Genomic DNA, 41,296 nt, shown 5'->3' with positions numbered 1-41,296 from the left:
GCGCGGGGGCGGGAGCGCGGGGGCGGGAGCGCGGGGGCGGGAGCGCGGGGGCGGGAGCGCGGGGGCGGGAGCGCGGGGGCGGGAGCGCGGGGGCGGGAGCGCGGGGGCGGGGTTAGGGGAGGAGGAGGGCGGCGACCGCGCCGCAGGCCAGGAAGGGGCCGAAGGGGAGGTGGCTGCGCCAGCCGACGCGGCGGGTGGCCAGGAGCGCGACACCGACCAGCCCGGAGAGCAGCAGGGCGAGCACGAGCCCGGCCACCGGGAGGGCCCAGCCGTACCAGCCCAGCAGGGTGCCGACGCCGAGCGCCAGTTTGGCGTCGCCGAGGCCGAACCCGCGCCGGCCGAGCAGCAGCGTGGTGGTGGCGAAGAACAGCGCCAGCCCCGCCCCGGCCACGGTGGCCCGCAGCCAGGGCTCCGGACCCGCCCCGGCGAGCGCGGCCACGCCGAGCAGCAGCCAGGTGCCGGCCGCGGCGGGCCAGGTGAGCCGGTCCGGCAGCCGATGCACGGCCGCGTCGACGAAGACGAGGGGAATCGCCCAGCCCAGCCACCAGGCGGTGGCGGCCAGCACCGCGGCGGGTGGACCGACCAGTAGCAGCACCCCGAGCGCCCCCGCCACGGCGAGCTCGACCGCGCCGGGCGGCGGGCCGACGCGCGCCCGGCACCGCCCGCACCGGGCCGCCGGACCCAGCGCCGGCCACGGCCGGGCCAGCCCGATCGGAGCGCCGCAGGCGTCGCACCCGGTCCTGGTGGCCACCCCCGGCGGTACGGCGTACCGGATCGCGGCGAGGCGGAGCACCGGGCCGAGGGCGAGGACGGCCAGCGCCCGCGCGACACGGGAGGCGACCGGCGGCGGCCCGGCGGGCTCCGCCAGCACCGGCGGTTCGGTCAGCGCCATGAGGGGTCCTCCCGCCGGACGCCGGGGCACGACACGGAGGGTAGTGACGGCCCGGCCGGCCGGTAACGGGCGCGACGGCCTGCGCCCCTCCCGCCGGAATCGCGGAAATGCACGCGGAAATGGCGCGACCACATGAGCGGGAATCCCATACGAATGGAATGTCGATACGTCGGGACGGGGGACGGATCGGACCAGTCGCCGCGTCCGGGACAGCCCCCGACGACCACGACGCCCACTCGCCCACTGGACGGACTCCCACCGCGTCGACTTTCCCAACCGCACCGCGGAAGACCGCGACCCGACTCGACAACACCGCCCGCAGCCACCCGGCGCCACCACCTGTCATCACTCACGGTATCCATCTGAATTGCCTCTGTTGCATCGGCGGACGTCAGCCTATGCTCGCCCCTTGGGTGCGGTGCAACCCCGCGACGAAACGACAGGGACGAACCAGGGCCTGCATTTGTAGATATCCGTAATGGCGAATGCGGCGACGCTTTCCGACAGGCCCGGATGGCCCCATTCGGCCGCGCCACCGCATGCCCGGAGCCGGTGCGCCGGCCTCCGGACGGCCACCGAGGAGGCACGACGTGCGCGGACGGCAGCTCGGCCGGTTGACGGCCCGCCTGCTCGCCATCGCGGCGGTCGCGGCGGTCACGGCCTGCGGCGCCGCCCCGGCGACGACCACCCGGGCGGCTCCCGCCGGTGGCGCCCCAACCCCGACCCATCGGGACGTCGACGAGCAGGCAGCCAGGAAGGCGGCCCTGGCCGCGTACGCCGGGTACCTCGCCGCGTCCCGCACGGCGAGCGGGCGCAGCGACCCCCACCACCCGGACCTGTCGCGGTTCCTCGCCGACCCGCTGCTGACCCGGGTCCGGCTGTCCATCCGCGAGACGAAGGAGCACGGCGCGATGCGTACCGGCACGTTGGTCTCCGACCCCACCGTGACGTCGGTGAGCCTGGATTCGAGCCCGCCCACCGTGGAGATCCAGGACTGCCTGGACGCGACCGGCTACCGCCTGGTCTACGCCAGGGACAAGCGGGTCGTCCCCGGCACCGGGGGGACCCGGCACCTGGCCACCGCGACCGCCACCCGGTACCCGGACGGCCGCTGGCTGATCAGCGCCGGCGCCGCCCACGAGGACCTGCCGTGCTGACCTGGGAAGGAGGGGGCGCCCCGGCCGTCGCGCCGAGCGGGGCCGGGGCGGTCCGCACGCGCACCGCCGGGACCGGGGCCGGAGCGACCCGCCGGGCGCTGGCCGGCGCCGGCCTGGCGCTGCTGCTGGCGCTCGGGGCGGCCGTGTCCGCACCCGCCGCGGGGCGCGCGGACCCCGGCGCGGAGTGCCCGCCCGGGCAGAGCGACTGCAGCGTCTGGGACGACGACCCCGGCACCCCAGGCGGCCCGGGCGGCGGCGGGGACACCGGCGGGGGCGGCGACTCGGGCGGCGGTGGCGGCGGCGGGAAGTGCCAGTGGAACGGCCGCACGGTGAAGTGCTACGACGACGTGCTCGGCTGGTTCAACAACGGCGACGGCTGCTACTACAAGCTCGCCCAGCCCCAGCTCGATGCCCCCGAGGGCAAACAGTGGTACGTGCGCACCTGCAACGGCGGCGACCTCGGCGCCCAGACCACGGTCCTGCGCGACGCCCCGCCGCCCGGCTTCGGCGCGCCGCCCGACCCGGAGGAACTCGCCCGGCGGGCGCTGGCCAAGATCACCATCGCGGCGCCCCGGATCGCGGTCGCCCCCCGCCGCAGCAAGGGCCCCGGCCTGGTCGGGCTGCCGGTCTGGATGTGGGGCAGCAGCCACGACCGGAAGTACTTCGGGCCTACCCAGCAGGCGTCGGAGACCGAGCGGGGCCTGACCGTCAGCATCACGGCGACGTTCGACCGGATCGTCTGGGACATGGGCAACGGCCGCACGGTCACCTGCACCGGCGCCGGCACCCCGTACCGGGCCGACGGCCCGCACGCCGGCCGCCGGTCCCCCGACTGCGGCTACGACAGCGGCTACCCGAAGGCCGGCGACTACCGGGTGCGGGCCACCACGTACTGGACGGTGACCTGGGAAGGCGGCGGTCAGAGCGGCGTCATCCCGGTCAACCGGACCACGGGGACGGTCCCGGTCCGGATCAACGAACTACAGGTGGTGTCGGAATGAGTGTGGCGACCCGGAACGGAACCGGACCGGTGGACGCGCCGATCGCCCCGCCGAAGGTGGTGCGGCAGCGCCGGATGCGACCCGGGCTGCTCGGCCTGGCCGTGCTGCTGATCGCCCTCGGCGGCCTGGGGGCGGCGTTCGCGGTCACCTCCGTACGCGCCACCGGCAGCTACCTCGCCGTGGCCCGACCGGTCGAGGTCGGCCGGCAGATCGGCGCCGACGACCTGATGCCGGTGCAGGTGGCCGGCGGCCAGGGCCTGTCCCCGGTCCCGGCCGGCCGGCTCGACGAGGTGCTCGGCAAGCGGGCCGCCGTGTCGCTGACCCCCGGGACGCTGCTGACCATGGCCCAGCTCACCGACGACCCGCTGCTCGGCCCCGGGCAGCAGCAGCTCGCGCTGGGTCTCGGGCCCGCCGAGGTGCCCGCCCGCGAGCTGCACCCCGGCGACAAGGTCCTGCTGGTCAGCACGCCGGACGGCAACGACGACCGCCCGGTGGGCGCCGCCACCCGGTTCGAGGCGACGGTCATCGACACCGCGACATCCGACGATGACGACGAGGTGGTGGTCTACCTGGCGCTCGCCGTGCGGGACGTGCCGGCCGTGGTGGCGCTCTCCGCGCAGGAACGGATCGCCGTCGTGCTGACCGAGGCGGCCTGAGCATGGCGATCATCGCGCTGGTCTCGGCGAAGGGCTCCCCGGGCGTCACCACCTCCGCCCTGGCCTGCGCCCTGACCTGGCATCGGCGGCTGGTGCTCGCCGAGTGCGACCCGGCCGGCGGGTCCATCCTCGCCGGCTACCTGGGCGGTGCGCTCGACGGCCCCCGGGGCATCGGCGAGCTGGCGGTCGGCGAGCTGCGCGACGGCAACCTGGAGACCGCGTTCTGGTCGCAACTGGTCGACCTGGACGCGCCGAAGCGGGAACGGCTGCTGCTGCCCGGCGTCGTCGACCCCGCACAGGCCGGCAGCGTCACCCCGCTCTGGCAGCGGTTCGCCGACTTCTTCGCCAGCCTGGAACGCGGCGACCCGCCGTACGACCTGCTCGTCGACTGCGGGCGGCTGCACGTCGTCGGTCCGCCCTGGCCGATCCTGCGCGCGGCCTCGGTGGTGCTGCTGGTCAGCCGCGCCCGGCTGCCCGACCTGTCCGGCACCCGCGCGATGGTCAGGGCGATCGAGCGGGACTTCGCCGAGCACCGGGTGCCGCCGGGCAGTCTGCGGCTGCTGCTGGTCGGCGACGGCCACGGCAGCGGCGAGGTGAGCAAGGCGCTGCGGCTGCCGGTGGTCGCCCGGCTGCCGGACGACCCGCGTACGGCCGAGGTGCTCAGCCTGGGCGGCACCGTGCGGGCCGGTCGGCCGCTGATGCGCGCGGCCGGGGCCCTGGAGGTGCCGGTCGGGGCGCTGTTGGAGCGGCGGCGCGCCCGGCTGGCCTGGCCCGTGTCGCAGGGGGTGCCGGATGCGGTTTGAACCGGTCTCCGCCGATCCGCGCCGACAGCCGCCCGGCACCGCCACCCCGCCCGGTGCCACTGCCACCGCACCGCCCGGCGTCACCTCCACCACGCCGCCGCTGCCCCCGCCCAACGGGCGGCACCACCAGCCGGCGCCACTTCCGGTGCCGCTGGCCGGGCCACCGCCGGAGCCGCCGCCCCGGGCCCGGATCGACTTCCACGTGGTCCGCGAGCTGCGCCGGGAACTCAGCGAACGGCTCACCCGGTGGCAGCGCGGCCGGGAGTTCACCGTCGACGAGGAGGACACCGAGCGCGCCCGGCTCGCGGTCGCGGTGGTGGCCGAGTACGCCGACGCGGTGCGCCGCGCGGGCACCCCGATGGCGGCCGGCGAGGAGCGGCTCCTGCTCGACCAGGTGACCGCCGAGCTGGCCGGGCTCGGCCGCCTCCAGACGCTGCTGGTCGACGACACCATCGAGGAGGTGCACATCCTCGGCTGCGACCAGGTGCGCGTCACCCGGCACGGCGGCGGGGTGGACTGGGCCGAGCCGATCGCCGACAGCGACGACGAACTGGTGGAGATCCTCCAGGCGGCGGCCCGCCGCGCCGGGGCCACCGAGCGGTCGCTGTCGACCTCCAAGCCCACCCTCGACCTGCAACTGCCCGACGGCAGCCGGCTGGCCGCGGTGTTCCTGGTCAGCCACCGCCCGTACGCGGTGATCCGCAAGCACAACACGCTGGACGTGAGCCTCGACGACCTCGCCGGCGGCCAGGGCGACCTGGACGAGATGATCGACCCGCTGGTGCGCGACTTCCTGCGCGCCTCCATGCGGGCCGGGCTGAACATCATGGTGGCCGGCCTGGCCGGGGCCGGGAAGACCACGGTCATCCGGGCGCTGATGGACGAGATCCCGGCCGACGAGCCGTACGTGCTGCTGGAGGAGAGCCGGGAGCTGCTGCCGGCCCGCCGCCGGCTCAAGCACCGGGCGGTGATGAGCTTCGAGGCCCGGGAGGGGCACGGCGAGCGCGGGCCGGACGGCCGCCCCGCCGGCGAGGTGAGCATCGCCGACCTGATCCCCGTCTCGCTGCGGATGGGCGTGCTGCGGATCATCGTCGGCGAGGTCCGGTCCCGGGAGATCGTCCCGATGCTCCAGGCCATGACGACCAGCCGCGGCTCGATGTGCACCATCCACGCGCGTACGCCCGCCGGGGTGAGCGAGCGGATCATCGAGCTGGCGCTGGCGCACGGCCGGGAGATGACCGTCGACCAGGCCCGCCGGATGGCCGGCAACGCGCTCGACCTGATCGTCTACGTCACCGTCGAGGACGAGACCGCGATCGGCGGACGCAAGCACCGCTTCGTCTCGCACGTCGAGGAGGTCATCGGCGTGGGCGACGGCAACCGGATCACCACCACACAGGTGTTCGGTCCCGGGCCGGACGGGCGGGCGGTGCCCCGGCACCTGCCCGAGCGGATCCGCGCCCAGCTCCTCCGGGTCGGCTACGACGCCCGGCTGCTCGGCCGGTGGATCGAGGCCGGCACGGGCGCCTGGCGGCGACCCCGGCAGACCCGGCTCGGGCGGCGGTGACCCGCGGTGCTGGACAACGTCGAACTCGTCGCGGTGGTCTCCGGGGCCGCCTGCGTCGCCGGGCTGCTGCTGGCGGTCGTCGCGCTCGTCGGCACCCGCCGGCCGCCCGGCGGGCCCGGCGCGGGCCGGGGGCTGGAGCGCCTGTGGAAGGGCTCCGGCGCCAGCCCGCGCGAGCAGCGGGCGCACCAGGCCCTACTGGTCGGCGCGCTGGTCGCCGGCGCGCTGGCCTTCCTGGTCACCGGCCTGCCGGTGGTCGGCCTGCTGGTCGTGGTGGCGGTCCCCGGCATCCCGTGGCTGTTCTCGGTCGGCAAGGCCGAGCAGCGGGCCATCGCCCGGATCGAGGCGGTCGGTGAGTGGACCCGCCGGCTCAAGGACGTCTCGGCCACCGGCCAGGGCCTCCAGCAGACGATCATCGGCACGGTCGCCACCGCGCCCGAGGAGATCCAGGAGGAGGTACGGCTGCTCGCCGCCCGCCTCCAGGCCGGCTGGCTGGCCCGCTCCGCGCTGCTCGCCTTCGCCGACGAGATCGGCGACCCGGTCTGCGACCAGGTGGTGGCGGCGCTGATCCTGCACGTGACCGACCGGGGCGAGCGCCTCGGCGACGTGCTCGGCTCGATCGCGCACGCGGCGGCGGCCGAGGTGGCCACCCGCCGGGAGATCGAGGCGAAGCGCACCCAGCCCCGGTTCGCGGTCCGCTTCCTCACCGGGATGACCCTCGCCACCGTCGCGTACGGGCTGCTCAACACCGAGTACGTCAGCCCGTACGGCACGCCCTTCGGGCAGCTCGTGATGGCGGCCCTCGGCGCGGCCTTCGTCGGCCTGCTGGCCTGGGTGCGATCGATGAGCCAGCCGCGCCGGCCGGCGCGCTTCCTGCCCGCCCCCGACCCGCAGGAGGTGCTCGCTTGAGCCTGGTGGTCCTCAACTGGCAGCTCGCGCTCGCCGTGTGCGGCGGGGCAGCCGTCGGGCTGGGCGCCTTCCTGGTGGTCCGCGAACTGGTGCCGGCCACCCCGGCGCTCGGGCCCGCGCTGCGCCGGCTGCACCAGCCGCCCGGCGGCGGGCAGCTCACCGCCCCCGCCGACCGGCGGCTGGAGTGGCTGACCGGGCTGAGCCGCTGGCTACGGCCACCGCACCGGCAGCTCGCCCTGATCGACCGGACCCCCGAGCAGTACGCCCTGTCGATGCTGCTCTCCGCGCTGATCGGGCTCGCCGCCCCGACGCTGCTCGGGGGCACCCTCCTCGCCGTCGGCGTACGGCTGCCGGTGGTCGTGCCCGTGCTCGGCAGCCTCGGGCTGGCGCTGCTCTGCGCCCTGGTCGCGCACCGGGCGGTGCTGGACCGGGCGGACAGGGCCCGCGACGAGTTCCGCCAGGCCGTCTGCACCTACCTGGACCTGGTCGCATTGCAGCTCGCCGCCGCCCACGGGCCGGTGCAGTCGCTGGAACGGGCGGCGGCGGTCTGCGACGGCTGGGTCTTCGACCGCATCTCCGAGGCGCTGCGGATCGCCCAGATGCAGATGCACTCGCCCTGGGACGAACTGCGCGACCTCGCCGAGCGCATCGGCATCCCGGAGCTGGGCGACGTCGGGGCGATCATGCGCTCCTCCGGCAGCGAGGGCGCGCAGGTGCACGAGACCCTGCGCAGCCGCGCGGACTCACTACGCGACCAGATCCGCACCGACAACCTGGCCCGGGCCGAGGGGGTGACCAGCCGCCTCGACATCCCCGGGGCGCTGCTCGTCTTCGTCCTGCTCGGCTTCGCCGTCTACCCGTTCATCGCCCGCCTCTGATCCGACCCCGAGAGAAGGAGCCCGTCATGTCCGTCATCACCTACCTGCACGTCGCGCTGGCGGCGCGGCTGGCCGAGCTGCGCCGCGACGGCGAACGGGGGGACAGCCCCGTACCCACCGCCGTGATCATCTTCGGCCTGGTCGCCGTCGCGATGGCGGTCACCGCCGCCGCCCTCGGCGCGGCCAACGACTGGATGGACAACATCCCGAAGCACCAGGACCCGAAGTAGCCCTGATCCGTGAGCCGCGCAGACTCCTCGCCGGGGCGCCGGGCGGTCACCGCCGCCCGGTGCCCTGCCCTGGCCGCCGCCCGGCCGCCCGCACCAGCCGCCGCCCGCCCCGGCCTGGCCGCCGCCCGCCGCCCCGGTCCAGCCGTCGCCCGGCGTCCCGGTCCAGCCGCCGCTCGGCGCCCCGGCCTGGCCGCCGCCCGCCGCCCCGGTCCAGCCGTCGCCCGGCGCCCCGGCCTGGCCGTCGCCCGGCGTTTGGCAGCCGGCGGGACCGACCGGGGGGCCAACCCGGTCGAGCTGGCGGTGGCGATGCCGGCGATCCTGCTGCTGCTCTTCGCCTCGATCCAGACCGCCGCCTGGTTCGTCGCCCGGTCCACCGCGCTGAACGCCGCGCAGAGCGCCGTCAACGCGCAACGGCTGCACCAGGCGCCGCCCGGGGCCGGCGAGGCCCGGGCCGCCCGGTTCCTGCGGGCCGCCGGCGGCTGGCTCGTCGACTGGGACAAGCCCGCCCCGAGCTGCGAGAGCACCAGGACCGAGGTGACCTGCACGGTGCGCGGTCGCTCCCTGTCGGTCGTCCCCGGGGTCGACTTCCCGGTGCGGCAGACCGCCCACGGGACGGTGGAACGGTGGACCACGCCGTGAGCCGTACCGCCGAGCGTGGCTCGGTCTCGATCGAGGTGGCGGTGCTCGCCCCGGCCTTCATCGCGCTGATCGTGCTGGCCGGGGTCACGGGGCGTACCGCCGTGGCGGCCGAGGCGATCGAGGCCGCCGCCCACGACGCCGCCCGCGCCGCGTCGATCTCCCGGGACGCCCGCACCGCCCGTGCGGAGGCGCGGGACGCGGCCCGCCGGCAGCTCGACTGGCGGGGCCTGGACTGCGCTGGCAGCCCGGAGGTGACCTTCAGCGGCGCGGTACGCGGCAGGCCCACCACCCTCGACGCGGCGTTCCGCAGCCCCGCCGGGCAGGACGCCTCGGTCACCGTGCGGATCGCCTGCACCGTCTCCTACCGGGACCTGCACCTGTCCGTCCTGCCGGGGATGCCCGCCGGCACGCGGGTGTCGGCGAGCTTCACCTCGCCCCTGGACCGCTACCGGAGCCGGCGATGACCGCCGGTCGGGTCCGGCCGGCTCCCGCCACCCCCGGCGACGAGGGGCGGGTGAGCGTCTTCCTCGCGGTGGCGATGGTCGGGATCCTCGCCGTCATCGGCATGGCCTTCGACGGCGCCGGCCAACTGCGCACGTTGCAGCGGGCCGACAACCTCGCCGCCGAGGCCGCCCGGGCCGGCGGTCAGGCCATCGACCGGGCCACCGCCATCGAGGGCGGGCCCACCCGGATCAACCGGCCGCAGGCCCGCCGGGCCGTCGCCGACTACCTCGCCGCCGCCGGCGCCGCCGGCCACACCGTCAGCTTCCCGGTCGTCGACGGGGAGACCCGGGTCCGCGTACGCGTCACCGTCACCCACCACAGAGCCATGCTCGGCCTGTTCGGCTTCGACGAGACCGTCACCGTCTCCGGCGAGGCGAGCGCGCGGCCGCTCACCGGAGCACCGTAGGAAGGAAGGCAGCCATGGCCGCTTCGGGTCGTTCCGCCGTACGGCGGACCGGACGGATCCTGACCGGGCTCGGCGCGCTCGTCGTGCTCTGCGCGGTGCTGGTCGGCGCGCCGGTGGCGCTGCTCGCCCTCGCCGGCAACCCGCTGCCCGACCACCTGCCCACCGTCGCGGAGATCGGCGCGACGCTGACCAGCCGCGACGACGGGCGCCTCTTCCTGCGCGCGCTGGCGCTGGCCGGGTGGTTCGGGTGGGCAACGTTCGCCTTCTCCGTGCTGGTGGAACTCTGCGCGCAGGCGCTGCGCCGGCCGGCACCCCGGCTGCCGGGCATGAGCCGCCAGCAGCGGGCCGCCGCCGCCCTGGTCGGGTCGATCGCGCTGATCATCGCGGCCAGCCCGGCGGCGAGCGCGGCGACGGCGGTCGCCGGCCCGTACGCCCTGCCGGCAGCGCCGATCGCAAACGCGCCGATGGCTGTCCCGCCACAGGCCACCTGGCCGGCCTCGGCGGCGCAGCCTGCTCCGGCGGCCTCGGCCGACGGGGCGGTGGTCTACCGGGTGGCCCGGGGCGACCACCTGGGCAGGGTCGCCGAGCGCTACCTCGACGACTTCGACGACTACCGTGAACTGGCCGCGCTGAACCGTGTCGACGACCCGGACCGGATCCACCCGGGCCAGTTGCTGAAGCTCCCGCAGGAGGCCGAGGACCGGGGTGCCCGCCGGCACGCCACCGGCCGCCTCGTCGCCCGGCCCACCGCACCCCTGCCGGCCCGGCCGGCCCCGCAGCCCACCCCTGAACAGGTCACCCCGGAGCGGGCGACACCCCCGCCCCCGGCGCAGGCCCCGGCGCCGCCGCCGGCCGACGCGACCGGCGACGAGGCCCCGACACTGACGGTCGGAGCGGCCCGGGCCGGCGAGCCCGACCGCGTGAACCGACCACTCGCGGTCTCCGCCGTCCTCGCGGTGGCGAGCATCGTCGGCGCGCAATTCGGCGCGGTCCTTGGCCTGCGCGGCCGCCCCGCCCGCGTACCGGCAGGCGCGGCCCGCACCGCCACCACACGCCGTCGAGGCACCGGGGGTGCCGGACGGGACGGAGGCAGCCGCAGCGGAAGCGGACGCGCGACCGGACACAAGGCAACCGGACGGGGCCGGACGGCACACGACGGAACCGGACGGGACGCGGCTCCCCGGGGCGCCGGCGCAGCCACCCACACCGGGACGACCGCGATCCCCCGCGACAGCACCCCCCGCGGCCACAGCGACGCGCCCACCACCCCCCGCCCGCTGGCCGGCGCCCACGCCGACACCACCCGCGACCCCCTAATCGGCCGCCACCGCCGCCCCTGACCCACCCCCGGGCGCCCTCGTTGATCATGAAGTTGTTGCAGCGACACGCCGATCAGGACGGCAACAACTTCATGATCAACCGGCGTGAGAGATCAACCGGCGTGAGAGATCAACCGGCGTGAGAGATCAACCGGCGTGAGGGGTGGGGCGGTGTGAGGGAGGGGGTGGGGTGGGGTGGGGTGGGGTGGGGTGGGTCAGGGGAGGCGGGTCTCCAGCATGCCGTTGACGATGCGGGTGGGCAGGACCTGCTGGTCGTTGCCGGACGGCCCGTGCACGACCTCGCCGCCGTTGAGCCGGAACGTGCTGCCGTGCCACGGGCAGACCACGCACGCGTGCCCGTCGATCTCCTGCACCTCGCCCTTGCCGAGCGGGCCGCTCTGGTGCGGGCAGCGCTCCAGCATCACGGTGACCTCGTCGCCGTGCCGGTAGAGGATCACCGAGACGTCGTCGATCTCCCGGGTGATCAGCTTTCGCTGCGGCAGGGCGGACATGTCCGCGATCGAGTGCCAGCCGTCGCTCATCCGGTGCAGCTCGGAGATGCTCTGGTTGACCTGCGCGCCCTGCTTGTACGCCAGGTGCCCGCCGATGTACGCCCCCGTGCTCGCGGCACTGAGCCCGAGGAAGCCGAGCGTACGGCCGAGGTTGTGCCGGCCGGTCATCCGGGCGGCCACGGAGCCGGCGTAGAACGCCAGGCCGATGCTGTTGGAGGCGGCGTGCACCAGGCCGATCCGGCGCTGGTCTCGGGCGAGGGCTGCCCAGTCGTTGAGCCCGGCGACCGCAGCCGGCAGGGCGCTGATGGTGCCCACCGCGCACAGCGTGGTGGCGGCGCGGCGCTGCCCCTGCATCAGGTCCAGCACGGCCGTGCTGAGCCACGCGCCGACCGGCACCTGCACCATCGCCGGGTGCAGCGGGTGCCCCAGCCAGACACCGTGCAGCAGGTCGCGAACGCGCCTTGGGCGGAGGGTGGCCTGGACGGCCCGCTGCAACCGGTCGCCGATCCGGTCCAGCGCGGAGGCCTGCTCGATCTTCGTCATGAGTGCTCGCACCCGTACCGACTTCCCGGCAGGAGCGACCGCAAACCGGTATCCGGTGACGGATCCGCAGCGGTGCGTGACGAGGTTTCTGCCGGCCCGGAACCAGGCGCGCCCGGCCGGATGGGCCCAGCCCTTCCGCGGTGGTGAGGTCAGCGGTCCGGCGACGTCCAGCGGTCGTGGTGGATCGCCTCGGCCAGCGGGCGCTTCTGCCGCCAGCCGTGCCGGGCCAGGTCGGGCACGGCCTCGAAGTGGGTGACCGGCCCGAGGCAGAGCCACGCCACCGGCCGTACGCCGTCGGGGATGCCGAGCAGCTCAGCCAGCCAGGGCTCCCGGTAGAACGACACCCACCCGACGCCGAGCCCCTCGGCGGTGGCGGCCAGCCAGAGGTTCTGGATGGCGAGGCAGGCCGAGTAGAGCCCGGTGTCGGCGATGGCGTGCCGCCCGAGCACGGCGGCGCCACCGCGGGCCGGGTCGTAGGTGACCACCACGGACAGGGTGGACTCCAGCACCCCGTCGATCTTGATGCGGGCGAACCGCTCGGCCGCCTCCCCGTCCAGGGTGGCGGCGAAGGTGTCCCGCTCGGCCTGGACGTGCTCGTGGAACCGGCGCCGCAGCTCGGGGTCGCGGACGAGTACGAAGTCCCAGGGCTGGGAGTAGCCGACGCTCGGCGCGGCGTGCGCCGCGGTCAGGACGCGGTGCAGCGTCTCGTCGGGCACCGGCGCCCCGGTGAACTGGCCGCGGACGTCCCGGCGGCGATGAATGACGTCGTAGAGATCCAAGGCAGGCTCCCGCTGCGCTCGGCCCACGCTCGGGGCGTGGGCACCTGACCGCGAGGCCGGTCTTCGGACTCCCGGATCGACGCCTGGCCGTCCGCCTTCCCGGCCCGGGCGGGCCAGTGGCTGCGCTCTCGCGCGTGGACGGTGGCTCCCCGGTCACCGCGGCGGGCCCGTGCCGGATTCGCACCGGCTTCCCGATTCTCCCCGCTCGCGCGGGGCACCTCACATGATCGTGCCGCCCGGCATGCTAGCGCCGCGCCAACCGGACCGGCGCTGCTGGGCCAGTCGGACGCCTGCGTCCGCCGCCCCGCCGCCGCCCGGCCGGACCTGCCAGGGACCGGACCGCCACCCGGCCGGACCCGCCAGGGCCGGACCCGCCAGGGCCGAACCCGCCAGGGACCGGACCGCCACCCGGATCCGCCACCCGGCCGGACCCGCCAGGGCCGAACCCGCCAGGGGCCGAACCCGCCAGGGACCGGACCGCCGCCCGGATCCGCCGGCCGGGCGGGGAAATCCGGTCGCGGGCCGCGCCGTCCGCGACCAGTGTGGTCCGGGTGTACGCACTCGCCTCCCGCCCGCTGCCGGCCGGCCACCCGGCGGCCCGACTGACCGTCGCCCTCGGCCGGCCCCGGGCCGTGCCGCCACCGCTGCTGATGCTGCTGGGCATGCTCTCCACCCAGGTCGGCGCGGCCGTCGCCAAGCAGCTCTTCGGCAGCACCAGCGCCGGCGGTACGACCACGCTGCGGCTCGGCTTCGCCGCGCTGATCCTGCTGCTCGTGGCCCGGCCCGGGCTGCGGCTGGGCTGGCGCGCCGCCGGCCTGGTCGGGGCGTTCGGGCTCACCCTGGCGCTGATGAACCTCGCCTTCTACGCGGCGCTGCACCGCGTGCCGCTCGGCGTGGCGGTCACCATCGGTTTCGCGGGGCCGCTGCTGGTGTCGCTCGCCGGCAGCCGCCGGCCCGCCGACGTGGCGTGGGCGGTCCTGGCGGGCGGCGGGGTGCTGCTGATCAGCGGGCTCGGCGGGACCGGGGTGGACCGGGTGGGGCTGCTGTTGTGCGTCGCCATCGCGGTCGGCTGGGCCGGGTACGTACTGCTCGGCAAGGCGGTCAGCGCCCGCGTGCCGGGCAGCCGGGGCCTCGCGCTGGGAATGGCCGTCGCCGCGCTCGCCGTACTGCCGTTCGGGGTCGCCGGCAGCGGCACGGCGCTGCTCGACCCGTGGACCCTCGCGCTGGGCGTCGCGGTGGCACTGCTGTCGTCGGTGCTGCCGTACTCGGCCGAACTGGCCGCGCTGCGCCGGATGCCGGCCCGGGTCTTCGCGATCCTGCTCAGCCTGGAGCCGGCGATCGGCGCGCTGGTCGGGCTGGTCCTGCTGGGCGAGCTGCTGGCCTGGCCGCAGGCGGCCGGGGTGGCGTGCGTGGTCGGCGCCGCGCTGGGCGCGACCCTGGTCCGGCCCGGCGCCGCGAAGGCGCGCTGACGCCCCCTGGCGCCGTCGGCACCACCGGGGCATGCTGTGCCGATGGGCGTACGCGTCGAGCACGACGGGCCGGTGACCACGGTGATCCTGGACCGCCCGGCGGCCCGCAACGCGGTCGACGGGCCGACGGCCCGGGCCCTGGCCGACGCGTTCCGCGCCTTCGAGGCCGACCCCGACGCGGCGGTGGCCGTGCTCTGGGGCGCCGGCGGCACGTTCTGCGCGGGGGCCGACCTGAAAGCGATCGGCACCCCGAGCGGCAACCGGGTCGAGCCGGAGGGGGACGGCCCGATGGGCCCGACCCGGATGACGCTCGGCAAGCCGGTGATCGCCGCGATCTCCGGTCACGCCGTGGCCGGCGGGTTGGAGCTGGCGCTCTGGTGCGACCTGCGGGTCGCCGAGTCCGACGCGGTCCTCGGGGTGTTCTGCCGGCGCTGGGGGGTGCCGCTGATCGACGGGGGGACGGTCCGGCTGCCCCGGCTGATCGGCGAGAGCCGGGCGATGGACCTGATCCTCACCGGCCGGCCGGTGCCGGCCGAGGAGGCGTACGCGATGGGGCTGGTGAACCGGCTGGTCGCCCCGGGTGAGGCGCGGGCGGCGGCCGAGCGGCTGGCGGCCGAGATCGCCCGGCACCCGCAAACCTGCCTGCGCAACGACCGGGCCGCCGTGCTGGCCGGCGCCGGCCAGCCGGAGCCGGCGGCGCTGGCGACCGAGCTGGCGTACGGGATGGACTCGCTCGCCGCCGACGCGGCGGCCGGGGCGGCCCGGTTCGCCGCCGGCGCCGGGCGGCACGGCGCGGCCGTCTAGCGCGGACGCGGCGGCACGGCCGTCTAGCGCAGGTGCCGCAGCGCGTCCTCGATGGCCCGGTGGAACGTCGGGTAGGCGTAGATCATGTGCCGGAGCCGGGCCAGCGGTACGGCCGCGTGCACCGCCACCACCAGCCCGGAGAGCACCTCGCCGCCGGCCGGCCCGACCGACGTCGCGCCGATCAGCACGCCCTGGTCGGCGTCGGCGACCAGCTTGACGAAGCCCTCGTTGCCGCTCCGGTGGATCCAGCCGCGCGCCGACGACGGCAGTTCGGCGAGGCCGACCTGCACGTTGATCCCGCGCTCGCGGGCCTGCCGTTCGGTGAGGCCGACCGCGCCGATCTCGGGGTCGGTGAAGGTGACCCGGGGCAGCGCGCGGTAGTCGGCGCGCGGCACCGCGCCGGCGGAGGCACCCGACCCGGTGGTGCCGGACGCGCTGACCGCGCCGGCCGCGCCGCCCGTCACGCGGGCCGTGCCGCTGGCGTCCGGCCCGCCGTCGGCGCGCCGGGCGTGGTCGAGCACGTCGGCGACGACGATCCCCGCCTGGTACATGGCGACGTGGGTGAACGCGCCCTCCCCGGTGACGTCGCCGACCGCCCACATCCCGTCGGTGACGCGCAGCCGGTCGTCGACGGCCAGGTACCGCTGGCCGGCGTCCACCCCGACGGTGTCCAGGCCCAACTCGTCGAGGTGGGCGCGGCGGCCGGTCACCACCAGCAGCCGCTGCCCGGTGAACTCCGCCCCGTCGGCCCCGTGCAGCGTGAAGCCGCGCCCGTCGTGGCGGACCCGCTCCGCCCGTACGCCGGTGTGGATCTCCACCCCGTCGGCGCGCAGCGCGGCGGCGGCCACCTCGGACGCCTCCGGCTCCTCGACCGCGAGCACCCGGTCCGCCGCCTCGACGACGGTGACCTGGACGCCGAACCTGGCGAACACCTGGGCCAGCTCCAGGCCGATCGCGCCGCCGCCCAGCACCAGCAGCGACTCCGGCAACTCCTCGACCTCGATCGCCTGGCGGTTGGTCCAGTACGGCGTGTCGGCCAGCCCGTCGACCGGCGGCACGGACGGCTTGGTGCCGGTGCCGAGCACGATCCCGTGCCGGGCCTGGAAGACCCGCCCGCCGACCCGGACCCGGCCGGGGCCGTCGAGGCGGGCGCTGCCCCGGACGAACCGGCCGCCCTTGCCGGTGAAGCGTTCCACGGCGACCGTGTCGTCCCAGGTGTCGGTGGCCTCCTCGCGGATCCGCTTCGCCACGGGTGCCCAGTCGGGCCGGACCTGGGCGGTGCCGGCGAGCCCGTCGACCCGGCGCGCCTCGGCGATCGCGTTGGCCGCCCTGATCATCATCTTGCTCGGGATGCACCCCCAGTACGGGCACTCCCCGCCGACCAGGTCACGCTCGACGCCGACGACGGTCAGCCCGGCCTCGGCGAGCCGCCCGGCCACCTCCTCGCCGCCGACCCCGAGCCCGACCACGACCACGTCCACCAGTTCCGGCTCCGCCATCCCGCCAGCATTCCGCACCGCCCGGTCTCCGACCACCCGGCCGGCGCGATATTCGCTGCCCGGGTGTCGTCGGCCGCCTACGGTGGCCGGATGCGCGCCCGCTTCTCCGCCGTCCACGACTGCTTCGCCGACCTGCTCGCCACCGGCCGGGAGACCGGGGCCGGCCTGGCGGTCTGGTACGCCGGGGAGCCGGTCGTCGACATCGTCGGCGGGGAACGGTCGCCGGGGCGGCCGTGGCTGCCGCAGACGCTGGTGAACGTCTACTCGGTCGGCAAGCCGGTCGCCGCGCTCTGCCTGCTGATGCTGGTCGACCGGGGCCGGCTCGACCTGGACGACCCGGTCTCCGCGCACTGGCCCGGCTTCCGCACCCCGGCCACCGTCCGGCAGGTGCTCACGCACACCGCCGGGCTGCTGGCCTTCCCGGTGCCCCGGCCCGCCGCCGCGATCGCCGACTGGGATCTGCTCTGCGCCGACCTCGCCGCCGCCGGGCCGGAGTGGCCGCCGGGTTCCGTCGCGGGCGAGCACGCCTGGACGTACGGGCATCTGGTGGGCGAGCTGGTGCGGCGGGTCGACGGGCGGTCGGTGGGCCGCTTCCTGGCCGAGGAGATCGCCGGGCCGTGGCGGCTGGACCTCGGCTTCGGCCTCGGCGAGGCGGACCGGCGGCGCTGCGCCGAGCTGCGGTACGGCGACCCGGGGTGGCCGGACCGGGTGGCCGGTGCGCCGGGCTCCCTCCGGGCGCGGGCGCTGGACAACCCGCCCGGCGGACGGGACCTGGCGGTGGTGAACGGCCCGCTCTGGCGGGGCGCGGAGGTGCCGGCGGTCAACCTGCACTCGACGGCGGGTGCCCTGGCCCGGCTCTACGCGGGCCTGCTCGCCGGCGGCGTCCTCGACGGCGTACGCCTGTTCGGTCCGGAGTTGGTGGCCGAGGCGACGCGGGTCCAGTACGACGGCGACGACCTGCTGCTGGGCCGGCGCACCCGGTGGACGCTGGGCATGCAGTGGGAGGAGGACGGGAGCTGGGGCATGGGCGGGATCGGCGGCAGTTCCGCCTGGGCCGACCCCGCGCGCGGCTACACCTTCGCCTACGCCACGTCCCACCTGGCCGACCACGACCGGGTCGACGCTCTGGTGGACGCCCTGCACTCCTGCCTCTGACCCGCTCCGACCGCCTCGGGCGGGTGCGGCCAGCGGGCGGCCGGCGCCACGGGCACCCGCCCCGGGTCGGGCGCGCCGCCGGCCCGGGGTGCGACCGCCGGAGCCGGACGGCAAACGGTCACGGGCTCGGCACGGGGACCGGGGCGGGCGCCCGGGCGGGCCCGGGGATCACCACGGGCGTGCCGGTCGGGGTGAGCAGGGCGCGGGCGGCCACCGCCAGCCGGCGGCGTCGCGACACCAGTGCCCGGCCGGCGAAGACGTCGTAGCCCTGCGCGGCCACCTCGTCGAGGATGCCGCCGTAGAGCGCGTACGCGGTGCGCATGCACGCCTGCGAGGCGGGCGCGAGCAGCGTGATACCGGGTGCCGCGGCGGCGTAGTGCGCCTGGGCGCGGCCCACCTCGTACGCGATCAGCTCCCGGATCCGGGGCGTGGCGCGCCCCCGGGCGCGGGCCTCGGTCAGCTCCTCTCGGGTGACGCCGAACAGGGCGAGGTCGTCGTCGGGCAGGTACGTCCGCCCGCGCTCGAGATCCTCGCCGATGTCCCGGATGAAGTTGGTGAGCTGGAAGGCGAAGCCGAGCTGGCGCGCCGGCTCGCGGGCCGCGGCCGGGTCGGAGCTGCCCAGGATCGGCAGCATCATCGTGCCGATGACGGCCGCCGAGCCCTCCATGTAGTCGAGCAGGTGGTCGTAGGTGCGGTACGAGGTGACCGTCAGGTCCATCGCCATGCTCTTGAGGAACGACACGAAGTCGTCCCGGTCCAGATCGAAGACGGCGATGGTGTGCAGCACGGCCGGGAGCAGCGGGTCGTCGACCGGCTGGCCGTGCAGCCCGGCGACGAAGCGGCCGGCCCAGTCGTCGAGCCGCGCCGCGCGCTCGGTCGGGGACAACTCCTCGGTCCGGTCGACGATCTCGTCCGTGTAGCGGGTGAACCCGTAGAGGGCGTGCACGTGCCGCCGTTTCCAGGCGGGCAGCAGCCGGGTCGCGAGATAGTAGGTGCGGCCGTGGCGTCTGTGCACCTCACGACAACGGTCATAGGCAGCGGTGAGATCCGTGTCCACCGGCCCTCCTCAAGTATCGACGCACCAATCGACGCAAGACGTAACCCTAGGGTACGCTCGGCCGCATGGCCAACGACGCAGTTGCCGGCAACACCCTCCGTGTCACGCCGGCAGGCCCGGGAGACGGGGACGACCCCGTCGGCGCGGTCCTGGCCGCGTACACGAGGGATCTGGTCGCGGCGGTGGACCGCACCCTGGCCGCCTTCCTGGCCGCCGAGGTCGCCTCGCTGGCCGAGATCGACGCGGCGATGGGCCGCTTCGCCGCGACGGCGCGCGACAGCGTGCTGGCCGGCGGCAAGCGGGTCCGGCCGACGTTCGCCTACTGGGGCTGGCGCGGCGCGGGGAGCGCGGAGCCCCTGCCGGCCGTGCTGCCGGCGTTCGCCGCCCTGGAGTTGCTGCACACCTTCGCCCTCGTGCACGACGACGTGATGGACGCCTCCGCCACTCGACGCGGCCGGCCGACCGTGCAGGTGGCGCAGGCCGCCCGGCACGCCGCCGCCGGGCACCGGGGCGACCCGCGCCGGTTCGGCGAGGCGGTCGCGGTGCTGGTCGGCGACCTCTGCGTGGTGTGGGCCGACCGGCTCCTCGCGCACGCCGCCCTGCCGCCGGCCCGGCTGCTCCACGTCCGCCGCTGCTACGACCAGATGCGGGTGGAGACGATCGCCGGGCAGTACCTCGACGTGCTCGGCGAGAGCGACGCGGCGAACTGGTCCGTCGACCGCGCGCTGCGGGTCGCCCGCTACAAGACCGCGAGCTACACGGTGCGGCGGCCGCTGCTCTTCGGCGCCTGCCTGGCCGGCGTCGACACCGACGCCCCGCTGATCGCCGCGTACACCCGCTACGGGCTCGCGGTCGGCGAGGCGTTCCAGCTCTGCGACGACCTGCTCGGCGTCTACGGCGACCCGTCGGCCACCGGCAAGCCGGCCGGCGACGACCTGCGCACCGGCAAGCCGACCGCGCTGCTCATGCTCGCCCGGCAGCTCGCCACGCCGGCCCAGCGGCGCGCGCTGGACCGGGTCGGCGACGGGGTGACGGACGCGGAGATCGCCCGGCTCGCCGGCGTCGTCGCCGACACCGGCGCGGTGGACCGGGTCGAGCGCATGATCTCCGACCGGGTCGCCGAGGCGCTCGCCGCGCTCGACGCCGCGTCGATCGACGAGACGGCACGCACCGCGCTGACCGGTCTCGCGACCGCCGCCACCAACCGGCGGGCTTGATGGGCAACTTCGTACAGGGGGGTGGTCGCGTGCGCACCGTGCACGGGCGTACGGACCGGGTGGTGGTGGTCGGCGCCGGCCTGGGTGGGCTGGCCTGCGCGCTGCACCTGGCGGGCAGTGGCCGACAGGTGACCGTGCTGGAGCGCGAGCCGGTGCCGGGCGGCCGGGCCGGCCGGCTCGGCGTCGACGGCTACGAGTTCGACACCGGCCCCACCGTGCTCACCATGCCGGACCTGATCGCCGAGGCGCTCGGCGCGGTGGGCGAGGAACTGGACGACTGGCTCGACCTGACCCCGCTCGACCCGGCCTACCGGGCCCACTACCCCGACGGGTCGACGCTGGACGTCATCACCGACACCACCCGGATGGCCGCCGAGATCGCCCGGGTCTGCGGCCCCCGCGAGGCCGACGGCTACCTGCGCTTCGTCGACTACGCCCGGAAGCTCTGGCAGTGGGAGCGCGCCGACTTCATCGAGCGCAACCTGGACGCGCCCACCGACCTGCTCACCGGCAACCTACTGCGGCTGCTGGCGGGCGGCGCCTTCCGCCGGCTCCAGACGAAGATCAACCAGTTCTTCCGCGACCCGCGCACCCAGCGGATCTTCTCCTTCCAGGCGATGTACGCCGGCCTCGCCCCGCACGACGCCCTGGCCATCTACGCGGTCATCGCGTATCTCGACTCGGTGGCCGGGGTCTACTTCCCGCGCGGCGGGATCCACGCGGTCTCCCGGGGCATGGCCGGCGCCGCCGAGAAACACGGCGTGCAGATCCGGTACGACACCACGGTGACCCGGGTGGAGACCGCGAACGGCCGGGCCACGGGCGTGCTGACCGCCGACGGGGAGCTGATCCCGGCCGACGTGGTGGTGCTCAACCCCGACCTGCCGGTCGCCTACCGCGACCTGCTGCCGCCGACCCGCCCCCGCAGGCTCACCTACTCGCCGTCCTGCGTGGTCCTGCACGTGGGATCCCGGCAGGGATATGGGAGGATCGCCCACCACAACATCCACTTCGGACGGTCCTGGAAGGGCACCTTCGATGAGGTCATCCGGCGCGGCGAGCTGATGAGCGACCCGTCCCTGCTGGTGACCAACCCGAGCCGGACGGACCCGTCGGTCGCGCCCGCAGGCCGGCACACCTACTACGTGCTCGCGCCGGTGCCCAACCTCCACCGGGCGCCGTTCGACTGGCGGGGCGACCTCACCGACCGCTACGCCGACCAGCTCGTCGGGACCCTGGAGGAGCGCGGCTACGTCGGCTTCGGCGCGGGCGTCGAGGTGCTGCGGGCCGTCACCCCGGCCGAGTGGGCCGAGCAGGGGATGGCCGCCGGCACCCCGTTCGCCGCCGCGCACACCTTCTTCCAGACCGGCCCGTTCCGCCCGTCGAACCTGCACCGGACGCTGCCGAACGTGGTCTTCGCCGGCTCGGGCACCCAGCCCGGCGTCGGCGTGCCGATGGTGCTCATCTCCGGCAAGCTCGCCGCCGGCCGCATCACCGGGGAATCCTGATGACCCTCGCCCGCACACCCGAAAGGCACCTGCCGTGACCACCCGCGAGAAGCACCTCGTCGAGCTCGTCGACGACGCCGGGCGCGCACAGGGCGAGACCACCGTGTCCGCCGCGCACCAGCCCCCGGGCCAGCTGCACCGCGCCTTCTCGGTGCTGCTCGTCGATCCCGACGGCCGGGTGCTGCTCCAGCGCCGGGCCGGGGTGAAGACCCGCTTCCCGCTGCGCTGGGCCAACTCGTGCTGCGGCCACCCCGTGCCCGGCGAGTCGCTGGTCGAGGCCGCCAACCGCCGGCTGCGCGAGGAGCTCGGCGCCGACCCGGTCGAGCTGACCGAGGTCGGGGTGTACGTCTACTACGCCGAGGACCCGGCCACCGGCCGGGTCGAGTTCGAGTACGACCACGTCCTGCGAGGCGGGTTCCGGCCGGGCACGCCGCTGCTGCCCGACCCCGACGAGGTGGCCGAACTGCGCTGGGTCGACCCCGTCGAGCTGGCCGCCGACCTCGACGCCGATCCCCGCGCGTACGCGCCCTGGCTGGGCGGGGTGGTGAACCGGCTGCTGCGGCCGACCGTCGGCCCGCCGAACGCGGCCACGAACCCCTCCGCGCTGCCGGCGGACGACGCGTCGGAGCGGTCGGGTGGCCGATGAGGCGCTGAGCGCGGGGGCGGTGGCCAGGCAGCTGGGGGTCGCCGTCACCACCCTGCGCACCTGGCACCAGCGCTACGGGCTCGGCCCGAGCGAGCACGTACCGGGACACCACCGGCGCTACACGCCGGCCGACCTCGCGCGCCTGGAGATCATGCGGCGGCTCACCGCCCAGGGGGTCACCCCCGCCGAGGCGGCCCGCTGGGCCCGTCGGACGCCGGAGACCGCACCCGCCGCCGGCGCCGGTGCCCGCCCGCCCGCACGTACCGCCGGTACGCGGGACGGCGGCGGCCCGACGATTCCGGTCGGCCGGGCCGGGCCGGCCGCCCGGGGGCTGGCCCGTGCCGCCATGCGGCTGGACTCGGTGGCCATCAGCGAGGCGATCGCGCACGCCGTCGAGGCGGACGGGGTGGTCGCCACCTGGGACGGGCTGCTGCGCCCGGTGCTCGTCGGCATCGGGGAGCGGCACGCGGCCACCGCCGGCCTGATCGAGGTCGAACACCTGGTGTCCCGGTGCGTGTCGGAGGCGTTCGCGGCGGTCGCCCGGGCCGGCGCGCCCACCGGGCCGCCGCGCGTCCTGCTCTCCTGCGCCGACGAGGAGCAGCACAGCCTGCCGCTGGAGGCGCTCGCCGCCGCGCTCGCCGAGGCCGGGGTGGGCTACCGGATGCTCGGTGCCCGGGTGCCGGCGGCGGCGCTGGTCGAGGCGGTCAACCGGACCGGGCCGGCCGCCGTGGTCGTCTGGTCGCACGCCCCGGCCACCGCCGACCCCGCCCAGCTCACCGCCCTGCTCGCCGCGCCCCGCCGGCCGCTGCTGGTGCTCGCCGCCGGGCCCGGCTGGCCGGCGGACTCGCTGCCCGCCGGGGTGGTGCGGCCGCTCGACCTCACCGAGGCGGTCTCGCTCGCGCTGGCCGTACACGACTCGCTGGGCCAGTCCACCACCGGCTGACCGGGGTGCCGGGACGGAAAGCCGTCCACTAGCGTCGGGGGGTCCGCCGACCCCGACCCCCTTCGGGAGCGAACGATGCGCCCACGCGCCGTACTGGCATCCGGTCTGGCCCTTGCCCTCCTCCTCGGCGGCTGCGGTGACACCTCCGCATCCCCGCCGGAGGCGGCCGGCCCCAGCCCCGTCGCCTCCGCGCCGCTGCCGCCGGGGCCGACCCCGACGGCCAGCCCGCGCCCGACCCGCAGCACCCCGCCGCCCAAACGCCCGGTCCGGCCGCTGCCCAGCAAACTGCCGCCGGGCCTGCAGCGCAGCACCGGCGTACGGGCCGTGGCGCTGACCTTCGACGACGGGCCCAACCCGGTCTGGACACCGAAGATCCTCGACCACCTCCGCGCGGCGCGGGTCACCGCCACGTTCTGCGTGGTGGGCACCCAGGCCCGCCGCCACCCCGACCTGGTGCGGCGGATCGTGCGGGAGGGGCACCAGCTCTGCAACCACAGCTGGCACCACGACCTGGACCTCGCCCGGCGACCGGTCGCCGACATCCGCAGCGACCTGGCCCGCACCAACGCGGCGATCCGGGCCGCGGTGCCCGGGGCCAAGGTGCCGTTCTACCGGCAGCCGGGCGGCCGGTGGACGCCCGAGGTGGTGTCGGTCGCCAAGCAGCTGGGCATGCGGTCGCTGCACTGGAACGTCGACCCGCAGGACTGGGGCAAGCCCACCACCGCGACGATCACCAATCGGGTACGCGCCGCGGCCCGGCCCGGGTCGGTCGTGCTGCTGCACGACGGGGGCGGCGATCGGGCCGCGACACTGGCCGCCTGCCCGCACCTGATCACCGACCTGAAGCGGCGCTTCGGCATCGCCCGGCTCCGCTAGACCGGCCCTGACCTGCGGTTTTGTGGCTCGTTGTGGCCAGGGCCATACCGGTTTGGTCGAGGGGCCGACCATCACGTAAGCTATCCAAGCCTCCGGCGGGGCCGGATGGGAGCAAGTCCGCTTGAAGTTGCGAGTGTGCAATGATGGCGGGGCCGCCCTCATCGTCTAGCGGCCCAGGACGCCGCCCTTTCAAGGCGGTAGCACGGGTTCGAATCCCGTTGGGGGCACGGTCCGGCTTCGGTCGGAGGCAACAAAGCTAGGTCCTGTGGAGCAGTTGGAGTGCTCGCCGCCCTGTCAAGGCGGAGGTCGCGGGTTCAAGTCCCGTCAGGACCGCCAGCGCTGACGCCGCGCCCACCACGCGCGGCGTTCTGCGTATCGGAGCGTGTGACCCTCCCGGCGGACAGCCCGCCGTGCGGGTAGCATGAACCGAGCAACACGGCCAGGTAGCTCAGTTGGTACGAGCGTCCGACTGAAAATCGGAAGGTCGGCGGTTCGACCCCGCCCCTGGCCACATAGCCTTTCGCCGGGCTAAAAGGGCGGTGACCTGCGGAAACGCGGTCACCGCCCTTTCTCTTTGCCGGAGTCAGATATTGATGAAGTCCCCCACTACTCAGCGTATGGGCGCACCGTGGGCACACGGTGCGCCCCCGCGGTCTCACGAAGGTTCGCGTGGCGCGACTCGCCGAAGGGGTTTCTGGTTCTAGGTCATGCTGCGCAGGTGCCCACGCTGGCGCCGGGTGCTCGTGTGACGTGAATCACTAGCCGGCGGGATCGCGTCAGCCAGGCGCGCGACGGCGTCCTGAACGCCCTGCTGGTACGCGTCGATGGTCCGGGCGATGGCCCGGATCGACAGGGTGAAGCCCCAGATGATCACGGCACTGACACCAAGGCCGACGACCAGGGCGATCGTCAGGCTGGTTGCGATGCTCGCCTTCCACTCGGGGTTGCTCAGGGCCACGGCGTAGATGACCACGACCGACAGTAGCGAGATCGAGAACAACATCCAGCCGATCCAGATGCCAATCCTGCGGAGGTCGATCCGAAAAGCCCACGCGGCGGCCTGCGCCTTCCCGGCCTTGATCATGTGGTGCTCCGTTCTGTGCTTGTCGCTGGCTGACCGGCGGACGTCGTGGCTGCTGAGCTTCCCTCCGACCGGGCCGCACCAGTCGATCATATGTTCGAATATCCTGCCAGGGCGCGTTGTGTGCGCCCAAGTCGATCGAGGCGAGGCTGCCCAAGGGTCTGAGGGCGGCCTGGCCTTGCGTCCGAGCCGGGTCCCCAGCTCTTGGCTGGGGCCCGGCCTGCGGCGTGCGAACTTACGGACGGAAGCGGTGCCCCGAAGGGTGAGGCCGGAGGGGGCGCACGTTGTCCCTGGGGGGAGGCAGCGCGTGGAGGAGCTGCCCGAGGCCGGCTTCGATGGCTTCGTGCACGCCGTGCAGTACGCCGTCGGCGTAGTCGAAGCAGGAGCGTTCTACGGCGGATTCGATGGCGGTGATGATGATGGCGCCCACGAGCAGGGCTCCGCCGATGACTGCGAGGGTGGCCACGCCGACGGTCACCATCAGGTGGCCCGTTGTCAGTTCTGCGCCGTCTACGAGAACGTCCTTGGCCATGACGGCGAACCACATTCCGGCGCCGATGTCCAGGACGGAGCCAGTGAAGGCCATGGTGCGGGTGATGCTCTTCATGGGGATGTGCTCCGATCGCGCTGAAGTTCAGGGAAACGGCCTGGCGGCGTCGGGCTGCTGCCCGAGCCGGCGGCTGCGGCGTCGTTCCCTGCTACGCGGGGCCGGGGGTCGGTTTCGGTGCGCGGCCGGCAGGCCGGTGCGGCTCACTGGCGGGAGCGATGGTGCCGTGCAGGACGGGCAGGGTGGGCTGCGTAGGAAGCGCGGCCGGACTGCTGTCCAAGCAGTTGTGCTGCGCGGCCTGGCTCAGGGGCGCGGGTTGGCCCGTCGGGTCCGGTAGCTCGCCAGAGGCGTCAGCGGGTTCGCGGGAATCACCGGCGGGCTCGGATATGCGCTGAGCGCCTCCCGAGTCGGCCCTGGGGCCCTCTGTCGTCGGCCTGCTTTCGGCGTAGGTGCCGGTGGGCATGCTTGCCGGTTCGGGTGTCGGGGCCCCGGCGCTCGGCGATGAGGTGGCTCCTGGTGTGGGCGCCGCTGGCTCTTCGGTTTCGATCAGCTCAAGTGGCAGCGGCAGAAGTGGCTGGTCGTCAGGGCTCGGCGTGCCGAGGATGGGAGCCAGCGGCGCCGTCGCGTCGTCGACGGTGTCGCCGAGTGCCGGGGAGATCGTTCCGACGTCTTCGCCAACGGTGTCGACGGTGGTGGCGACCGGCGTTCGAATGGCGGTCAGCGGAGTGCGGACCGGCTCGGGTGCGGCGTCGAGCACCTCGCCGACAAGCTGCGTGACGGGCTCGGTGGCGCGCTGCGTCTCTTGCAGCGCGTGTCGGATCGGGCGGGTGACCTCAGTGGTCAGGTGCTCGACCGGGTTTTCCTGCGTGGCGCGGGGCTTGCCGTTGTTGGCTCGTCGGTCCGGCCCTTGGGGCTTCACGGCCTCTGGCGCCTGACTTGCAAAGCCCTTGGGTGGCTTGACAGTCGGGGCGGGCAGGGCGCGCGGGGGCTGGTCGTTGGCGTAGGCCGGGTCGTCGGCGGCGGCCATGAGGGCGAAGCCGAGAATGGCGCCCGCTCCGGCGAGGCCGAGTCGCAGCGCGGTTCGGGCAAGGCGTGCGGTCACGGCGATCACCTCCGGGCGGGGGTAGGTCCGTCGGCAACGTGGGCCAGTGCAGAGTCTTCGGTTTTGTAACCGGAAGATCACTTCGTGCGTCACGATACGACATCGAACCCGGTGGTGCCTACCCGCTTTGGCGGTTTGACCTGGCTTACTGGCTGGCGCGGGTGAGGACGTGCCGGGCGGCGCGCTCGGCGGCCACCTCTGCCTGCTCCTTGGTGATTTCGCGGATTGCCCAGAGCCGGGCGATCTTCGCGAGCTTGTCTGCGGCGTCCTGCAGGGGGTGTTCGCTGGCGCGGTGCCAGGTGGCGGTGAGCAGGTCAGGGGCCTCGGCGAACTGCTTGGCCAGGCGCAGGATCTTCGCTTCGTTGCCGCTGGCGCGTTCGGTGGTGTAGCCGGGGGGCATCGGCAGGTTCTCGGCGGTCCAGCCGGGCGTCTGGCCGGCGGCGCGCCACTGCTCGATCAGGGCGACGGCGTCCTGCGAGTTGGTGATCACGGAGACGGGGTTGGCGTTGGGCAGCTGCTCCAGGGCCCAGAAGATGGCGCGCAGCTCGGAGCCGAACGCGCGGTCGCCGACGACGGCCTTGGGCTGGGTGGCGGTGCCGAGTCCGTACTGGCCGTTCTCGGCGACGTAGCCCCAGCTGATCGGGTACCAGGGCGGTCCGGCGGGGTTGTGCTTGTGGGAGCCGTTGCAGCCGACGACGATCGGCACGTCCTCGGCGATCTCGAAGCCGGGGATCTGGCCCTGGATGGCCTGCTTGTCGCGGGAGACCTGCCGGCCGCGGCCGTAGGCCAGTTCGCGGGGCTTCGGCGGCCGGCCGGGGCCGGGCTCGTTGCAGATGGTCTGGGAGAACTTCTCCCGCAGTTCCTCGGGGTGTTCCCAGCCGTCGCCGGCGGGCACAACAATCACGTCGCACACGTCGCACAGGTGCGGGTTCGTAATGCCTTCGCCGGTCCAGGTCACGGCAGACAGCCTAACGCTCCGTGCGGTCAGGGGCCGCACGCGTTACCCGCGGTGAGGGCGGCACGTCCCGAGCCATCAGGTACGTCATCGCGGGCACCGGGTCGCCCAGCTCGGGGGCGGCGATGTCGGCGCGAGGGAAGGTCCAGTGGCGGGTCAGGTCGACCACGGCGACGGCTTCGATCTCGTGGGTGTCGACGAGCTGCCGGACCGGCCAGCGGCGCCACCGCATCCACCACCGACCCCGGTAGGTGGCCTTGAAGTGGTCCCACCAGGTGGCGAACCGTGCCGTCTCTCGATCTGCTCGCGGCGGCGCTCGGTGACCCGCTCGTCGGGCAGTTGCCGGGCCAGGACGTAGGTCGTGAGGTCGTAGACCATCTCGTCGAGCCGCCGGCGGATCTCCAGCCGGTCCGCGGCGAACGCGCCGAGATCCGACCGGATGCCGACGCGCAGTTGGTCGAGGACGACCGGCTCGTAGGCTCGCTCGCTCAGCCAGCTCACGCCGCCTCCTGGGTGGGCCAGACGCGCCAGTTGCGCCACGATCGGCTCGGGGTGGGGCCGCGCTGGCCGTTGTAGCGCGAGCCGGCCGCCGCGGAGCCGTAGGGGTGCTCGGCGGGGGTGAACATCGGCAGGACGCACAGCTGGCCAATGAGCATGCCGGGGTGCAGCAGGATGGGGCGGGGATTGTGATTGACCAGCTCCAGGGTGATCTGGCCGGAGAAGCCGGGGTCGATGAACCCGGCGGTGATGTGGGTGGCCAGGCTGAGGCGGCCGATGCTGCTCTTGCCCTCGAATCGGCCGGCGAGGCTGTGGTCGAGGGTGACGGTCTCGACGGTGCAGGCGAGCACCGACTGGCCGGGCTCCAGCCGGAAGGACCAGCCCTCGGGGATCTTGAAGGGCAGCATCTTCGGCTCACATGCCGGATCGACCACCGGGTAAGGCTCGTCGGGCTGGATTTTCGGCCAGAGCAGCAGGTCGCGGTCGAGGCGAAGGTCGATGCTGGCTGGCTGGATCAGCTCGGGCTCGAACGGGTCGATGGCCAGCCGCTGCTCGGCGATGGCCTGGCGCAGGTCCCGGTCAGACAGCAGCATCGCCGGTTCCCTTCGCGGCGTCGCGGGCCAGCATGTTCTCCTTGATGTGCATGGCCATGGTCAGCGTCGCGTAGTACGCGATTACCAGGTCGTGGCCTTCGACGATGGCTTGCTTGAGGTAGACGGCCAGGTCGAGGCATTCCTCGTAGGCGTCGCGCAGGGCGTCGCGACCGTTGTTGGCCTGCAGGTAGGTGCCGTAGCGCTCGATGCCCAACTGCTCGCGGTCGAGCAGGTCGGCGCTGACGTCGGCGGCCACCGGCGGGATCGCGTCGAGCAGGTCGGCGCGCACCATCGACTGGATCGAGCGTCCGCCGTTCGGCGTCGGCAGGGGCTGCTCAATGTGCTCGGGCATCAGTGCTGCTCTGCATGTGGGGTTGCGGCGACCTCCGTGCCGTCGGACAGTCGGCTGATGGTGAAGTCGCCGAAGACGTTCGGAGCGATCTCCTGGAGCTGACGCAGGCACTCCACCGCCAGCTCGCGGATCTCGACGTCGGCGTGCTCCGTGGCGCGCATGGCGATGAAGTGCCGCCAGGCCCGGTAGTTGCCGGTGACCACGATCCGCGTCTCGGTGGCGTTGGGCAGGACGGCGCGGGCCGCCTGGCGGGCCTGCTTGCGCCGCAGCGTGGCGTTCTCCACGTCGGCGAACTTGCGCTCCAGGCCGTGCAGCAGCTCGTTATAGGCGGCCACGGCGGCGTCGGTGGCTTCGGTGAACCGGCGGTGCAGGTAGGGGTCGGAGGCGATGACGCCGGGCTCAACCATGGCGGCGTCGCGCTCCCGGACGTACCGCTGGGACAGTTGGGAGTACGAGAAGTGCCGATGGCGGATCAACTCGTGGGTGAACGAGCGGGAGACGCCGGTGAAGTAGAAGCTGGCCGAGGCGTGCTCCAGCACCGAGAGGTGTCCGACCTCCAGGATGTGCGCGAGGTAGCCGGCGTTGGTGGCCGTGGCCGGGTTCGGTCGGCTCCAGCTCTGGTAGCAGGCGCGGCCGGCGAACTCCGCGAGAGACTGGCCCCCAGATGCGCCCCCGTAGGCGTTGAAGTCGGGGTTCCACGGGACGTTGTCCGGCGGGGCGAAGCTGGTCCAGGCGATGAGCTTGACCTGCGGCTGGGCGGCGTGCATGCGCTCTCCTTGGGGATGGTGCCCAGCTCGCGGCCAGGCGGAGGCCATCCCACAGGCAAGCCGGCGGCCGAAGGTGCGGCAATTCGGCGGGTCACCACCTTGGCATCATTTAATACATCCAATGGGTAGACGAGGATGCCCGCCGGGCTCGTGGCTGAGGCCACGGACCCAGCGGGCGTCGGCTAGATCAGCTGCTGCGGCGGGCGAGGATCTCGGCGACCTGCTCCTGGTGCAGCTCCCGCTCCAGGCACCCGGGGCAGAGCTTGCGCTTGTGCGGCTCCATGCGGACGGGGATGCCAACAACCTCGCTCTTGCACCGTGTGCACGGGTACGGCTCGTTGGCGCGTAGCTCGCCGGCGCGCACCCGCACCTCGCAGGTGACGCATCGTGGCTGCTTGTCGGAGCCGACGACGGTGGCGTCCTCACCGCAGTCCTCCACGCATCGGCGGGTGGACAGGTTGCTGTGGCTGTCGAAGATCGCGCTGCAGTAGCCGCACTGGAAGTTGTCGCCGTTGTGATACGTGTCGACCCGGCAGAACGGGCACGGCGGGTACGGAAATTCCAGCTCGCGCTCCTCCGGCTTCGACAGCGCGGCCACCTCGGACGCCAGTGGGTGGGGCTCGACGTGGGCCATCGGCACCGGCCGGAAGGCGCCGTACAGCATCACCGTCGGCTCACTTCCCGCCTCGGGCCTGTACGCGAAGTCGATCTCGGGCTCGTCCTCGCGGTCGCCGCCCAGCCAGTGCAGGACCGGCACTCCGTCCGGGTGCGCCTTGCGCCACTCGGCGACGGCGGCCTTGACTTCGTCCGCGGTCAGCGCGGTTTCGGTGGTGGACACGCTCTCTCCTTGCTCGATCGGTTGCTTTGGCCTGGCTGCCACCGCGCCCGCCCGGCTTTTGGCCAGGCGGGACGGAAGCGGTCAGTTCGAGGTGCGCGTGGGTGCGAGCGGGCCGATGTGCCTGGGGTGCCGCAGGGCGACGTCGCAGGGCCAGCTCGACATCCAGCCGTCGCCCCAGCAGCTGGCGCAGAACCAGCCGGCGGGCGTGCAGGTGTCGATGTAGTGCGGCACGTGGAAGCGCGGCGGCAGGGCCAGGCGCACCTCCTCGTCCAGCTCCCAGACGGACTGCGTAGGGCTACTCACCCCCATGATCCAGCGTGGTACCCCCGGGCGTCCGGCCTTGCAGTGCGCGCACGGGTCGCCGCCACCGCACGCATCGTGAGACTGGACGGGGTCGGCGCGAAAGACCGTAGTGGTGGTCATCAGCGGAACACCTCGTCCCAGTCGCCGGTGATGATGAACCAGCCGCCGAAGACGACGACCAGCGAGATGAGGGCGGCGAACCACCAGGCGATCCAGTGGCCGGCCAGGGCGACCCCGCCCTTGATGAGCAGGGTCAGCAGCGCGGAGGCGAGGATCTTCGCCCAGAACTCCCTCACCGGTTGCGCACCGAGCCGTGCTGAGCGGAGGCGTCCAGGTCGACGCGGGCGCCGCTCACGGTGATGTTGCCGTGTCGGGTGCGCGCCCGCACCCGGCAGGGGCGCAGCGCGTGGATGTCGATGTTGCCGTGGGTGACGTGGAGGTTCGCGTCACCGTCGAGGGCATTGACGGTGACGCTGCCGTGCGCGCCTTGGACGTTCAGGGCGCCAACCTCGTCGATCTGGACGTTGCCGTGCCGAAAATTGATCGAGGCGGCGCCCAGGCGGCCCTGGGTGAGAACCGGGCAGTGGGCGGCGTCGACGACGATCGCGGACCGCTCGGGCAGGCGAACCTGCATCTCAACGGTGCTCCCGCCGCCGATGGAGACGTTCCCGCCGCCAACCACCACGCTGCCGTGGCTGCCGCCGATCTGGACCACCGAGCCGCTACCAGAGAAGTGGTTGACCTGGTGCATGTTGTCGCCGAGGACGACGACGCTGCCGCCGCCCTGGATGACCGTGGTGCCGCCCCCGGAGACCACGGTCGGGGGGATCTCCAGGTGGGCGCGGAAGCCGTCGCGGGTGTCGCGCAGCGCGAAGCCCTTGACGGCGTCGACGGCGGGGCCGCGGCTGGCGGGGGTGGTCAGGGTGACCTCGGCGCGGTCGCGGCGCTCGACGATCACCTCGATGCGCCCGTACTGCAGGCTCAGGTCGGCGACGACCGGTCCCGCCTGTCGGGCCTCGATGGTGCGGCTGGTCATAACTCTCCTTGGTCTTTGTGGGGGCTGGCCGGTCGGCCACCGTGCCGGCCCGTGCGAGACGGGCCGGCCGGAAGCGTCGGCGGTCAGCGGTTGTCGGTGGCGAGCCGGTCGAGCAGGTCCCGGGCGAGCGCGGCCGGGAGCTGTCCGCGCTGGATCGCGCCAAGCAGCGCGTACCCGTTTGCGATCGCCTGCCGGGCGGTGCTGATCTCCTCCTTGGTTACGTACCTGTCGGTGGCGCGGCTGTCGATCGCCTGCGCGGCCTTGTCGAGCTGCTCGCCGGCCTTCGCGAGGTAGTCCATCTCCCCGTCAGGAACGCGGGTCGTCGTGGCGGTGCCGTACATGCGTGGTGCCTCCGGTGTCTGGCGGGCTGTTGCCCCGGCGGTGGTCCGGGCTGGCCGGGCGGCCACCGTGCCGGCCCGTGCGAGACGGGCCGGCCGGAAGCGCGGCGGTCAGGTGGGGTTGGTTGCCGAGCGGGCGAGTTCCTTCAGCTCGGCGATCTCCGCGAGGAGCCGCTGGATTGCGGCCTGGTCGGTGGCCGGATTGAGCGCTGTGGTGTGGTCCTGCCCGCACTTCTGGCGGTCGTGCGCCATTCCTCGCGCGCAGGTGGCGAGCGCCATCGACCGGCCGTCGCGGAGGACGCGCAGGACGAAGCACCGCCGATCGCAGAACCTGCAGTACGAGCCCATCTCAGACCTCCTGGGCCTTGGCCTGCGCCGCCGGCAGGGGCTGCCTCTCCGGCGGATGGGGGGCCGGGACGGTGACGAGTTGGCGAGACTCCAAGACCCGGGCCCACCGCTGGTCGTCGGCCGCGCCCCACCAGCACTCCATGCCCCAGACGACGCCGGCATCGTCGTCGAGCACGATCTTCGGGTTGAGGGAGAGAGAGTGCAGGAGGCTGTCGATCCGCTCGGCCATTGGTCTGGCTCGCTCCTCGGCCCTGCGCTGGATGGCCTCGGCGGTGTACTGATCGGCCTCGGCCTGGGTCATCTCTCCGTCGGCCGCCTTCTGGTTGAAGTGGGCGGCAGGATCCCAGGCCGGCGTGGCGTCGTGGCGGCGAATCGACCGCTCAGCCATCGCTCGGTCCTCGTCGTCGATGGTCCAGCCGGGGCGGGGGTGGTCGCCGACGTAGACGCCGTAGCCGTAGGCGTAGACGGTGTCGTCGGTGGTGTTGCGCACGGCGAGGACGCGTGCGCCAATCTGCGTCATGGTGGTGACCTCTCGTCGGTGGCTCTGGCCGGACGGCCACCGCGCCGGCCCGCGAGGTGCGGGCTGGACGGAAGCGGGCCGGTTAGGCAGTGGTCGTGGCGAGCGAGGTGATCTCGGTGCCGGTCGGCCCGGGGCAGGTGGGCAGCTTCTTGTTGGTGCTCCACTCGGTGTTGCCCACTCGGCCGTCGGGCCAGGTCCACTCCTGGTGCCATTCGGCGCGGTGGCTGCCCGGCTTGTTCTCGACGTGGATGCCGCAGAACTGGCACCGCTTGTGGTGCTCGCGCAGCTTCTCCCAGGAGTGGCGGCGCAGGTCGGGGTTGTAGCGGGGGGTGCGGGCTCGCGCGGTCACGACGGGTTCTCGTCAACGCGTACGAAGACTCCGCCAGCGAGGCGGCCGATGCGGCGGGCCGTGCCGTCTGCGGCGATGTCGACGACGTAGCCGTAGGCCGGGCTGCCGTGGGCCAGCACGGTGGGGCGCTCCAGCATCTGGGCGGCGCGCAGGGCGTCGACGTCGTTGCCGTGGGCGACCCGGAAGTTGGGGTCGCGCATCGTGGCCATGATCTTGCGGCCGAGGGCCATTTCCAGCGCGCTGTGCTTGGTGTCGGCCACGATGATCACGTCGCCCTGGTTGACGTGGGCGGGGGCGCCGATGGCCTCGGCGACGGTGCGGGTGAGGAAGGCACCGTACAGGCGGTAGGTCTTCATGGCTCGTCCTTCGGGGGTCAGGCGCTGCGGGGCAGCGCGGAGAGGTTGAACGCGCGGGCGACGAACGCCTTGTGTCGGGCGGTGTCGAGGTGCTCGTCGGGGGCCCAGGCGCGGCAGTGGTGGCAGGTGCGCCGCTCCTCGTCGAGCAGGTCGTCGTCGGAGTAGTCCTCGGCGGCGAGCACCGCTTCCAGGTGCTCGGGGCCGCATTCGCTGCACTCCTCGGCGAGGTAGTGCGGGTGGACCGGACAGATGACCACGACGGTGGCGAAGCCGGGTTCGCGGTCGACGAGGCTCAGGTGGGCGTGCTCGCGCAGCCGGTGGGTCTCGACGACCTGGCCTCGGGTGTAGACGCCGAAGCAGTTGCCGGTCTCCAGGGCGTCGTCGCGCAGCAGCACCAGCCGCTCGGGCCAGAAGATCAGGGCCTCGTAGGAGTCGACGTCGGAGGCGACTTCGACGATCACGGCGGAGTCCGGGTCGGGGGCCCGGCGGATGTCTCGGATGATCCGCCACCCGTACGGGGTGGAGATCTGCCGCCCACGGTGGCGGGCCGCATCTTCGTGCACCGCGGCTGCCGGGATCGTCTCGACGGCGCTCATCGGCTCCCTCGCTTGTCTTGATCTCGTCTTTCTATGTACCAGAGCGTACGGTACAGTGCTAGACGGAGTGAGACAAGGTGATGCACGGCGGAATCCGGGCATCGCCAGCGACCAGGGGAGATGAGCAACGTGAACATGGGGCCCAGCGAGAAGAGTCGGCTGTTCGACGCGATGAAGGACTACGGTCTGAGACTCCGGCGGAGCCGGGGCAACCATCTGCAGGTACTGCGCGGAGACGAAGTGCTGTGCAACCTGCCGGGCGACACCAACGGCTCCGACTGGCGAGGCTGGGCCAACGCCCTCGGAGAGCTGCGGCGCAAGTCCGGCTTCGAGTGGCGCCCGAAGCAGCCGCGCAAGCGCCGAGAACCGTCGATGGCATAGCTGCGCCGTCGGCCAAGCGGGCCCGGATCCACCGTGGATCCGGGCCCGATTTGTTGTGGCCACCACGGTCCGCCCGGTCGCCCGGACGGCCGCAGAAGCGGTCAGGCGATGGCTTCGTACCTCACGACCTCCACCGAACCCGCAATCAGCCGCTCCCCGCCGGCCGAAGGCGTCTCCGACAGCCACTGCTCGTGAATCTCGACGAAGCTCGCCAGGTACTCGTCCTTCATCTGGGTGGGGTACCCCATTTCGCTCCAGCCGTCAGCCTTGCTGGTCGTCGTGCGGTACCGATAGTGAATCCGGTAGCGCCAGGCGCACGCCTGGAAGTCGTTCCGCTCATCCTCCGTCGGGATGTAGCTCGTGCGAGTCATTGGCCCGCAGTCGCCTGCAAGCATGACGTAGGTTGTTTCGCCCTTCTCCTGTCCCACTTTCGGACCCCCTTCTCGATCAGGCCCCGGCGGCCACCGCGAGCACCCCGGCGGTCCGGGGTGCCACGGAAGTCGTCAGTGGCCCGAGCAGCCCGAGCAGTGCAGGCCGACGCAGACCGGAGAGTGGCCGGTGGCCTTGCGGACCATGCCGGCGATCAAGGCCAGCACCGCCGCGGCGCCCAGCGCGGTGGCGGCCATCTGCTGCAGGTCCAGCGCCAGCAGCTGGCTGACCAGCCACCCGAGCAGGGCGGAGGCAGCCAGGACGGCGCCGCCGGCGACCGTCAGCTTGCGCCTCGCCGACCAGCCCGGCCTGGCGGCCGGGTGGCGCAGCGGCACAGCCCGAGCCGGCGTCGGACGCTCGCGCAGGGCGACCGCGGCGGACGGGGCGCTGATCGGCACCGCGATCCGGGGGTCCGCCAGGACCTTGACGACGATCTCGCCGGGCCGCTCGGGGTGCGGCTCCGGCTCGCTCATGCCCAGCAGGGCGTCGTGGGCGCGCAGCAGGGCGATGTCGCCCATCACCTTCGCCGGCACGCCGTGCAGGAGGTGCTCGCGCGGGGGGTACGTGGTCGTGGTCATGTTTCTCTCGCTCCCATTGTTTTGGGGTTCGGTGACCTGGCGGTCACCGCCGCCGCCGGACGTGGGGCCCGGCGGCGACGGAGGCGGCCAGCTACGCGTCGACAAGCTCCTCGGTCTCGGCCTGTGCCGCCGCCTCCTGCTCGGCGGCCTGGGCCAGCTCATCCATGGCGCCCGCGATGCCCGCCTCGGTGAGCTTGTGGGAGCCAGACTCCTCGCCGGGCTCGGTCCACTTGGCCCTCCGTAGGTCGGTGAGGACCTTGCCGACCATGCGGCTGCTGTGGCTCTTCACCAGGTCCAGCAGCTTCTGCCGGGGCAGGGTGTGGTTATCGGCCTCCAGGAGGCGCTCCAGCACGATCAGGCGGCACGGCCGGCCGTCCTGCTCGCCCATTTGCGGCAGCGGGATGCTGTCGAGGTCGCCGTTGTCCATGGCCTCCAGTCGCTCCAGGCGGTCCTCGTAGCCGGTGCCGGAGCGGCGGGTCAGCGCGTCGAGCACGCCCGGCGTGCCGTAGAGCTTGCCGTCGCGGTAGATCCAGTCGATCGCCTCGCCCGGGTAGAACGCGCGCATGATCGACGACCGGGACGCCGCGCCCAGCACGTAGCCGATGCCTGCGGTGGTCTCCTCGCCCGGCCGGCACTTGCCCTTCGGCCACTCGCGCGGCAGCTGGTGCGGGGCGGCCGGCAGGGTGCCGTTGAACGCCACCTGGCCGGACAGGGCGTTGGCGGTGCGGAAGACGATCACGTTGCCGCCGGCGACCGCGTCGCGGATGGCCATGTCGCCGCCCAGCTCGGTCAGCAGCGGAACCTGCGTGATCAGGCGCAGCTTGATGCCGACCTTGCGGCCCATTTTGCCGAGCATTGCCACGATCCGCTTGCACTCAGGATCCTTGAGGATCATGTGCGCCTCGTCGATCGTGATCACGATCATCGGCAGCTCGGGCGTGGGCTTCCAGTTCTTCTGGCCCCGCCGCCAGACCTTGCGCTCCTCGTCGTACCACTTCTGCCGGCCGAAGGCCCGGTTGCGGGCGAACATCTCCCGCTCGGTCTTCTGCAGCAGGATCCGCGCCTCGTCGAGGTGGTGGGCGAACCAGTCGACGTAGTCCTGCCAGTCGCCAAAGCTCTGGCCGAACTGCGGGTCGATGACCCGGGAGACGATCAGGCCCTTCTTGACCATCTTCGTCTCGCCGTCGACTTCCTCGGGCACCAGCACCGTGGCGTGGCGCTCCAGGGCCAGCAGGAGGTTGACCAGCTCCGACTTGCCAGAGCCCGTCGCTCCGGAGATCAGGTCGTGCCAGGCGCCGCCAGTGGACCAGAAGCGGTAGCGCACCAGCTCCCCGTCGGCGTGCAGGCCGATGTGGGCCACGCCAGTCTCGACGTCGAAAGTGGCCTCCGGTCCCTGCCAGTGCTGGATCGCCGCGAGCGGGTTCTCCTTCTGTACGGTCAGGATCGCCTGGCTGGCGTTGCCAGGCATCAGCTCGATCGACACGTCGGGGATGTCGACCTCGTAGGCGCCAGCGACCTGCTCAGCGGCCTGCACGAACTTGCTCGGCTTGACCGTGCCCGGCAGGTCGGAGGCGATCGTGGCGCGCCAGCCGCCCTTGATCTCCTCGACGGTGTGCTCGACCAGGTGGGTGCCAGGTAGCGCGCCAGCGGTCAGCGCGACCGCGGTGGTCCAGATGGCGACCTTCTTCGCGACCTCGACGGCCCAGCCGAACGGGGCCGGCTCGGGCTCCGGTTCGGGCTCCGGTTCGGGCTCGGGCTCAGGCCGGGGGTCGGGCTTCGGCTTCGCTGGCGGGATCGCCTCGAAGCGGTGGAAACGCAGGTATGGCACCCCGGCCAGCATCGTCAGCAGCGCACCGGCGGTGATGGTGACCTTGCCGCCGAGGGTATGGGGCTCAAGTCCCACCGTGCCGGCGGCAGCCACCCAGCCGGTCGCCGCTGCGGTGGCCGCAGCGACCGCGCGGCGGATGCGCTCCCGGCGGGTGAGGGCCTCCGGCTCGCCGGCCTCGATCGCCTCGGCGGTCTGCTTCCCCTCCACTCGGGCCAGGGTCTTGTCGATCAGCTTCGGCGACAGCTTCCACGCGGCCACGCCGAACACCGGCACGGCCATCGCCGCGTACATCGCGGCGTGGTTCTGGTAGACGACCTGGCCGGCCGCGGCGGTCACCGCGGCGGCGGACAGGACCTCGACCCCGCCGCGAAGGCGCTGGCCCATCTCGGCGTACGGCAGCAGCGGGGCGGTGGGCGTCGCCTCCTCCTCGGAGTCCGGCTTCCGGTCGGCCGGCGCCTCGCGCTTGTCGGCGGCCTCGCCGGGCTGCCGGCGGGCGCGGGTGCTGGTGGATGCCATGGTTCCTCTCCGTGCTACTCGGGGGTTCTCTTGGCCCTGGCGGCCACCGCGCACCGCCCGGTCACCCGGGCGGCCACGGAAGCGGTCAGCCCGCGAGGTAGGCGGGGTTGATGCCCTCGCTGACGACGGTCTCGTGTGCGTGACCGAAGCGGGCCTGCAGATCGTCGATGTCGGCCTGTAGGCCCGCGCTGACGTCGCTGAGGGCCTCCTGCGTCTGGAGCATCAGGTCCGGCGAGGCCGCGGCGGCCACCAGGAGCAGCTGCTCCACGGCGGTCGCCATGTTCGGCGCGGTGACGCCGAGCGCGCCGATCTGGTCGGTGAGCAGCTGCTGCCCGCCGGCCATGTCGTTGGCGATGCCGCTCAGCTCGCCCTGGAGGTTCTCGATCATCTGGGCGATCTCCGCAGCGCGGTTCGCCTGCTCGATGCGCGCCTGCAGGTTGGCGATGGCCGTCTCATGGCCCAGCACCTCGGGGCTTGCACCCAGGGCCGGCGCGGTGTCAGTCGGAGTGGTCACGATCTCTCCCTCAAGAACGGGTCCGGCGTCAGCGATGGCCGCCGGCGCGGAGGTGGTGGTCGGGTCGGGGTTGGTCGGGCCCGGCATTGGCCGGGCCGTCGGCGGTTCGTCGACCGGCGGCGTCGGTGCCGCCGGCGGCTGGGTGGTCGGGCGCTCGGTGGCGGAGCTGTCCACCGTGCTGGCGCGGTCCTTCAGGCGGTCGATCAGTCGTGCCGCCCGGCCGGACGGAGCCTTTCCGCGCTTGGCTGCGTAGCTCTCGTACCAGCCGGCTCCCGTGACCAGGCCGCGTCGGCCGCCGCGGTAGGCCGCGCCGGCCACGGCCGCCGTGCCGAGCAGCAGCGCCCGGACGGTCGCCCCAGTGGCCCGGGCCCCGAAGAGCAGGCCCCGGCCGCCGGCCCGGCCGGCCAGGCGCGCCGCCCACGAGCTGGCGGCCACGCCGAACGCCGCGTACTTGCCGACCCGGTGGCCGCGCATCGCCCGCAGCCGCCGGTCGGTGGCCTCCCGCAGTTGGCGCGAGGACTCCGCCGCGCGGTCCCAGGACTTCTCCCAGGCCTTTCTGGCGGTGTCCCGGCCGAGGCCGAGGGCCTCTTTGACGCCCTCGGTCACGACGGCCGCGATGATGAAGCAGAGCAGGAACGGCATCTCGGTCAGCCGAACAGGTTGGCGTTGAGGCTGCCGCTGAGGTTGTTCAGGAACGTGGCGATGTTCTGCAGGCCGTTGCCGAGTGCGCCGCCGAGGCCGACGGTCCACGACCACAGCAGCACGGTGCAGACGCACGCCGGGATGTTCGGGGTCCGGTCGGCGCCGACGTCCTTGGCGATGACGGCGATCATGATGATGACCGGCGGCCAGCCGAGAAGCGGGAACGAGCCGGAGATGGCCGCGGCCCAGTCGCCGAGGGTCGTGTCGACCATCGCCGCCCCGGCCATGAGCGCCCCGAAGTACGACGCCCAGAGGTACGCCTTCTGCCACTTCTCCCGGCCGCGGTTGATCTTCGGTCCATAGTGCTGGCCGACGGCGGCCAGCGTCAGCCAGACGAGGAAGCCGCTCGTGATGACCATGGTGATCCTTCCGATGTCGTGGTCGACGCCGCCAGTCGGCGGCGCCTGATCTGGCCCTGGCGGCCACCCCCGCCGTCCGATCCGAAGCCCGGACGGCGAGAGAAGAAGCCAGGAGCGCTCAGCTCAGCCAGAGCACGGCCAGTCCCACCAGGACGCCGTTGACGACGACCGCCCGAGATGGGTGCTGCTGCGCTGAGGCGAGACCGTAAAAAGCGAGCGTCAGCGGGATGGCCCACGACACCAGGAAGACCCGGTAGAGCAGCTTCAGCGCAGCGTTGTCGCCGGGGACCGTCGGGTTCCGCAGGCGGTCCAGCAGCTTCTGGACGGGCGTCGGCGCGAGCGCGAACAGCCACGCCTGGCGGACGTTCTCAACGACGCCCCGCGCCACGGTGCCACGGCGCTCCATTGCCCCCTGCGCCTTGATCACCACCTCCGACCTGTGCTGATCTTCAGCGCGGCCATCGGTGGCGTTGCCATATGGCATTGCCATCTCAGTGGTGACCGACACGACCCCTCCTCGCCTGTGCACGGGCCGCGCACCGCGTGACCCACTGGCCGAACCGAACCTTGCCGCGGCGGAACCGCGGCTCGTACACCTCGATCTCGTACTGGCCCACGTCCTTGCTGAGGTCGCGCTGATTGCGCGCGGCCACTCCCGCGAGGACCTCGGCTACCTCCCGGTCGTCGCCGAGGGCGAAGGTGACGAGGATGGGCTCGGCGTGCCGCTTGCCCAGGTAGTAGGGCTGGACGTAGTACGGCCGTCGCTCGCTGAGCATCCGCCCCGCCTCGTCCTCGTCTTCCTGTCGCATCAGATGCTCTCCTCTACGTTTTCGCAGCTCAGGCCCGGTTTCGGGACCGGCGGAGAACCGTCGCGTGGACCCAGAGGGCCAGCGCCGCCAGCAGCAGCAGACTCGACGCTCCAACCGTCCAGGACCACCCGCGCACCGCCACGTGGATGGCGTTGCTGGCGAGGGTCCCGAAGGTCAGCACGGCCCAGATCAGGGTGTACACCTTCGCCCGTAACGGCATTGCCGTCGGCATTGCCATCTCCTCCTTCATCTCATGTCCTCCCTGCTCAGGCAGCCCGCGAGCGGCGCTCGCGGAGGGCCTTGATCGCGTTGTCGATGTCCCGGTTGCTGGTCCAGGCATTGAGCGGCGGCTCGCCCGCTGCGGTCATCAGCTTCACCAGCGCCTTCACCTTGTTCCGGCTCGGGATGCAGTCCGGGAACATGAGGTCCAGCTCGTTGACCCGCGAGTCGTGGCGGTTGCGCGCGGCCCTCAGGTCGCCCACCTCGGCCTCACCGGCCCCGCCGTGTGAGGCCGAGGCCTCAGCCGACGAGGCCCCGGGGCCGCTGGCCCCATCGGTCCCCGCGCCGGCCTCGCCGGCCCCACCGCCCGCGAGGCCGGCCTCGTGAGGCTGAGGCATGAGACCAGAGGCCGGCGA

At 73.7% G+C, this 41,296-nt stretch carries 52 protein-coding genes, 3 tRNA genes, 1 pseudogene and 1 riboswitch (1 of these 57 cut by a window edge); of the genes and pseudogenes, 24 read left to right on the top strand and 32 right to left on the bottom strand.

What is annotated here, in order from left to right; translation table 11 throughout:
• Positions 1-112: 112 nt before the first annotated feature.
• Positions 113-892 carry a prepilin peptidase gene (locus ACGF5G_RS09185; RefSeq protein ID WP_393260547.1) on the bottom strand — a complete coding sequence of 260 codons (780 nt, stop codon included), beginning with the start codon at positions 890-892 and terminating at the stop codon, positions 113-115.
• A 590-nt stretch (positions 893-1,482) separates the two neighbouring features.
• Between ACGF5G_RS09185 and ACGF5G_RS09180 the strand changes: the two genes are divergently transcribed.
• The 12 genes and pseudogenes from ACGF5G_RS09180 to ACGF5G_RS09125 all read left to right on the top strand — a co-directional run.
• Positions 1,483-2,049, top strand: a complete 567-nt coding sequence (locus ACGF5G_RS09180) for a hypothetical protein (protein WP_393260545.1) — start codon at positions 1,483-1,485, stop codon at positions 2,047-2,049.
• Positions 2,050-2,147: 98 nt separating this feature from the next.
• Complete coding sequence (locus ACGF5G_RS09175) at positions 2,148-3,050, top strand: hypothetical protein (protein WP_393260672.1); 903 nt, start codon at positions 2,148-2,150, stop codon at positions 3,048-3,050.
• Positions 3,047-3,706 (top strand): SAF domain-containing protein, encoded by a 660-nt coding sequence (locus tag ACGF5G_RS09170; RefSeq protein WP_393260543.1) that lies wholly within the window; start codon positions 3,047-3,049, stop codon positions 3,704-3,706. The genes ACGF5G_RS09175 and ACGF5G_RS09170 overlap by 4 nt, the downstream gene beginning before the upstream one ends.
• A 2-nt stretch (positions 3,707-3,708) precedes the next feature.
• Positions 3,709-4,509 carry a ParA family protein gene (locus tag ACGF5G_RS09165; protein WP_393260541.1) on the top strand — a complete coding sequence of 267 codons (801 nt, stop codon included), beginning with the start codon at positions 3,709-3,711 and terminating at the stop codon, positions 4,507-4,509.
• Positions 4,499-6,076 carry a CpaF family protein gene (locus tag ACGF5G_RS09160; protein ID WP_393260539.1) on the top strand — a complete coding sequence of 526 codons (1,578 nt, stop codon included), beginning with the start codon at positions 4,499-4,501 and terminating at the stop codon, positions 6,074-6,076. The genes ACGF5G_RS09165 and ACGF5G_RS09160 overlap by 11 nt, the downstream gene beginning before the upstream one ends.
• 6 nt (positions 6,077-6,082) lie before the next feature.
• Positions 6,083-6,982 (top strand): type II secretion system F family protein, encoded by a 900-nt coding sequence (locus tag ACGF5G_RS09155; RefSeq protein ID WP_393260536.1) that lies wholly within the window; start codon positions 6,083-6,085, stop codon positions 6,980-6,982.
• Between the two features lie 5 nt (positions 6,983-6,987).
• A complete protein-coding gene (locus ACGF5G_RS09150) occupies positions 6,988-7,860 on the top strand; it encodes a type II secretion system F family protein (RefSeq protein WP_393260669.1) in 873 nt (290 codons plus the stop codon).
• Positions 7,861-7,886: 26 nt separating this feature from the next.
• Positions 7,887-8,090, top strand: coding sequence for a hypothetical protein (locus ACGF5G_RS09145; RefSeq protein ID WP_350702076.1), 204 nt, complete (start codon positions 7,887-7,889; stop codon positions 8,088-8,090).
• Positions 8,091-8,276: 186 nt separating this feature from the next.
• Positions 8,277-8,729 (top strand): TadE/TadG family type IV pilus assembly protein, encoded by a 453-nt coding sequence (locus ACGF5G_RS09140; RefSeq protein ID WP_393260666.1) that lies wholly within the window; start codon positions 8,277-8,279, stop codon positions 8,727-8,729.
• A complete protein-coding gene (locus ACGF5G_RS09135; RefSeq protein ID WP_393260534.1) occupies positions 8,714-9,193 on the top strand; it encodes a TadE/TadG family type IV pilus assembly protein in 480 nt (159 codons plus the stop codon). The genes ACGF5G_RS09140 and ACGF5G_RS09135 overlap by 16 nt, the downstream gene beginning before the upstream one ends.
• Positions 9,190-9,639 carry a pilus assembly protein TadG-related protein gene (locus tag ACGF5G_RS09130; RefSeq protein WP_393260533.1) on the top strand — a complete coding sequence of 150 codons (450 nt, stop codon included), beginning with the start codon at positions 9,190-9,192 and terminating at the stop codon, positions 9,637-9,639. Before ACGF5G_RS09135 ends, ACGF5G_RS09130 begins: the two co-directional genes overlap by 4 nt.
• A gap of 14 nt (positions 9,640-9,653) precedes the next feature.
• A pseudogene (locus ACGF5G_RS09125) lies at positions 9,654-10,721 on the top strand (LysM peptidoglycan-binding domain-containing protein); the annotation flags it as partial.
• A 452-nt stretch (positions 10,722-11,173) separates the two neighbouring features.
• On the opposite strand, the gene ACGF5G_RS09120 reads toward ACGF5G_RS09125, so the two are convergent.
• Both ACGF5G_RS09120 and bluB read right to left on the bottom strand, forming a co-directional pair.
• Positions 11,174-12,013 carry a Rieske 2Fe-2S domain-containing protein gene (locus ACGF5G_RS09120; RefSeq protein WP_393260531.1) on the bottom strand — a complete coding sequence of 280 codons (840 nt, stop codon included), beginning with the start codon at positions 12,011-12,013 and terminating at the stop codon, positions 11,174-11,176.
• A 149-nt stretch (positions 12,014-12,162) separates the two neighbouring features.
• Positions 12,163-12,792 (bottom strand): 5,6-dimethylbenzimidazole synthase, encoded by a 630-nt coding sequence (gene bluB, locus ACGF5G_RS09115; protein ID WP_393260528.1) that lies wholly within the window; start codon positions 12,790-12,792, stop codon positions 12,163-12,165.
• Between the two features lie 36 nt (positions 12,793-12,828).
• A riboswitch (cobalamin riboswitch) is annotated at positions 12,829-13,029 on the bottom strand.
• A 314-nt stretch (positions 13,030-13,343) separates the two neighbouring features.
• Here bluB and ACGF5G_RS09110 point away from each other — a divergent pair.
• Complete coding sequence (locus ACGF5G_RS09110; protein WP_393260526.1) at positions 13,344-14,261, top strand: DMT family transporter; 918 nt, start codon at positions 13,344-13,346, stop codon at positions 14,259-14,261.
• 42 nt (positions 14,262-14,303) lie between these two features.
• Positions 14,304-15,065 carry a crotonase/enoyl-CoA hydratase family protein gene (locus tag ACGF5G_RS09105; RefSeq protein ID WP_350702086.1) on the top strand — a complete coding sequence of 254 codons (762 nt, stop codon included), beginning with the start codon at positions 14,304-14,306 and terminating at the stop codon, positions 15,063-15,065.
• 23 nt (positions 15,066-15,088) lie between these two features.
• On the opposite strand, the gene ACGF5G_RS09100 is transcribed toward ACGF5G_RS09105, so the two are convergent.
• Positions 15,089-16,564 carry a dihydrolipoyl dehydrogenase family protein gene (locus ACGF5G_RS09100; protein ID WP_393260524.1) on the bottom strand — a complete coding sequence of 492 codons (1,476 nt, stop codon included), beginning with the start codon at positions 16,562-16,564 and terminating at the stop codon, positions 15,089-15,091.
• Between the two features lie 90 nt (positions 16,565-16,654).
• Here ACGF5G_RS09100 and ACGF5G_RS09095 point away from each other — a divergent pair, with 90 nt between their 5' ends.
• A complete protein-coding gene (locus ACGF5G_RS09095) occupies positions 16,655-17,719 on the top strand; it encodes a serine hydrolase domain-containing protein (protein WP_393260522.1) in 1,065 nt (354 codons plus the stop codon).
• A gap of 118 nt (positions 17,720-17,837) precedes the next feature.
• Here the strand turns inward: ACGF5G_RS09095 and ACGF5G_RS09090 are convergent, their stop codons facing one another.
• Positions 17,838-18,776 carry a phytoene/squalene synthase family protein gene (locus ACGF5G_RS09090; protein WP_393260520.1) on the bottom strand — a complete coding sequence of 313 codons (939 nt, stop codon included), beginning with the start codon at positions 18,774-18,776 and terminating at the stop codon, positions 17,838-17,840.
• Between the two features lie 65 nt (positions 18,777-18,841).
• Here ACGF5G_RS09090 and ACGF5G_RS09085 point away from each other — a divergent pair, with 65 nt between their 5' ends.
• The 8 genes from ACGF5G_RS09085 (at position 18,842) to ACGF5G_RS09050 (ending at position 24,477) form a co-directional block, all read left to right on the top strand.
• On the top strand, positions 18,842-19,993 hold the full coding sequence (locus ACGF5G_RS09085; protein WP_393260518.1) for a polyprenyl synthetase family protein: 1,152 nt from the start codon (positions 18,842-18,844) through the stop codon (positions 19,991-19,993).
• Positions 19,993-21,501, top strand: a complete 1,509-nt coding sequence (gene crtI, locus ACGF5G_RS09080; RefSeq protein ID WP_393260516.1) for a phytoene desaturase family protein — start codon at positions 19,993-19,995, stop codon at positions 21,499-21,501. The genes ACGF5G_RS09085 and crtI overlap by 1 nt, the downstream gene beginning before the upstream one ends.
• A 34-nt stretch (positions 21,502-21,535) precedes the next feature.
• Positions 21,536-22,147, top strand: a complete 612-nt coding sequence (gene idi / locus ACGF5G_RS09075; RefSeq protein ID WP_393260514.1) for an isopentenyl-diphosphate Delta-isomerase — start codon at positions 21,536-21,538, stop codon at positions 22,145-22,147.
• Entirely contained in the window at positions 22,137-23,090 is a 954-nt protein-coding gene (locus tag ACGF5G_RS09070) for a MerR family transcriptional regulator (protein WP_393260511.1), read from the top strand. The genes idi and ACGF5G_RS09070 overlap by 11 nt, the downstream gene beginning before the upstream one ends.
• A 75-nt stretch (positions 23,091-23,165) precedes the next feature.
• Entirely contained in the window at positions 23,166-23,966 is an 801-nt protein-coding gene (locus ACGF5G_RS09065; protein ID WP_393260508.1) for a polysaccharide deacetylase family protein, read from the top strand.
• 154 nt (positions 23,967-24,120) lie between these two features.
• A tRNA-Glu gene (locus tag ACGF5G_RS09060) sits at positions 24,121-24,193 on the top strand.
• 32 nt (positions 24,194-24,225) lie between these two features.
• Positions 24,226-24,302: transfer RNA gene (locus tag ACGF5G_RS09055), tRNA-Asp, on the top strand.
• Positions 24,303-24,403: 101 nt separating this feature from the next.
• Positions 24,404-24,477: transfer RNA gene (locus ACGF5G_RS09050), tRNA-Phe, on the top strand.
• A 189-nt stretch (positions 24,478-24,666) separates the two neighbouring features.
• On the opposite strand, the gene ACGF5G_RS09045 is transcribed toward ACGF5G_RS09050, so the two are convergent.
• The 18 genes from ACGF5G_RS09045 to ACGF5G_RS08960 form a co-directional block, all read right to left on the bottom strand.
• Positions 24,667-25,050, bottom strand: coding sequence for a hypothetical protein (locus tag ACGF5G_RS09045; protein WP_393260505.1), 384 nt, complete (start codon positions 25,048-25,050; stop codon positions 24,667-24,669).
• A 232-nt stretch (positions 25,051-25,282) separates the two neighbouring features.
• Positions 25,283-25,654, bottom strand: coding sequence for a hypothetical protein (locus tag ACGF5G_RS09040; protein ID WP_393260502.1), 372 nt, complete (start codon positions 25,652-25,654; stop codon positions 25,283-25,285).
• Between the two features lie 91 nt (positions 25,655-25,745).
• Entirely contained in the window at positions 25,746-26,696 is a 951-nt protein-coding gene (locus ACGF5G_RS09035; protein ID WP_393260500.1) for a hypothetical protein, read from the bottom strand.
• A gap of 145 nt (positions 26,697-26,841) precedes the next feature.
• Positions 26,842-27,600 (bottom strand): hypothetical protein, encoded by a 759-nt coding sequence (locus ACGF5G_RS09030; RefSeq protein WP_393260497.1) that lies wholly within the window; start codon positions 27,598-27,600, stop codon positions 26,842-26,844.
• A 207-nt stretch (positions 27,601-27,807) separates the two neighbouring features.
• The gene (locus ACGF5G_RS09025; protein ID WP_393260495.1) at positions 27,808-28,152 is read right to left on the bottom strand and encodes a hypothetical protein; all 345 of its coding nucleotides are present in this window, start codon (positions 28,150-28,152) and stop codon (positions 27,808-27,810) included.
• Complete coding sequence (dcd, locus tag ACGF5G_RS09020; RefSeq protein WP_393260492.1) at positions 28,149-28,742, bottom strand: dCTP deaminase; 594 nt, start codon at positions 28,740-28,742, stop codon at positions 28,149-28,151. The genes ACGF5G_RS09025 and dcd overlap by 4 nt, the downstream gene beginning before the upstream one ends.
• The gene (locus ACGF5G_RS09015) at positions 28,729-29,094 is read right to left on the bottom strand and encodes a hypothetical protein (RefSeq protein WP_393260489.1); all 366 of its coding nucleotides are present in this window, start codon (positions 29,092-29,094) and stop codon (positions 28,729-28,731) included. Before ACGF5G_RS09015 ends, dcd begins: the two co-directional genes overlap by 14 nt.
• Complete coding sequence (gene thyX, locus ACGF5G_RS09010; protein ID WP_393260486.1) at positions 29,094-29,861, bottom strand: FAD-dependent thymidylate synthase; 768 nt, start codon at positions 29,859-29,861, stop codon at positions 29,094-29,096. Before thyX ends, ACGF5G_RS09015 begins: the two co-directional genes overlap by 1 nt.
• Before the next feature lie 187 nt (positions 29,862-30,048).
• A complete protein-coding gene (locus ACGF5G_RS09005) occupies positions 30,049-30,699 on the bottom strand; it encodes a hypothetical protein (protein ID WP_393260484.1) in 651 nt (216 codons plus the stop codon).
• 81 nt (positions 30,700-30,780) lie between these two features.
• The gene (locus ACGF5G_RS09000) at positions 30,781-31,002 is read right to left on the bottom strand and encodes a hypothetical protein (RefSeq protein ID WP_393260482.1); all 222 of its coding nucleotides are present in this window, start codon (positions 31,000-31,002) and stop codon (positions 30,781-30,783) included.
• 119 nt (positions 31,003-31,121) lie between these two features.
• Entirely contained in the window at positions 31,122-31,298 is a 177-nt protein-coding gene (locus tag ACGF5G_RS08995) for a hypothetical protein (RefSeq protein WP_393260479.1), read from the bottom strand.
• The gene (locus tag ACGF5G_RS08990; RefSeq protein ID WP_393260477.1) at positions 31,295-32,038 is read right to left on the bottom strand and encodes a hypothetical protein; all 744 of its coding nucleotides are present in this window, start codon (positions 32,036-32,038) and stop codon (positions 31,295-31,297) included. The genes ACGF5G_RS08995 and ACGF5G_RS08990 overlap by 4 nt, the downstream gene beginning before the upstream one ends.
• An 83-nt stretch (positions 32,039-32,121) precedes the next feature.
• The gene (locus tag ACGF5G_RS08985) at positions 32,122-32,379 is read right to left on the bottom strand and encodes a hypothetical protein (protein ID WP_393260475.1); all 258 of its coding nucleotides are present in this window, start codon (positions 32,377-32,379) and stop codon (positions 32,122-32,124) included.
• 108 nt (positions 32,380-32,487) lie between these two features.
• Positions 32,488-32,724, bottom strand: coding sequence for a hypothetical protein (locus tag ACGF5G_RS08980; RefSeq protein ID WP_393260472.1), 237 nt, complete (start codon positions 32,722-32,724; stop codon positions 32,488-32,490).
• A gap of 1 nt (position 32,725) precedes the next feature.
• Positions 32,726-33,244, bottom strand: coding sequence for a hypothetical protein (locus ACGF5G_RS08975; RefSeq protein WP_393260469.1), 519 nt, complete (start codon positions 33,242-33,244; stop codon positions 32,726-32,728).
• An 82-nt stretch (positions 33,245-33,326) separates the two neighbouring features.
• Positions 33,327-33,593 (bottom strand): hypothetical protein, encoded by a 267-nt coding sequence (locus tag ACGF5G_RS08970; RefSeq protein ID WP_393260466.1) that lies wholly within the window; start codon positions 33,591-33,593, stop codon positions 33,327-33,329.
• Complete coding sequence (locus ACGF5G_RS08965; protein WP_393260463.1) at positions 33,590-33,949, bottom strand: hypothetical protein; 360 nt, start codon at positions 33,947-33,949, stop codon at positions 33,590-33,592. Before ACGF5G_RS08965 ends, ACGF5G_RS08970 begins: the two co-directional genes overlap by 4 nt.
• Before the next feature lie 17 nt (positions 33,950-33,966).
• Positions 33,967-34,545, bottom strand: a complete 579-nt coding sequence (locus tag ACGF5G_RS08960; RefSeq protein WP_393260460.1) for a hypothetical protein — start codon at positions 34,543-34,545, stop codon at positions 33,967-33,969.
• A 120-nt stretch (positions 34,546-34,665) separates the two neighbouring features.
• On the opposite strand from ACGF5G_RS08960, the gene ACGF5G_RS08955 reads away from it, so the two are divergent.
• A complete protein-coding gene (locus ACGF5G_RS08955) occupies positions 34,666-34,926 on the top strand; it encodes a hypothetical protein (RefSeq protein WP_393260458.1) in 261 nt (86 codons plus the stop codon).
• Between the two features lie 101 nt (positions 34,927-35,027).
• On the opposite strand, the gene ACGF5G_RS08950 is transcribed toward ACGF5G_RS08955, so the two are convergent.
• From ACGF5G_RS08950 to ACGF5G_RS08910, 9 genes are all read right to left on the bottom strand, one after another.
• Entirely contained in the window at positions 35,028-35,354 is a 327-nt protein-coding gene (locus tag ACGF5G_RS08950; RefSeq protein ID WP_393260456.1) for a hypothetical protein, read from the bottom strand.
• 75 nt (positions 35,355-35,429) lie between these two features.
• Entirely contained in the window at positions 35,430-35,933 is a 504-nt protein-coding gene (locus tag ACGF5G_RS08945) for a hypothetical protein (protein WP_393260453.1), read from the bottom strand.
• Between the two features lie 91 nt (positions 35,934-36,024).
• Positions 36,025-38,277 carry a hypothetical protein gene (locus tag ACGF5G_RS08940; protein ID WP_393260450.1) on the bottom strand — a complete coding sequence of 751 codons (2,253 nt, stop codon included), beginning with the start codon at positions 38,275-38,277 and terminating at the stop codon, positions 36,025-36,027.
• Positions 38,278-38,362: 85 nt separating this feature from the next.
• Positions 38,363-39,433: a hypothetical protein gene (locus ACGF5G_RS08935; protein WP_393260447.1), complete on the bottom strand. Its 1,071-nt coding sequence runs from the start codon at positions 39,431-39,433 to the stop codon at positions 38,363-38,365.
• 5 nt (positions 39,434-39,438) lie between these two features.
• Positions 39,439-39,852 (bottom strand): hypothetical protein, encoded by a 414-nt coding sequence (locus ACGF5G_RS08930; RefSeq protein ID WP_393260444.1) that lies wholly within the window; start codon positions 39,850-39,852, stop codon positions 39,439-39,441.
• Between the two features lie 118 nt (positions 39,853-39,970).
• Positions 39,971-40,360: a hypothetical protein gene (locus ACGF5G_RS08925; RefSeq protein WP_393260441.1), complete on the bottom strand. Its 390-nt coding sequence runs from the start codon at positions 40,358-40,360 to the stop codon at positions 39,971-39,973.
• Positions 40,344-40,661, bottom strand: a complete 318-nt coding sequence (locus ACGF5G_RS08920; protein WP_393260439.1) for a hypothetical protein — start codon at positions 40,659-40,661, stop codon at positions 40,344-40,346. Before ACGF5G_RS08920 ends, ACGF5G_RS08925 begins: the two co-directional genes overlap by 17 nt.
• 28 nt (positions 40,662-40,689) lie before the next feature.
• The gene (locus tag ACGF5G_RS08915; RefSeq protein WP_393260436.1) at positions 40,690-40,911 is read right to left on the bottom strand and encodes a hypothetical protein; all 222 of its coding nucleotides are present in this window, start codon (positions 40,909-40,911) and stop codon (positions 40,690-40,692) included.
• Between the two features lie 16 nt (positions 40,912-40,927).
• Positions 40,928-41,296, bottom strand: the 3' portion of a protein-coding gene (locus tag ACGF5G_RS08910; RefSeq protein WP_393260434.1) for a DUF2637 domain-containing protein. It continues 1,428 nt past the right edge of the window; the window shows 369 of its 1,797 coding nt (coding positions 1,429-1,797); its start codon lies off the right edge, out of view — the gene reads right to left on this strand; it ends in the stop codon at positions 40,928-40,930.

The organism is Micromonospora sp. NPDC047730 (genome assembly GCF_043204765.1).
Classification (GTDB): Bacteria; Actinomycetota; Actinomycetes; order Mycobacteriales; family Micromonosporaceae; genus Micromonospora.
Note: the sequence above shows the minus strand (reverse complement) of the source record. Positions and strands in the feature narration are given on the sequence as shown.

Coding starts and splice junctions, on each gene's coding strand:
- ACGF5G_RS08945 (WP_393260453.1), bottom strand. CDS start 35,933: ATGACCACGACCACGTACCCCCCGCGCGAGCACCTCCTGCACGGCGTG.
- ACGF5G_RS09185 (WP_393260547.1), bottom strand. CDS start 892: ATGGCGCTGACCGAACCGCCGGTGCTGGCGGAGCCCGCCGGGCCGCCG.
- ACGF5G_RS09085 (WP_393260518.1), top strand. CDS start 18,842: ATGGCCAACGACGCAGTTGCCGGCAACACCCTCCGTGTCACGCCGGCA.
- ACGF5G_RS08985 (WP_393260475.1), bottom strand. CDS start 32,379: ATGTACGGCACCGCCACGACGACCCGCGTTCCTGACGGGGAGATGGAC.
- crtI (WP_393260516.1), top strand. CDS start 19,993: ATGGGCAACTTCGTACAGGGGGGTGGTCGCGTGCGCACCGTGCACGGG.
- ACGF5G_RS09100 (WP_393260524.1), bottom strand. CDS start 16,564: ATGGCGGAGCCGGAACTGGTGGACGTGGTCGTGGTCGGGCTCGGGGTC.
- ACGF5G_RS08935 (WP_393260447.1), bottom strand. CDS start 39,433: ATGCCGTTCCTGCTCTGCTTCATCATCGCGGCCGTCGTGACCGAGGGC.
- ACGF5G_RS09145 (WP_350702076.1), top strand. CDS start 7,887: ATGTCCGTCATCACCTACCTGCACGTCGCGCTGGCGGCGCGGCTGGCC.
- ACGF5G_RS09065 (WP_393260508.1), top strand. CDS start 23,166: ATGCGCCCACGCGCCGTACTGGCATCCGGTCTGGCCCTTGCCCTCCTC.
- ACGF5G_RS08990 (WP_393260477.1), bottom strand. CDS start 32,038: ATGACCAGCCGCACCATCGAGGCCCGACAGGCGGGACCGGTCGTCGCC.
- ACGF5G_RS08975 (WP_393260469.1), bottom strand. CDS start 33,244: ATGACGCAGATTGGCGCACGCGTCCTCGCCGTGCGCAACACCACCGAC.
- ACGF5G_RS09045 (WP_393260505.1), bottom strand. CDS start 25,050: ATGATCAAGGCCGGGAAGGCGCAGGCCGCCGCGTGGGCTTTTCGGATC.
- ACGF5G_RS09160 (WP_393260539.1), top strand. CDS start 4,499: ATGCGGTTTGAACCGGTCTCCGCCGATCCGCGCCGACAGCCGCCCGGC.
- ACGF5G_RS09130 (WP_393260533.1), top strand. CDS start 9,190: ATGACCGCCGGTCGGGTCCGGCCGGCTCCCGCCACCCCCGGCGACGAG.
- ACGF5G_RS08920 (WP_393260439.1), bottom strand. CDS start 40,661: ATGCGACAGGAAGACGAGGACGAGGCGGGGCGGATGCTCAGCGAGCGA.
- ACGF5G_RS08965 (WP_393260463.1), bottom strand. CDS start 33,949: ATGAAGACCTACCGCCTGTACGGTGCCTTCCTCACCCGCACCGTCGCC.
- ACGF5G_RS09105 (WP_350702086.1), top strand. CDS start 14,304: ATGGGCGTACGCGTCGAGCACGACGGGCCGGTGACCACGGTGATCCTG.
- ACGF5G_RS08980 (WP_393260472.1), bottom strand. CDS start 32,724: ATGGGCTCGTACTGCAGGTTCTGCGATCGGCGGTGCTTCGTCCTGCGC.
- ACGF5G_RS09170 (WP_393260543.1), top strand. CDS start 3,047: ATGAGTGTGGCGACCCGGAACGGAACCGGACCGGTGGACGCGCCGATC.
- ACGF5G_RS09095 (WP_393260522.1), top strand. CDS start 16,655: ATGCGCGCCCGCTTCTCCGCCGTCCACGACTGCTTCGCCGACCTGCTC.
- ACGF5G_RS09165 (WP_393260541.1), top strand. CDS start 3,709: ATGGCGATCATCGCGCTGGTCTCGGCGAAGGGCTCCCCGGGCGTCACC.
- ACGF5G_RS09015 (WP_393260489.1), bottom strand. CDS start 29,094: ATGCCCGAGCACATTGAGCAGCCCCTGCCGACGCCGAACGGCGGACGC.
- dcd (WP_393260492.1), bottom strand. CDS start 28,742: ATGCTGCTGTCTGACCGGGACCTGCGCCAGGCCATCGCCGAGCAGCGG.
- ACGF5G_RS08955 (WP_393260458.1), top strand. CDS start 34,666: ATGAGCAACGTGAACATGGGGCCCAGCGAGAAGAGTCGGCTGTTCGAC.
- ACGF5G_RS08915 (WP_393260436.1), bottom strand. CDS start 40,911: ATGAAGGAGGAGATGGCAATGCCGACGGCAATGCCGTTACGGGCGAAG.
- ACGF5G_RS09120 (WP_393260531.1), bottom strand. CDS start 12,013: ATGACGAAGATCGAGCAGGCCTCCGCGCTGGACCGGATCGGCGACCGG.
- ACGF5G_RS08930 (WP_393260444.1), bottom strand. CDS start 39,852: ATGGTCATCACGAGCGGCTTCCTCGTCTGGCTGACGCTGGCCGCCGTC.
- thyX (WP_393260486.1), bottom strand. CDS start 29,861: ATGCACGCCGCCCAGCCGCAGGTCAAGCTCATCGCCTGGACCAGCTTC.
- ACGF5G_RS08960 (WP_393260460.1), bottom strand. CDS start 34,545: ATGAGCGCCGTCGAGACGATCCCGGCAGCCGCGGTGCACGAAGATGCG.
- ACGF5G_RS09040 (WP_393260502.1), bottom strand. CDS start 25,654: ATGAAGAGCATCACCCGCACCATGGCCTTCACTGGCTCCGTCCTGGAC.
- ACGF5G_RS08940 (WP_393260450.1), bottom strand. CDS start 38,277: ATGGCATCCACCAGCACCCGCGCCCGCCGGCAGCCCGGCGAGGCCGCC.